Source organism: Phycisphaerales bacterium (assembly GCA_040221175.1).
Classification (GTDB): Bacteria; Planctomycetota; Phycisphaerae; order Phycisphaerales; family UBA1924; genus JAHCJI01.
In genome coordinates, this window is the sequence record JAVJVK010000011.1 from 1 (window position 1) to 57,460 (window position 57,460).

At 67.2% G+C, this 57,460-nt stretch carries 50 protein-coding genes (1 of these 50 cut by a window edge); 24 read left to right on the plus strand and 26 right to left on the minus strand.

From position 1 onward, the window contains the following. On the minus strand, positions 1-1,633 hold a 1,633-nt coding region (locus tag RIE32_09360; protein MEQ9096456.1), incomplete at its 3' end, for a tetratricopeptide repeat protein. Positions 1,634-2,117: 484 nt separating this feature from the next. Here RIE32_09360 and RIE32_09365 point away from each other — a divergent pair. Continuing rightward, complete coding sequence (locus tag RIE32_09365; protein MEQ9096457.1) at positions 2,118-3,803, plus strand: FMN-binding glutamate synthase family protein; 1,686 nt, start codon at positions 2,118-2,120, stop codon at positions 3,801-3,803. Here RIE32_09365 and RIE32_09370 read toward each other — a convergent pair. From RIE32_09370 to RIE32_09390, 5 genes are all read right to left on the minus strand, one after another. Further along, positions 3,800-4,978, minus strand: coding sequence for a hypothetical protein (locus RIE32_09370; protein MEQ9096458.1), 1,179 nt, complete (start codon positions 4,976-4,978; stop codon positions 3,800-3,802). The genes RIE32_09365 and RIE32_09370 overlap by 4 nt on opposite strands. Positions 4,979-5,005: 27 nt before the next feature. Next, positions 5,006-5,611, minus strand: coding sequence for a hypothetical protein (locus tag RIE32_09375; GenBank protein ID MEQ9096459.1), 606 nt, complete (start codon positions 5,609-5,611; stop codon positions 5,006-5,008). 36 nt (positions 5,612-5,647) lie between these two features. After that, positions 5,648-6,985 carry a GC-type dockerin domain-anchored protein gene (locus RIE32_09380; GenBank protein MEQ9096460.1) on the minus strand — a complete coding sequence of 446 codons (1,338 nt, stop codon included), beginning with the start codon at positions 6,983-6,985 and terminating at the stop codon, positions 5,648-5,650. A 99-nt stretch (positions 6,986-7,084) separates the two neighbouring features. Next, complete coding sequence (locus RIE32_09385) at positions 7,085-8,593, minus strand: sulfotransferase (protein MEQ9096461.1); 1,509 nt, start codon at positions 8,591-8,593, stop codon at positions 7,085-7,087. Between the two features lie 42 nt (positions 8,594-8,635). Beyond that, complete coding sequence (locus tag RIE32_09390; protein ID MEQ9096462.1) at positions 8,636-10,042, minus strand: pyridoxal-phosphate dependent enzyme; 1,407 nt, start codon at positions 10,040-10,042, stop codon at positions 8,636-8,638. 170 nt (positions 10,043-10,212) lie between these two features. Between RIE32_09390 and RIE32_09395 the strand changes: the two genes are divergently transcribed. From RIE32_09395 to RIE32_09405, 3 genes are read left to right on the plus strand one after another with little or no spacing between them, the layout of a single operon-like run. Continuing rightward, the gene (locus RIE32_09395) at positions 10,213-10,815 is read left to right on the plus strand and encodes a hypothetical protein (GenBank protein MEQ9096463.1); all 603 of its coding nucleotides are present in this window, start codon (positions 10,213-10,215) and stop codon (positions 10,813-10,815) included. A gap of 54 nt (positions 10,816-10,869) precedes the next feature. Continuing rightward, positions 10,870-11,877 (plus strand): hexose kinase, encoded by a 1,008-nt coding sequence (locus RIE32_09400; GenBank protein MEQ9096464.1) that lies wholly within the window; start codon positions 10,870-10,872, stop codon positions 11,875-11,877. Next, positions 11,874-12,074, plus strand: a complete 201-nt coding sequence (locus RIE32_09405) for a hypothetical protein (GenBank protein MEQ9096465.1) — start codon at positions 11,874-11,876, stop codon at positions 12,072-12,074. Before RIE32_09400 ends, RIE32_09405 begins: the two co-directional genes overlap by 4 nt. A 6-nt stretch (positions 12,075-12,080) precedes the next feature. Here RIE32_09405 and RIE32_09410 read toward each other — a convergent pair whose 3' ends face one another. From RIE32_09410 to RIE32_09435, 6 genes are all read right to left on the minus strand, one after another. Continuing rightward, positions 12,081-13,604, minus strand: a complete 1,524-nt coding sequence (locus tag RIE32_09410) for a carboxypeptidase M32 (GenBank protein ID MEQ9096466.1) — start codon at positions 13,602-13,604, stop codon at positions 12,081-12,083. 36 nt (positions 13,605-13,640) lie between these two features. Further along, a complete protein-coding gene (locus tag RIE32_09415; GenBank protein MEQ9096467.1) occupies positions 13,641-15,389 on the minus strand; it encodes a M3 family oligoendopeptidase in 1,749 nt (582 codons plus the stop codon). A gap of 166 nt (positions 15,390-15,555) precedes the next feature. Then, a complete protein-coding gene (locus tag RIE32_09420) occupies positions 15,556-16,878 on the minus strand; it encodes a hypothetical protein (protein ID MEQ9096468.1) in 1,323 nt (440 codons plus the stop codon). Positions 16,879-16,905: 27 nt separating this feature from the next. After that, positions 16,906-18,096, minus strand: coding sequence for a hypothetical protein (locus tag RIE32_09425; protein ID MEQ9096469.1), 1,191 nt, complete (start codon positions 18,094-18,096; stop codon positions 16,906-16,908). A gap of 60 nt (positions 18,097-18,156) precedes the next feature. Further along, complete coding sequence (locus RIE32_09430) at positions 18,157-19,488, minus strand: CCA tRNA nucleotidyltransferase (GenBank protein ID MEQ9096470.1); 1,332 nt, start codon at positions 19,486-19,488, stop codon at positions 18,157-18,159. Between the two features lie 4 nt (positions 19,489-19,492). Then, positions 19,493-20,269, minus strand: a complete 777-nt coding sequence (locus RIE32_09435) for a UvrB/UvrC motif-containing protein (GenBank protein MEQ9096471.1) — start codon at positions 20,267-20,269, stop codon at positions 19,493-19,495. A gap of 384 nt (positions 20,270-20,653) precedes the next feature. On the opposite strand from RIE32_09435, the gene RIE32_09440 reads away from it, so the two are divergent. Beyond that, positions 20,654-21,562 (plus strand): RNA polymerase sigma factor RpoD/SigA, encoded by a 909-nt coding sequence (locus RIE32_09440; GenBank protein ID MEQ9096472.1) that lies wholly within the window; start codon positions 20,654-20,656, stop codon positions 21,560-21,562. Positions 21,563-21,636: 74 nt separating this feature from the next. On the opposite strand, the gene RIE32_09445 is transcribed toward RIE32_09440, so the two are convergent. Further along, entirely contained in the window at positions 21,637-21,984 is a 348-nt protein-coding gene (locus tag RIE32_09445) for a MazG nucleotide pyrophosphohydrolase domain-containing protein (GenBank protein MEQ9096473.1), read from the minus strand. Positions 21,985-22,096: 112 nt separating this feature from the next. On the opposite strand from RIE32_09445, the gene rpsL reads away from it, so the two are divergent. The 3 genes from rpsL (at position 22,097) to RIE32_09460 (ending at position 24,249) form a co-directional block, all read left to right on the plus strand. Beyond that, positions 22,097-22,468: a 30S ribosomal protein S12 gene (gene rpsL / locus RIE32_09450; GenBank protein ID MEQ9096474.1), complete on the plus strand. Its 372-nt coding sequence runs from the start codon at positions 22,097-22,099 to the stop codon at positions 22,466-22,468. 157 nt (positions 22,469-22,625) lie between these two features. Further along, a complete protein-coding gene (gene rpsG / locus RIE32_09455) occupies positions 22,626-23,117 on the plus strand; it encodes a 30S ribosomal protein S7 (protein MEQ9096475.1) in 492 nt (163 codons plus the stop codon). A gap of 76 nt (positions 23,118-23,193) precedes the next feature. After that, positions 23,194-24,249, plus strand: a complete 1,056-nt coding sequence (locus RIE32_09460) for a ThiF family adenylyltransferase (protein ID MEQ9096476.1) — start codon at positions 23,194-23,196, stop codon at positions 24,247-24,249. Here RIE32_09460 and RIE32_09465 read toward each other — a convergent pair. The 3 genes from RIE32_09465 to RIE32_09475 form a co-directional block, all read right to left on the minus strand. Beyond that, positions 24,246-24,998 carry an SDR family oxidoreductase gene (locus tag RIE32_09465; protein MEQ9096477.1) on the minus strand — a complete coding sequence of 251 codons (753 nt, stop codon included), beginning with the start codon at positions 24,996-24,998 and terminating at the stop codon, positions 24,246-24,248. The two genes, RIE32_09460 and RIE32_09465, sit on opposite strands and share 4 nt — an antisense overlap. Before the next feature lie 86 nt (positions 24,999-25,084). Then, positions 25,085-25,726, minus strand: coding sequence for a phosphoribosylanthranilate isomerase (locus RIE32_09470; GenBank protein MEQ9096478.1), 642 nt, complete (start codon positions 25,724-25,726; stop codon positions 25,085-25,087). Continuing rightward, complete coding sequence (locus RIE32_09475) at positions 25,726-26,883, minus strand: rhomboid family intramembrane serine protease (protein MEQ9096479.1); 1,158 nt, start codon at positions 26,881-26,883, stop codon at positions 25,726-25,728. Before RIE32_09475 ends, RIE32_09470 begins: the two co-directional genes overlap by 1 nt. A 167-nt stretch (positions 26,884-27,050) precedes the next feature. On the opposite strand from RIE32_09475, the gene RIE32_09480 reads away from it, so the two are divergent. The 3 genes from RIE32_09480 (at position 27,051) to RIE32_09490 (ending at position 30,446) form a co-directional block, all read left to right on the plus strand. Continuing rightward, the gene (locus RIE32_09480; GenBank protein MEQ9096480.1) at positions 27,051-28,181 is read left to right on the plus strand and encodes a citrate/2-methylcitrate synthase; all 1,131 of its coding nucleotides are present in this window, start codon (positions 27,051-27,053) and stop codon (positions 28,179-28,181) included. Between the two features lie 75 nt (positions 28,182-28,256). Further along, positions 28,257-29,795, plus strand: a complete 1,539-nt coding sequence (locus RIE32_09485) for a hypothetical protein (GenBank protein MEQ9096481.1) — start codon at positions 28,257-28,259, stop codon at positions 29,793-29,795. An 81-nt stretch (positions 29,796-29,876) separates the two neighbouring features. Continuing rightward, on the plus strand, positions 29,877-30,446 hold the full coding sequence (locus tag RIE32_09490) for a DUF5698 domain-containing protein (GenBank protein ID MEQ9096482.1): 570 nt from the start codon (positions 29,877-29,879) through the stop codon (positions 30,444-30,446). On the opposite strand, the gene fahA is transcribed toward RIE32_09490, so the two are convergent. Next, positions 30,447-31,889 carry a fumarylacetoacetase gene (gene fahA, locus RIE32_09495; protein ID MEQ9096483.1) on the minus strand — a complete coding sequence of 481 codons (1,443 nt, stop codon included), beginning with the start codon at positions 31,887-31,889 and terminating at the stop codon, positions 30,447-30,449. It lies immediately after the preceding gene. A 519-nt stretch (positions 31,890-32,408) separates the two neighbouring features. Between fahA and RIE32_09500 the strand changes: the two genes are divergently transcribed. Continuing rightward, positions 32,409-34,328, plus strand: a complete 1,920-nt coding sequence (locus RIE32_09500; protein MEQ9096484.1) for a chloride channel protein — start codon at positions 32,409-32,411, stop codon at positions 34,326-34,328. A gap of 90 nt (positions 34,329-34,418) precedes the next feature. On the opposite strand, the gene RIE32_09505 is transcribed toward RIE32_09500, so the two are convergent. The 3 genes from RIE32_09505 to RIE32_09515 form a co-directional block, all read right to left on the minus strand. Continuing rightward, a complete protein-coding gene (locus tag RIE32_09505) occupies positions 34,419-34,874 on the minus strand; it encodes a hypothetical protein (protein MEQ9096485.1) in 456 nt (151 codons plus the stop codon). A gap of 189 nt (positions 34,875-35,063) precedes the next feature. Beyond that, complete coding sequence (locus RIE32_09510) at positions 35,064-36,083, minus strand: GC-type dockerin domain-anchored protein (protein MEQ9096486.1); 1,020 nt, start codon at positions 36,081-36,083, stop codon at positions 35,064-35,066. 176 nt (positions 36,084-36,259) lie between these two features. Further along, positions 36,260-38,482: a glutamine synthetase III gene (locus RIE32_09515; protein MEQ9096487.1), complete on the minus strand. Its 2,223-nt coding sequence runs from the start codon at positions 38,480-38,482 to the stop codon at positions 36,260-36,262. 263 nt (positions 38,483-38,745) lie between these two features. Between RIE32_09515 and xth the strand changes: the two genes are divergently transcribed. Both xth and RIE32_09525 read left to right on the plus strand, forming a co-directional pair. Continuing rightward, complete coding sequence (gene xth / locus RIE32_09520; protein MEQ9096488.1) at positions 38,746-39,522, plus strand: exodeoxyribonuclease III; 777 nt, start codon at positions 38,746-38,748, stop codon at positions 39,520-39,522. Between the two features lie 9 nt (positions 39,523-39,531). After that, a complete protein-coding gene (locus RIE32_09525; GenBank protein ID MEQ9096489.1) occupies positions 39,532-40,218 on the plus strand; it encodes an HAD hydrolase-like protein in 687 nt (228 codons plus the stop codon). Here RIE32_09525 and RIE32_09530 read toward each other — a convergent pair. Beyond that, on the minus strand, positions 40,215-40,592 hold the full coding sequence (locus RIE32_09530) for a hypothetical protein (protein MEQ9096490.1): 378 nt from the start codon (positions 40,590-40,592) through the stop codon (positions 40,215-40,217). The two genes, RIE32_09525 and RIE32_09530, sit on opposite strands and share 4 nt — an antisense overlap. A 53-nt stretch (positions 40,593-40,645) precedes the next feature. After that, positions 40,646-41,362, minus strand: coding sequence for a hypothetical protein (locus tag RIE32_09535; GenBank protein ID MEQ9096491.1), 717 nt, complete (start codon positions 41,360-41,362; stop codon positions 40,646-40,648). Between the two features lie 572 nt (positions 41,363-41,934). Between RIE32_09535 and RIE32_09540 the strand changes: the two genes are divergently transcribed. The 8 genes from RIE32_09540 to RIE32_09575 all read left to right on the plus strand — a co-directional run bounded on the left by RIE32_09540 (position 41,935) and on the right by RIE32_09575 (position 51,049). Further along, positions 41,935-43,314, plus strand: coding sequence for a hypothetical protein (locus RIE32_09540; GenBank protein ID MEQ9096492.1), 1,380 nt, complete (start codon positions 41,935-41,937; stop codon positions 43,312-43,314). A 410-nt stretch (positions 43,315-43,724) separates the two neighbouring features. Then, on the plus strand, positions 43,725-46,985 hold the full coding sequence (locus tag RIE32_09545; GenBank protein MEQ9096493.1) for a hypothetical protein: 3,261 nt from the start codon (positions 43,725-43,727) through the stop codon (positions 46,983-46,985). 136 nt (positions 46,986-47,121) lie between these two features. Further along, on the plus strand, positions 47,122-47,481 hold the full coding sequence (locus tag RIE32_09550; protein MEQ9096494.1) for an STAS domain-containing protein: 360 nt from the start codon (positions 47,122-47,124) through the stop codon (positions 47,479-47,481). Between the two features lie 22 nt (positions 47,482-47,503). After that, positions 47,504-47,947: an ATP-binding protein gene (locus RIE32_09555; GenBank protein ID MEQ9096495.1), complete on the plus strand. Its 444-nt coding sequence runs from the start codon at positions 47,504-47,506 to the stop codon at positions 47,945-47,947. A gap of 198 nt (positions 47,948-48,145) precedes the next feature. Next, the gene (locus tag RIE32_09560) at positions 48,146-49,384 is read left to right on the plus strand and encodes an IscS subfamily cysteine desulfurase (protein ID MEQ9096496.1); all 1,239 of its coding nucleotides are present in this window, start codon (positions 48,146-48,148) and stop codon (positions 49,382-49,384) included. A gap of 82 nt (positions 49,385-49,466) precedes the next feature. After that, positions 49,467-49,889, plus strand: a complete 423-nt coding sequence (gene iscU / locus RIE32_09565; GenBank protein ID MEQ9096497.1) for a Fe-S cluster assembly scaffold IscU — start codon at positions 49,467-49,469, stop codon at positions 49,887-49,889. A gap of 127 nt (positions 49,890-50,016) precedes the next feature. Next, positions 50,017-50,388, plus strand: coding sequence for an iron-sulfur cluster insertion protein ErpA (gene erpA, locus RIE32_09570; protein ID MEQ9096498.1), 372 nt, complete (start codon positions 50,017-50,019; stop codon positions 50,386-50,388). Between the two features lie 181 nt (positions 50,389-50,569). Then, on the plus strand, positions 50,570-51,049 hold the full coding sequence (locus RIE32_09575; protein ID MEQ9096499.1) for a hypothetical protein: 480 nt from the start codon (positions 50,570-50,572) through the stop codon (positions 51,047-51,049). Between the two features lie 4 nt (positions 51,050-51,053). Here the strand turns inward: RIE32_09575 and RIE32_09580 are convergent, their stop codons facing one another. Further along, positions 51,054-51,440, minus strand: coding sequence for a hypothetical protein (locus RIE32_09580; protein ID MEQ9096500.1), 387 nt, complete (start codon positions 51,438-51,440; stop codon positions 51,054-51,056). A 90-nt stretch (positions 51,441-51,530) separates the two neighbouring features. Further along, on the minus strand, positions 51,531-52,643 hold the full coding sequence (gene ald, locus RIE32_09585) for an alanine dehydrogenase (GenBank protein ID MEQ9096501.1): 1,113 nt from the start codon (positions 52,641-52,643) through the stop codon (positions 51,531-51,533). 362 nt (positions 52,644-53,005) lie between these two features. Between ald and RIE32_09590 the strand changes: the two genes are divergently transcribed. Both RIE32_09590 and RIE32_09595 read left to right on the plus strand, forming a co-directional pair. Further along, positions 53,006-54,637, plus strand: a complete 1,632-nt coding sequence (locus tag RIE32_09590; GenBank protein ID MEQ9096502.1) for a hypothetical protein — start codon at positions 53,006-53,008, stop codon at positions 54,635-54,637. A gap of 89 nt (positions 54,638-54,726) precedes the next feature. Continuing rightward, positions 54,727-55,749, plus strand: a complete 1,023-nt coding sequence (locus tag RIE32_09595; GenBank protein ID MEQ9096503.1) for an FAD-dependent oxidoreductase — start codon at positions 54,727-54,729, stop codon at positions 55,747-55,749. Between the two features lie 6 nt (positions 55,750-55,755). Here the strand turns inward: RIE32_09595 and RIE32_09600 are convergent, their stop codons facing one another. Beyond that, positions 55,756-56,796, minus strand: coding sequence for a hypothetical protein (locus RIE32_09600; protein ID MEQ9096504.1), 1,041 nt, complete (start codon positions 56,794-56,796; stop codon positions 55,756-55,758). Positions 56,797-56,832: 36 nt separating this feature from the next. Further along, on the minus strand, positions 56,833-57,460 hold the final stretch of the coding sequence (locus tag RIE32_09605) for a response regulator (protein MEQ9096505.1). The gene runs 1,121 nt beyond the window's last position; 628 of the gene's 1,749 nt are visible here — the last part of the coding sequence; its start codon lies off the right edge, out of view — the gene reads right to left on this strand; the stop codon is at positions 56,833-56,835.

Genomic DNA, 57,460 nt, shown 5'->3' on the forward strand with positions numbered 1-57,460 from the left:
GATGGTCGCCCTCGAACAGTCGGCGATACATGGCCAGGGCCTCTGCATAGAGCGGCTCAGCCTCGCCCGCGCGGCCCAGCGACTCCCGCACGCTCGCGAGGTTGTTCAGGCTGCTCGCCACGTCCGGATCGTCGCCCTCGATCAGCCGGCGACGCATGTCCAGGTCTTCTTCACAGAGTGGCTCGGCCTCGACGGCGCGGCCCATCGCCTCCCGCACGCCCGCGAGGTTGTTAATGCTCATTGCTACGTCAGGATGGTCGCCCTCGAATAGCCGGAGTTGTATGGCCAGGGCCTGTTCATAGAGCGGCTCGGCCTCGCCCCCCCGGCCCAACGCCTGCCGCACGAACGCGAGGTTGTTCAGGCTCAGCGCCACGTCCGGATGGTCGCCCTCGAACAGCCGGCGACGCATGGCCAGGGCCTGTTCATAGAGCGGCTCGGCCTCGCCCGCCCGGCCCAGCGCCTGCCGTACGGCCGCGAGGTTGTTCAGGCTCAGCGTCACGTCGGCGTGGTCGCCCTCGTGCATGTGGCGGCGGATGTCCAGCGAGCGTGCCAGCAAACTTTCGGCCTCATGTAGCGCCGCGCCGTGGTCGGTATTTCCACGCCCGCGCAGCAACGCGACCGCGAGATTGTTCAGCACGGCCGGGTCGCCCTCACGCACGGCCAGCGCCGCCCGGTACGCCGGGATCGCCTGGTCGAACCTTCCAGCGTTGAAGTGCCGATCACCCCGCGCCCGCTCGAATAGGAAGTCCTCGTCGGCACGCTTGGTGTCGCGCTGCGCGAGCACCTCCTCCTCCAGTTCGCCAGCCAACGCGTCGTCGCCCTCCGCGACCGCGATGCGGTAGCGCGTCAGCGCATTGGCGAAGGGCTTGGCGGCGTCGAGGATGGCACGGTCCTGCGGGCTCAGCGGCGGGGGCCCGGGCGGCGCGTCGTCGCCGGCGGGGAGCCTGCGCACTTCGGATTCACGCTCTTCCAGCAGCGCCAGCGCCCGGTCGAGCTTCTCGCCCTGCTCGGCCAGCATCTCGTCCTGCCGATCGAAGCGCGCCATGATGCGATGCTCGAGATCGCCGAACGCGCTGGCAAGCGCGGCGGACGGCGGCTCGGCGACCGGCCCACCAACCGCGTGCATCGCCTGCCCGGGTACCAACTCCATGAACCAGGCCGCGCTCAGTCCCAGGAGGCCACGCCATGCCCATCGCGGTCCCGCGGCCTTGTCGAGCGGGACCTTGCGCACGCCCATGTCAGGATGCAATCGCAGCAACTCCACCGAAGCGATCGCACCCAGCAGCGCGAGCGCGGCGAACAGGGTCCAGGGCAGCGTGGCCGGCCACAGCACCGCCACGAGTGAAACGAGCAACAGCAATACCCACAGCCCCACGCGCACGATCGGGCCCTGCACGAAGTGGGCCCCGTGCCGACCCGCAAGCGTCGAAAAGAGCAAGGCGAGCGGCGTGCGCAGCACGGTCAGGCACAGCAGGACGACGATCAGGCCGGCGATGGCGAGCACGCACAGCCCGACCGGACGTTCGCTGTAGCCCAGACCCAGCCCGATCACCACGCCGGTGCCGACCACGGCCATCAGCCCCGTCGCCACGTGCGAACGCCGGCGAGCGTGCCCAGTCCGGTTGCGTGCCATGGTGTGGCCCCCCAGCCTCGCCCGGGCCCGGCCGCCCAAGGCCCGTTCGTACTTTATACGCTAGAAGTTGTTCTTGGGTTCAACATGGGCAGCTTGCGATCCGGCGGCCAGGCTCCACACCGCGAACGCCGCAGAACCCCCCTCACGCCCTCCCAGCGGCGATCCGTGCTCTTCAGGCCCGATGGCGAGGAGCGCAGGACCGGTGCTGGGCTCCTGAGCACCGGTGCTGCGCTCTCCAAGACCGGTGCTGCGCCTTGCGCGATCGGTCTTCGGCTCCTCAGCGCCGGCCCCGCGCTCTCCAGCACCGGTCCTGCGCGTTCTGGCGCCCGTCCCGGGCTTCTCAGCACCGGGCCCGGGCAGCTCGGGACCGGGCCTGGAAGATGTGCGGCCGCCGGCCCCGGGCCGTGCCCCCGCTAGCATGAACCGACCATGACGCCCGCGCCGGGGCGCGGGGGGTGGGGGCCTCTTGTCGGCGGAGCCGGGCATGACCGTGCGGCAGATCTTCTTCGGGTTCGCGCTGGCCGCCGCGGCCTACGGCGTGCTCTGCGCGTTGTTCTGGGCGCCGGGGCTCTGGGCGTTCGTCATCCTCGGGCCCGTGCTGGCGCTGGGGTTCTTCGACGCGTTCCAGCGCGAGCACACCATCCTGCGGACCTTCCCCGTGCTCGGCCACGGGCGATACCTCATGGAGATGATCCGCCCGGAGATCCAGCAGTACTTCATCGAGAGCCGGCTGGAGGCATACCCCATCGAGCGCGAGGTGCGCGACGTCGTCTACGCGCGATCCAAGAACGAGCTGGAGACCAACCCCTTCGGTTCGCACCGCGACATGTACGGCGCGGGCTTCGAGTGGGCCGAGCACTCCATCGCCCCGGCCAGGGTCCTCGAAACCCCGCCGAGGGTTGTCTTTGGCCAGGGCCAGTGCGAGAAGCCGTATTCGGCCTCGCTGCTGAACATCAGCGCCATGAGCTACGGCTCGCTGTCGCCCAACGCCATCCGCGCCCTCAACAAGGGCGCGAAGATGGGCGGCTTCTTCCACAACACCGGGGAAGGGGGCATCTCGCCGCACCACCTCGAGCACGGGGGGGACCTGGTCTGGCAGATCGGCACGGGCTACTTCGGCTGCCGGAACACCGACGGCACCTTCAACGCCGAGATCTTCCGCAAGAACGCGACCAAAGAAACCGTCCGGATGATCGAGCTCAAGCTCTCCCAGGGGGCCAAGCCCGGGCACGGCGGCGTGCTGCCGGGCAGCAAGGTGACGAAGGAAATCGCCGAGATTCGTGGACTCGAGCCGGGCAAGACGGTCCTCAGCCCCCCGGGCCACACGGCCTTCGACACGCCGGTGGAGCTGCTCGAGTTCATCGCAAAGCTCCGCGAGCTGAGCGGGGGCAAGCCGGTGGGCTTCAAGCTGTGCGTGGGCCGCTACGACGAGTTCTACGCCATCTGCAAGGCGATGGTGGCCACCGGGCTGCGTCCGGACTTCATCACGGTGGACGGCGGCGAGGGCGGGACGGGAGCCGCGCCATTGGAGTTCTCCAATTCCATCGGCATGCCGGCACACGACGCGTGGATCTTCGTGCATAATGCGCTGGTGGGTGTGGGCCTGCGAGATCAGATCAAGGTCATCGCCAGCGGCAAGATCATGACCGGCTTCCACGTGCTCCGCGCCCTGGCGCTGGGGGCCGACGCGTGCAACTCGGCGCGGGGCATGATGTTCGCCCTGGGATGCATCCAGGCGCTGCGGTGCAACACGAACCGCTGCCCCACGGGCGTGGCCACGACCGATCCGAGATTGGCCAAGGGACTGGTGGTGCCCGACAAGGCCGAGCGCGTGAAGCGCTTCCACCAGAACACGGTCAAGGGCTTCCTGGAACTGCTGGCGGCCCTGGGGCTGGACGACCCGGCGGAACTCCGGCCCAACCACGTCAACCGCCGCATCGGCGACACCATGATCGCCAACTACCACGACCTGTATGACTGGGACGAGCCGGGCGTGCTGCTCACGGTGGAGGGCGCGCCCGCCGACCAGACCGAGGCGAGCATGAACGGAAGGGCCGCGGCATGGAAGCGGGCCGACAAGGACCACTGGGCCTACCCGATGCACGCACGGCCCGCCGCGGTGGACCCCAAGGCCGGCCAGGACGAGACGCCGGTCGAGACGACGCGCTAGATCGCTCCGCGAGCGGGAAGGCGCCTCGTGCGCCAGGACAGGAAGAGGACGAGGACGGCGACCAGCAGGAGGGCTGCGCTGGCGCCGATGGCGGCGGCCAGGCCCCAGGGAGCGGCGGGGTGGTAGGGGGTTCGCGATGGGGTCGCAACGATCTCGCTGGTGAACGCGAGGCCGTCGAAGGAGGTGCGGCCAGGGCCCCGGGGGGAACGCGTCTCAAAGGGAACGGAACCGGCATCGCGCGCGATCTCCAGCACGCTGCTGTAGATCCGCACGGACCAGAATGGTGGGGGATCCTCGGTCCCCGAGATGCCCGAGGCGCTGATGAGGGCGCGCACGCCCATCTCGATATCCTTGCCCCGCTCGACCGACGCGGCATTGTCGTCTCGCAGGACCCACCAGTCGTCGCCCGATGTCCAGGACAGCTCCAGCGACGGTGTCCGCGACCGGATGCCGGCCCAGGGGCTGGGCAGTGCGCCCGCATCGGGGATCGCCACCGGGGACGCACGGGCGCTGGTGGCCGAACCAGGCATCCGGTACAGGTCATAGGGGGTCATGGGCGAACTCCTGACGATCGGATCGTTCCTCCAGACCGTTCTGGCGTTCGACGCATCCGGCCCGTGGGAGAGCGTGATCGTGAAGCGGCCCTCGATCGGACGACGCCGGGTGTGGCCGTGCGGCACCGTCGCGGGACCGATCAGGTCGCGCTCGAGCTCGATCGTCAGGCCTGGTGTCGCCCCGGTGGCCGGGTCGAGAAGGTCCGCCACGAATCCCGCACGCGACTGCCATCGCTCGAGCTCCGCCGAGCCGATGGTCCGCTCATTCGCCCACCGGGCGGCACTGGGCGCAAGCGAAACCGACCCCAGCGCCCACGACCCCAGCAGCACGAGCCCCACGACGAGCACCGGCGGCGCCCAGCGCGACCCGCTGGTTCTGCCGTCGAGACCAACGGCCGCGTAGCTGCACCCGCACTCGGGGCACGATTCGATCGTGCCCAGGGAAACCGCCGGATGCCCGCACGCGCCGCAGAGCATCGTGCCCGAACCGGACCGCCTGATCGCCCGGCGGACACGGACGGCCCTGGGCCTCAGCCCGATCGCCGCGGCCAGGAACCACAGCAGGCCGAGCGCGAGCAGGCCCAGGGCGATCCATCGGATGATCGGTTCGTGCGGCGGCATCCTGCCCCCTGTAGATGCGTCGGCACGCTAGACCCGGCCGTCTTCGGACGCGTTCGCCGCACTCAGCGTCGCGCACTCGGGACAGATCGCCAGCGGGCCGGCCGTCGCCGGAACCGCGCTCATGTCGTAGCCGCAGCCCGGGCAGCCTTCGGTATTGCCGACCTTCCACGCGGCATTGCATGCGGGACACGGCGTGCACCCGTCGGCATCGGCGGGCGTCGTCAAGAGCCACGCGGCGCACGATGGGCACTGGCCGCGGGCGGCCAGCAGCATCGCGGCCCTGGTTCGTCCCGCCTTCAGCCAGTGACCGCTCGCGATGCCCCGGGCGAAGAAGAAGCCGATCACGCCCATGCCGAACGAGATGAGCAGCGCGACGACCAGCCACCGCGGCACGCGCCCCACCCAGGCCGAAAAGGGCGCCGTGGCCGAGGCCAGCAGCAGCACGAGGATCGCGATGGTCCCCAACCATAGGGCGAAGGTGATCCGCACCCTGAGGATGGTCTCGCGTGACAGCGGGACGTCCGGCCGCATGAACCAGAAGAAGTGCGGCGGGGCCCGCAGCTCACGGATCGTGCCGCATGGCTTCCCGCGGTGATCGACCAGTCCCTGGGTGTTCGCCGCGGCGGAGGCCATGGACGAAGATAGCGGCCGCGCCGCGCGGGCGAAGGCCTACCGCGGGCAGCCGATGGCGAACATGTTCTGGTACTCGAGGAAGTCCAGGATGGTCAGGCGACCATCGCCGTCCAGGTCGGCACGCGCATCGCCCAGGTCGAAGCGATTGGAGAACTCCAGGAAGTCGAAGAGGTTCAGGTCGTCATCGCAGGTCAGGTCGGCCGGGCACGGATTGATGCATATGCCACGCGGATCGTTCAATGCGTCCTGCAGCGGGGCGTAGGTGATCGCCGTGCCGCCGTTGGCGCCACTGGTCTCCCGGCAGCCGCCATGGGTGTGGATGCCGATGGCCAGCCCGGTGGTGTCGTCGATCACCGGCGAGCCGCTGTTGCCGCTGGTCGTGTCCATGGCGTAGCGCAGGGCCGAGCCGCTGAACTCGACGAAGGGGCCCACGTGCGTCTTCTGGGCGCGATACCACGTCGGATCGACCGGGGCGCTCGTCACGCCGTGGCCGGTGACGCGGATGGGCTGGCCGGTGACCGGCGGGATGGTGGTTGCCAGATCGAAGGCGTCGCCCTGCGCCTCGTGCGGCCGCAGCCCGGTGTTCGGATTGGCGAATGCGCCCGCGTAGTACCAGTCGCGTCCGAGCCCGCTGGCGTCGTCCTGCACGCTGGCGGCGTCGATGGCGTACTGATCGTCGGGGTGGGGCATCACCGGCACGCCGCCGGGGGTCGACAGGGGGTTGTTGAAGTGCACCTGCACGAAGCCGCAGTGCCCGGCCGCCAGCACGCACTTCATGCAGTCGCTGATGAGCCACGCCGTGCAGTTGGCGCTCCCGCCTGCGCTCCAGCCCCTGGCCACGCGGGGGTCACTGGAAAGCTGGCGGTCGTCGGTGGGGCCGCAGATGCTGTCCGTGGGATCCGGCAGAGGCGTGAGCGAACCCGTGAAGTCCAGTTGCACGAGCGCGCTGTCGATGGTGATGGCGCTGGCGCCCGCATCGGGATCGCTCAGCACCTCGACCCTGACCGCACCGCCGTTGAAGAAGGCCGACATGGACTGCCATTGCTCGACGTGCACCGCTTCGAGGCGTTGCTCGGCGTCGTCCTTCAGCGACGTCAGCCGGATGATCGTCGGCGCCGCGCCGGCGGGAGCCTCGGCCAGGTCCACCGGACCAAAGTCGATCCGCATCCAGCCCGCGCCTTCCACCCGGACGACCGTCTCATAGATCGAGACCCGCCCGCGTTTGTCGGCGATGGGTGCGGCGGGGTCGTCGGGCATGACCGGGCCGCTGGCCAGGTTGATGGGCACCGAGATGGGATCGATGGGTTCGGCAACGGCCGCCGAGGCGGCGAACATGGCACAGGCCACAACGGCAATGGGGGTCGCGGGGTGCATGGCGGTCTCCTCGTCGCGACCGACCGGGCCGCGGACGGGGGCCATTGTCGCCCAAACCGCCGGCAATTGCAAGGCTATTTTGCCCCCCGGGGCCGCCGCTCAGGGATAGGCCGGAAAGTCCACGCCCGAGATCTGCCCGGCGTAGTTGGCGTGGCGCCCCACCGAAGAGGTGTACAGCGGCCGGTTCACCTGGTCATAGCTGAGCGTCCGCAGCGTGCGTTTGGTCTTGTAGAACTCCCGGCAGGCGTCGTCCCATTCGAGCCCGAGGAAGTCGATGATCCGCGGCAGCTGCGTGGCCGGATCGCGTACCATGTCCTCGTAGCGCACTTCCAGGAACGGCACGTCCAGGGTTCGCTTCCAGTGGTCCATCAGCCGCTCGGTCTGCTCGTAGGCCCGGGCGACCCAGTCCAGCCGCGTCGTCCAGGGCATCGCCATGTTGTTGAAGGCGCCCATGTAGCAGGAGATGGCCACGTCCCTCGGATCGCGGCGGATGTGGATGATCCGCGTGTTTGGAAAGAGCCGCGCGAGCAGCCCGGCGATGCGCGTGTTGCCGATGGCCTTGTTGGCGATGCGCGCGTCGTCGGGGGCGGTCTTGCGGATCTCGCGCACGTAGTCCTCGGCCGCGCGCGTCCACTTGAATCGATTCAGGCTGCCGAACCGCTTGCCCTCGGGCGCCTCGGGCCTGTACGCGGCCATCACCTGCGCGAAGAAGCGTTCCAGCGTATCGAGCTCGCCCACGCCGGCGGCCTTGGAGTGAGCGTGGATGATCTGGTCGAGCAGGCTGGTGCCCGAGCGTGGCATGCCCGCGATGAACACCGGAACCTCGCTGTCGCACGAGCTCTCGGGGAACGTCGCCATGTTCTCCTTCGACCACATCTCGATGATGGCCGTGGTCTGCCGCTCGTAGGCATCGGGATCGAACGGCCTTCGATCCACCTCGTTGCCCGCCGTCGCGGCCCCGAACGCCTCGGCATAGCGGCCGGCGCGGTCGAGCGCCTTGGCCTTCAGGTGCCACGCCGCGGATCGCAGCTCGCGCGGCGTGTCGACGGCGCGGTGCAGCCCGTCGATGATGTCGATCGCGCGGTCGTACTCGCCCGCCTGCACGCTGAGCTTGGCGCGCTCGAATTGGAGGTGCGGCGGTAGTGGCTGGTTCCTCGATTCGAGCTGGGAAACCATGTCGTCCACCACCGCGCGGGCCTCGTCGGTGCGGCCGGCCTCTTCCAGGCACCCAGCTCGATGGATCCGCAGCGGCACGTCGCCCGGCACGAGTTCGAGCGCCCTGTCGCACAATTCGAGCGCCAACTCGGTGTTGGCCGCTCGGCGCTCCAGCCGGCTGAGCACCGTGAATGCCCCGGCATTGGGGCCCTGGTTGAGCGCCTTGCGGCCGTGATGGCGGACCTGCTCGACGTCGCCGGTGCGCTCGGCGATGGCCGCGAGGAACAGGTGCAGCTGCGCATCGCCGGGCATCTTCTTGAGGCCCGCCGTGGCCAGTTCGTGCGCTTCGGCCAGGCGGCCCTGCTCGAAGGCCTGCTGTACGGGATCGACGACCTTCCGGCGCCGCTGGATCTGCTGCGGGCTCAGCCGCATCTGGGTATAGCCGGTGCTCATCGCCGAGATGATACCGAAGCGAGCGAGGCCCGGCCGTTCACGTCACACGCCCGCGGGCTGCATCCCGCTCGCAACGCCGTTGCCGCCGGCCCGGGCCAGGTGTTCGATCAGGTCGATCTCGCTGAGCACGCCGATGATCTTGCCTTCGCTGACGACGATGGCAGCCTGCTGTTCCCCGAACACGCCGTAGAGCTCTTCCACGCGGGCCGAGGGGCTCAGGATGCCGCCGATCTGCGTCTCGATAGCGCTGACCGGGCTGGTGATGTTCACCTCGTCCTTCTGCAGGCCGCGCAGGATGTCGATCTCGTGCACCATGCCCAGGGGCTTGCCCGCGTCGTCGGTCACGGGCACCTGGCTGATGCCGTGGCGACGCATCAGGTCGATGACGTCGCGCAGCGGCTTGTCCTCGTGCACGGTGATGACCGTCGCGCCCTTGTCGATGAGGTCGCCCACCACGCCCAGGCCGCGGGGCTTCTCGAGCAGCCCGTGCATCTTCATCCACTCGTCGTTGAGGTACTTGGTCACGTAGCGCGTGCCGCTGTCGGGGCAGATCGCGATGACGCTCTTGCCCTCGCCCAGGCGCTTGGCGACCTCGACGGCCACGTGCACCATGCCGCCGCTGGACCCGCCGCAGAACAGACCTTCTTCTCTGATCAACCGCCGGGCCATCGTGAAGCACTCGTAGTCGTTGACCTGGTGCATCTCGTCGACCACCGAAGGATCGAACGCCCGGCAGACGATGTCCTCGCCCAGGCCCTCGACCTTGTAGACGTACGGCGTGCTGGGCTCGCCCGTGTAGAAGATGCTGTAGTGCACGCTGCCCAGCGGATCGACGCCGACGATGAGCGTCGTGGCGCCCTTTTTCTTGAAGTACCGGCCGATGCCGCTGATCGTGCCGCCCGTGCCCGTGCCCACCACGATGGCGTCGACGTTGCCTCCGTCGGACTGCTCGAACAGTTCGGGCCCGGTCGACTGCTCGTGCGCCTCGATGTTCCACTGGCTGTGGTACTGGTCCATGTAGAAGGCGTTGGGCGTCTCGCGCGCGATCGTCTTGGCGCGGTTCACGTAGTGCTCGGGGCTGTCGCCCGGCACGTCGGTGGGAGTGATGATGACCTCGGCCCCGAAGCTGCGCAGGCCGTCGATCTTCTCGCGGCTCATCTTGTCGGGCATCGTAAAGACCGCGCGATACCCGCGGGCCGCGGCCACCATGGCCGCCCCCATGCCAGTGTTGCCGCTGGTGTTCTCGACGATCGTCCCGCCGGGCTTCAAGAGCCCCTCTTCCTCGGCCCGCCTGATGATGTGCCAGGCCATGCGGTCCTTGATGCTGCCCGCGGGGTTCATGAACTCGCACTTGGCGTAGACGGTCGCCGCGCCGGGGGGCACGACCTTGTTCAGCCGAACCAGGGGCGTGCGGCCGATGGCGTCGAGGATGGTGTCGTAGGCGTGCATGTCCTGTTTCCCACGGGGTTTGGGGGCTGCAAAGCGGGGGCCAGTGCGACCGGTTCGGCCGCCAACCTGTAGGGTAGGGGGGAACTGGCCGGGCCCGCCGTACGGATCGGATCCCGCGGCTGGGGTTCTCCCGGCCGGCGTGGGGCTCGAGAACGGCCAAGGAGAACACCATGAATGCGCGAACGATCGCGATGCTGGGTCTGGCACTTGCCACCCCGGTGGCGTCCGGGCAGACGGTGCCGCCCGTGGGCATCGTCATCGAGGTGGACGATCCAGAACTCCAGCCCGGCGAAAGCACCATGCTGACGCTCTCGGCGGCATGGCTGGGCGCATCCACACGCACGTACGACATCGCACGGGTCGACACGAACCTGCTTGCTTCGACGGGCGGACTCGGGTTGAGCGATCCGATGCTGCTGGCGCCCATGAACGGCCCCGGGACCCTTGTCGGCGAGATATCCGCCACCGGCGTCGACGGCATCCTCGCGGGCAAGCTCAACTGGCCGTTCCCGATCTTCCCGCCTCCGCCCTACCCGCTCCCCTTCTGGCAGGTTACCTATACCGCGCCGGACGACGTCGCGGCCCCATTCGAGGTCGAACTCTCGACCGTCACGACCAGATTCGATGCCTACATCGAGATGACCAGCCACGAGACTGTGGCGCTGATCGGCGAGGTCGTGGAGGGGGAGGCGACCATCCGCGTTATTCCAGGGCCGGGTAGTGGCGTTTTGCTCGTGGCTGGTGCGTGCTGGACAGCCCGGCGGAGGCGATAGACCCGTTCGAGCGCAGGCTCATCGGGTTCGCCCATCTTGCCGATACCATTACCCATGGACGACGCCCCGGCCCGCATCTTCACCCTCACCCTCAACCCCTGCATCGACATGGGGGTCGAGGTCGAGAAGGTCGAGCCCGAGCACAAGCTCCGCTGCGCCAAGCCCAGGCGTGAGCCCGGCGGCGGGGGGCTGAACGTCACCCGGGCCATCGCCGAGATCGGGGGCAAGTCGACGGCGGTCTTCCCCGCAGGCGGCAAGGTGGGCGACCTGCTCAAGTTCCTCGTGGGCTTCTACTGCACGGGCAAGTCCTGCGACCAGCGGGGCGTACCCGTACACGCGCCCACCCGCGAGAACGTCATCGTCACCGAGACAAGCACCGGCAACCAGTTCCGCTTCAACATGCCCGGCGCCGAACTGAGCGACGACGAGGCCGACGCGTGCCTCGAGGCCCTGGTCGACGGCGTCGGCTCGATCGAAGGCGGCGGGCTGGCGGTTATCAGTGGCAGCCTGCCCCCGGGCGTCGAACCGCCGTTCGTGCGGACCATCATCGAACGCGTGCGAGCGGTCGGCGGCCGCGTCGTCGTAGACAGCTCGGGCCCCGCGCTGCGAGAGGCCCTCGGCATGGGCGTGTGCATGGTCAAGCCCAACCGCCGGGAACTGGCCGACACCGTGAGCAACATGGATCCTGACGAGGCCGACCCCGCCGTCGTGGGCGCCGCGGCCATCGAACTCGCCCAGAAGCACAACATCACCTACGTCCTGGTCAGCATGGGCGGAGACGGCGCCGTTCTGGCCATGAAGGACGGCTACGCGTATTGCAAGGCGCCCAAGGTCGACGTCAAGAGCGCCACTGGTGCGGGCGACAGCATGGTTGCCGCCGCCGTCCTGGCCATCGAGCGAGGCTGCACCCCTGAGGAGATCCTCCGCGACGGCGTGGCCGCGGGCGCCGCCGCCGCCATCACCCCGGGCACCGAACTGCTCAAGCGCCCCGACTTCGAGCGGCTGCGTGATTCGATGCCCATGCCCAAGATGACGCGAGCCGCAGCAAGGGCCAAGGCATGAGCGATCACGAGAACAAGCCGGGCGTCATGCGGTCCCTGGGCGCCTTCGTCGGCGAGATCGTCAAGGCCGTCAAGACCGACCCGCAGAAGTATGACGAGCGTCGCCCCCGCGAGATCGGCGACCATGACGAGGTCATCCTCCGTCGCACGACGACAACCGTCGACGAGGTGCGCATTCGCAAGAGCGACGATGCGTGAAGTCGCTTAGAGCTTGTAAACTTCGCGCAGCTTCCCGCCCAGGTAATCCATCAACGGCTGGCTCTCCAGCGGCCGTCCCGTCACCTTCTCGCACAACTCGCCAGCGCCGTACCGCCGGCCGTGCGCATGGATGTTCTCGTTCAGCCACTTCTTGAGCCGGCCAAAGTCGCCCTTGGCGAACTCGTCCTCGAGCCCCGGCAGATCCTGCCTGATCTTCTGCCAGAACTGGGCGGCGTAGAGATTTCCCAGCGTGTAGGTGGGGAAGTAGCCGAACAGCCCGAAGCTCCAGTGCACGTCCTGCAGGCAGCCGTTGGTGTCGTTGGGCACGTCCAGGCCAAGCAGTTCCTTGAAATGCTCGTTCCAAGCGCCCGGCAGGTCGCCGACGGACAGATCGCCCGAGAGCATCGCCCGCTCGATACCAAAGCGCAGCATGACGTGCAGGTTGTAGGTGCCCTCGTCGGCCTCGACTCGGATGTACGTCGGCCGCACGATGTTCACCGCGCGGTAGACTTCTTCCTCGCCATACTTGCCAAGCTCGGCGAACTGGTCGCACGCTTCCTGATAGATCCACCGCCAGAACGGCCGGCTGCGCCCGACCATGTTCTCCCACATGCGGCTCTGGCTCTCGTGGATGCCCAGCGAGATGTCGTCGGCCAGCGGCGTCCCGAAGCTATTGATCTGCTCGCCGCCGGGGCCCTCGTGCGTGCCGCCCTTGGGCAGGCCCTGCTCGTACATGCCGTGCCCGGCCTCGTGCATCGTGCCGTAGAGGGCTCCGGGAAAGTACTTCTCGTCGTATCGCGTCGTGAGCCGCGTGTCACCCGGCGCGAGCCCCTCGCAGAAGGGGTGCGTCGTGATGTCCAGCCGTCCGGCGTCCAGATCGAAGCCGATGGCCTTGAGCACGTGCATGCCCAGTGCGTGCTGGCGGTCCTCGGGCGCGTGCACCTTCGTCGGCGCATCATCGGGCGCGTGGCCGCTCTCGGTCAGTTCCTTGACGAGTGCTGAGAGCTTCTCGCCAAGAGGTGTGAACACGCTCTCGACTTCCTTCGCCGTCGCGTTGGGCTCGTACTCGTCGAGCAAGGCGTCGTACAGCTCGCCCTCGTAGCCGTACGCCTCGGCCTTCTGCCGCGACAGGTCGACCATCTTGCCAAGCCAGGGCTCAAAGGTCTTGAAATCGTTGTTCTTCCGCGCGTCCTTCCAGATGTCCTGGGCCTTGCTGCCCGTCCTTGCGAGCTCTTCGACAAGCGCCTTTGGCAGCTTCGTACGTCTGTCGTAGTCACGCCGAAACTCGCGAACGCACGCGCGCTGCTGGTCGTTCAATGTTGCGTCCTCGGCGGCCGAGATGAGGTCGCCAAGTTCGCTCGACGTACCGCGCTCGTGCATCATGCCCGCCAGGAGCGCCATCTGTTCGGCACGGGCGTCGCCGCTAGCCCTGGGCATGTAGGTTTCCTGGTCCCAGGCGAGCAGGGCGGCAACGGACTTGAGCGTGGCGCCCTGACGCCCGTAGGCGCACAACTCGGCGTACTTTGACATGCGGCATTCTCCGTAGGAAATCTGGAGCGATCGTACTTACTCGGGCAGCTTGGCCAGCTCGGCCTCAACGCGCTCTGCAAGGCGCGAGATCGTGTCGACCGAAAAGTCCAGCTTGATTCCCGCCGCCTCGAACAGTTCGGGAAGCGGACGCGAGCCGCCCAGCGACAGGGCGTGCAGGTACGCGTCGATGGCTGTCGATTCGCCCTCGTCCAGCGAACGCATCCACAACTGGAGCGCCCCCAGCTGGGCGATGCCGTACTCGATGTAATAGAACGGATGGCTGAACAGGTGCAGCTGCCGCTGCCACTGCGTCTCGCGCTCGCGCTGAAGCCCGTCCCACGAAACGTCGTTACCGAACCGCTTGTCCAGCTCGAGCCAGTGCTGGGTCCGCTCTTCGTGCGTGTGCTCGGGATTTGAGTAGATGAAGTGCTGGAACGCATCGATGGTCGCGATCCACGCCAGCATGGAGACGCTGCCCTCGAGCTGCTCGCGCATCGCCCGGGCGTGGTTGGCTTCATCGCTGTAGAAGCCGTTGGGCCCACCCCAGTGGGGCATGCTCAGCAGTTCCATCGACATGCTCGCCACCTCGGCGAACTCAATCGGGCTGTGGCGATAGTGCAGCAGCGGCTCGTCCTTGCACATCATGCTGTGGAAGGCGTGTCCCGCCTCGTGCACCATGGTCTCCACGTCGCGGTGCAGGCCCGCGGCGTTCATGAAGATGAACGGCTCGCGTACGCGATCGCGCATGTACTGGTACCCGCCCGGGCCCTTGCCCTTGCGGCTGTCCAGGTCGAGCTGCGCGCCATTGGCCGGGCCGTCGCTGTTGCTGCCATCGCCCAGCGTCGCGAACATCTCGGCCAGCCGCGGATCGATCGCGTCGAAGGCCGCCTTCGACTTGTTCACCAGTTCCACGCCGCCCTTGAACGGCTTGAGCGGCTGGCGACCCTTCGGATCGACCGCCAGGTCCCACGGCCGGAGCGGATCGATCCCCATCTTCTCGCGACGCTGTGCGTCCAGACGACGCTTGAAGGGCACGACCACCTTGGCCACCGCATCATGGAAGTCCTTGCAGTCCGCGGGCGTGTAGTCGAAGCGATGCATGGCCGCGAACGAATAACCCACGAAGTCCGTGTGCCCGGCGTTCTGCGCCATCTGGTGGCGCAGCTCGATGAGCCGGTCGTAGATGCCGTTGATCTTGGTCGCGTCCTGCAGCCTGCGCTCGGCGATGCCGCGCCAGGCCTTCTCGCGCACGTCGCGGTCGGTCTCCTGCAGGTACACCGCCATCTGCGGGAGCGTCTTCTCTTCGCCATCGAACTCGACGGTCATCGCGCCGATGGTTTCGGTATAGGTCTGCTCGACCTTATCGATCTCGGTCTGAATCGGCACGTTCTCGTCGCGGTACAACTCCACGTCGGCCTTCACGTCCCGTGAGAGGACCTCGTAGCGTTCCCCACCCAGACCGAACTCTTCGAACAGTTCGACCTGTCGCTTGTCGAGTTCAAAGCCCGCGGGCTTGAGCTTGGGCGCCACGTTTTCCAGAAAGTTCGTATAGGCGGTGCGCTTGGGCTCGCTGGCCGTGTCGCACGTCATCGCGATATAAAGGTTGGCCTGCGCTTCGCTGCACGCCGCTTCCAGTTCGCTGCGGTCGACCAGCCAGCGCTCCAACTCGTCCTTGTTCGATACGTCGCGCTGGGCCAGTTCCTCGAACAGCGGACGCACGTTGTCCCACTTGGTCGCGTCGATGTCCTCGGGTACAAGACCGGTCGTGGCGGGCGCAGTGGTCATGGGAAGAGCCTCCGGGTCTGATTCCTGAAGATGCCGCACGGGATCCGGCCCGTCGGCGGCGAAAGCCATGATAGACCGCCGCCCAATTCGATCGAACGGGGCTGCGCAAACGAAAAGGGCCATCCTCGCCAGAGGATGGCCCCGGATGCATGATCTGGGAGGTGGCTTACTTGGCCAGGTCTCGCAGCAGTTCTTCCTGCTCGCGAACCCACTTGCGGAAATCCTCTTCCGAGCGGTTGAGGATGAACAGCGCCAGGCGCGGGTTGTTATCCACCATGCGGACGATGGAGTTCAGGCTCCGCCGGGCGAAGCCAATGAACTTGCCACGGCTCTCTTGCGGCGCGTTCCGAGCGAGGCCCACGGCCACGGTGTAGCCATCGAAGTACTGGTTGATGCTCTGCTCATCGCGCGCGGTCTGCTCGCGAAAGTCGCGGATGTACTTCTCGGCCTTGCTCACGGGCCACGGGACGCCCTTGACCTCTTCGCCAACCCACTCGACCTCGGTCAGGCCCATGGCCTTGCCCAATTCATCGAGCGTATCGGCGATGCCGTCGGCAAACCCGATCTGCGTCGCCACGTCGCTGGTCAGCGCGAGCACACGATTCGGCTTGTTGATGATGACCTCGCCGTCGGTGTTCTGGTACATCGCAGCCACGCGGCCATTCTCGTCCAGGTCGACCGAAAGCGGCTCCATGAGCTGCATGGCGCGAAGCAAACGAGGATCGTGACCGCCACGCTCGCTGATCAACTCGGCATCGTAAAGAATGTTCTCCAGTTCACGGCCCTGCACGGCCTGCATGGCCCCGAACCAGGCCGTGTTGCCGCCGTAAGCGCCGCGACGCATGAAGTAGTGCTCCGACAGCGTGTGCGGCGTGAGCGACGCGGCCGAAATCGCGTAATCGATCCACGCCACGGTGCGGAAGCGGGGCTTGAACTCGTTGTGCAGCACGTCGCTCAGCGGCTGCAGCTCAAGGACGGCGCCACCGCCGGAGTTCACGCGGAACACCACGATGTCGATGTTCTCTTCTTCCAGCAGCGGAATAACTTCACGCAGCGACTGGGCCGTGATGTACGTGCCCACCATGCCCTGGCCCGTGTCCGCATCGCCGTAGCTCAGCACGGCGGCACGTGGGGCGCCCGGCGAGGTCGTCGCCCGACGCGTGCGCTCGGGCGTGGTCTTCGAGGCTTCCGGTGCCGGGGCCGGATCGGTCACCGTCGGCGAGGACGGCGCGACTTCTTCGCCACCTGCATCAACGTCGCGCTCGATGCGCAACACGTCCGAGGCGGCGAAGAACTGCGTCAGTCCATCGGGGGTCTTCACCCAGACCGAGCCGTTCAGTTCACGGGCGATCTCGCCCTCGATCACGCGGCCGTCGTTCAGGGTCACGCGGTCGATCGCAAAGCCGAACTGGACGCAGCCAAGGACGGCCACCGCACACGCGGCGTTCATCGCCAATCGACGCAACTTGTTGTACGCAATGCTCTTCATGGTCAGTCTCCCGAGAGTGGCGATCGATCAGCGTTCATCGGCCAGTTGTTCAAGTTCGAGCCGCTGCAGGCGGAGGCGGAAGTCCGAGATGAGTTGCTGAGGCCGCCCGACGTTGCGGAACACGTCGATGTGATACGGCACAATGGCCTCCTTGTATCGCTCGAGCAATCCGATCATCTGCTGGAGCTTGGCGCGCTGCTGGCCTCGGGCCCGACGACGCTCGTTCCAGTCGCCTTCGACCTGGATCTCGCTGTACTCGCGGAACAAGCGGCTCAGCGCGTTCTCCGTGCGCTTGATGCTCTCGGACCAGTCGTCCATGATCCGATCGCCGTTGCCGACCATCTCGTGGTTGCGGGCGATGCCAAGCTCGAACAGCAGGTCGTCCAGGGTGCTCGCGGTGCCCTTCGACACGCCCAGGACACGAGCAGTGTCCGCCCGAAGCGTCAGCCAGTTGGTGCCCCTGCCGCGAGCCAGTTCCTGGATGGTGTCCTTCTTGCTGTCGTCCAGTGCGTCGTTGGTCAGCAGGAACTCATCAGTGCTCTGCGGCTCACGCTCCAGGTACACCGGTCGACCGCCTTCCAGGCGATACGAGAGCACGTAGTCGCCACGGGCCATTGCTTCGATCAACTTCGGCTCATAGCCCGATGCGATCACCATGCCCTTGGCCGTAGCCAAGCTGGCCGCGACGAGTTTCTCCTTCACGACTTCGTCGCCCTGCTGAAACTGCAGGTACACGCCGCGGATGCCGCCGATGCGGCCATCGGGATGGAAGTACATGGTGTCCGAGAGGAACGGCAGGAACGCCGAGCTACCCATCGCGTTCTTGACCCAGAACACGATCTGAGGCTTCCTTTCCCAATCGAGGAACGCTTCGTCGGTGAACACCGGACGGATCGGCCGGATACCGAAAATGTCGAAGATGCCCGAGTCGTCGGACATTTCCTGCTGGAGCGGATCCTCCCGCTCGAACCAGTTCACGTCGACTTTGATGATGATGTAGTCAGCGCCGAGTTCGCGGGCTTCGTTCATCGCCTCGGTCAGCGGCGTGAACGAGATGTCCTTTCCAAACCAGCCGTCGGCCGTGAAGTAGTAGACCTTCGCCGGCTCCTGCTGGGCCAGCGCCGGGCCAGCCGTCAGCAGCACCGTGGCAACCAGTCCCACCCACAGCTGACGCAGGCGGTTCCAAACCCCTCGCCCTCCACAGTCTCGCGTGCTCATCGTGTTCGGGCCTCCATCAATGCGGATCCCAAGAGCAAGCCACTCGCCCCCGGGACCGGGTCAGTTCGTATTCGGATCGTTGCCCGTGCGGGGTTCGGATCCATCCGTTTGGACGCTCAACGACGCCAGATGTTCCAGCAGTGCATCACGATTGGGCGCCTCTCCCCCCAGTTGAAGATCATACAGGGCCTCCAGAACCCGAGCAAAACCCGGTCCTGGTTGCCAGCCCTTCGACACGAGGTCATCGCCGGTCACCCACCGCGGCGGCGCGAGCCCGCCGGTCTCCGAGGCCAGAGCCTCCACCCTTTGTGTCACGGCCTGAGCCAGGGTGGCGTCCTCGGCGTGCAGGATCATCAGGGCATCCCCGAATCCATCCGATGACGCCAGACGTTTCTGCGCCGCCTTCGAACGTTGTCCGAACCCCTCGAGGATCTCGAGCCTTCGAGTCAGGCACGCCGTCAACAGTGATGTCTCGTCGTTGCTCAAGCACAAGGCCCGCCGCGTGCTTCGAACCGAAGGCCAAACGTCGTCCGGGCTGCCGCCCCGACCGCGATCCAGCAGCCACGCGGCCAGGGAGACCATCGTGCGGGCATTCGTCGGCAGGCCGCTTAAGCGAGGATGGGCATGCCCGGCTCCGATGCTGGGCATCGCCAGGACCGGGCCGTCGAGCCCGAGTTGCTGCAGCATCGCCGCCGCGCGATGCCTCGAGGCATGGGACAACATGCGGCGGAGTTCGCCGCCGATGCGTTCGCGACTGACCCCCTCGAGTTCGAGCGCGTGCTCGGCGATGGCGTGGGCGGTGGTGGGATCGATCTCGAAACCCAGGCGAGCGGCGAACCGAACCGCCCGCAGCGCCCTCAGGTGGTCTTCGGCAAGCCGGCGATGCGGATCGCCCACGGCGCGAACCATACCCGCCCGAAGGTCGGCCAGCCCTCCCACGAGGTCGATGACGCGTCCGCCGACGTGCTCGCCAGGGTGGCGCTCGGTCCAGTCGGCTTCGTCAGCCAAGGGGTCGAGAAAGAGGGCGTTGATCGTGAAGTCCCGCCGTTCGGCGTCGGACTGCGCATCGCTGAAGGTGACCTCGTCGGGCCTGCGGCGATCGGTATACGAGCCATCGCTGCGGAACGTCGCCACTTCCGTCCAGACGCCCAGCTTCTTGACCTGCACGACACCGAACTGCGCGCCCACCAGCCTGGCCCCGCGAAATAGCTTGGAAAGCCGATCGGGCGTGGCGTCGGTGGCCACGTCAAAGTCTCCCGGCTGGATGCCCAGGAGCTCATCCCGAACGCAGCCGCCCGCGAAGAAAGCTTCGTGCCCCTGGCCACGCAAGTGGGAGACAACGGCCAGCGCTGCGGCGCGCTCGTCGGATGCGTTCGCCGGAGGCTGGGTCATCGGGTCAGGCCTTTGGGGGATGGTCGCGCAGCGACTTGATCTCGTCACGAAGGATCGCCGCCAGTTCGTAGTTCTCGGCCTCCAAGGCCCGCTCCAGGCGAGACTCGAGTTCGGCGGCCTGGCTCGGCATCAGCTTGGGATGGATGGCCTCGCGCATGCCAACCAGCGTGCGTCGCTCGGCCGACGATTCAAACGCCTCGGGCTCGCCCGCCTCGGCAAAGGCCAGCTGGAGCCCATCGAGCCCCTCATCGATCAGCGCGACCGCTGCCTTGGTCTCGTTGGCTCGGATCATCTGTCCGGCCAGGGCGCGCGTGCGGACGGTGATGATGAACGGCCTGTAATGGATCATCGATCGCTGATCGCTTTCCTCGCTGGCGTGCTTCTGCAGGAACTCGATGAGCCGGAGGTTCCGCCCCGTGTCACGAATGACGCCATCGAAGTCGTTAAGGACCAATAACGCGACGTAGCGGTGGTAATACTGGGCCGCTTCCTCGCGGAGCATCTTGCAATCATCGGCCGATAACGAGAATCCGTCCCCGGTTCCGCCTTCTTCGGCCATGACTTCGGCGTCATCTGCGAGACTTTCGTAGTACTCAAGCAAACTCCGATAACCATGGGCGAGGCGTCCATCGGGCCGGCCGTCCACGTGCATCTGGAGAAGGCCTAAGTCCAGTCGTACCTGCAGTAAAGGCTCTCCGTCCTGCCCCTGGATCAGGCGGATGTTGGGCCTGGTGCGGTCGAACGGCCAGTCTTCGAGAATGTCCGATATGTCACGGTTCATCGATGATTTCGTGTTCATGGGGTCCAAATAGGCTTGCAGACGGCCGGGGCCTTTGGGTAGCATAGTGCTCGAGGAAGTCTCACCCGCGTTCGCTGACGCCGGAAACCCGCGCTTCTTTGAGGAGAGAGGCAAGACGGGCCTCGGCACAGGCGGAACATCTTCGCCTGTTGGGTGAATCCGACCTCGTTGGCGTCCGTGCGCCTGCAATGGATTTGAGCCACTTGCGCGGAGGCTCGATGAATCCGTTGCGGCTGGCGGACGAATACGTGGTAGGAGGACGGTGTGCTACCCGTTGATTCTCGTGGGGGCACATCGCGAAAGGTGGGATGAGTAGTGAGTGCGATGACCGGTAATCAATCTGCAAGTTCTGGGGTGCGCTCCGAGTTGCAGCTGTACCTTGACGAAATCAAGCAAACGCCCCTTCTGACGGCCGAAGAAGAGCGCGAGTTGGGCTATCGGATCCAGCGGGAGAATTGTCCGGAGGCGCGTGAGCGCATGATCCGGGCCAACCTCCGCCTGGTCGTGGCGATCGCCAAGAACTTCGCCAACCGCGGGCTGGTGCTCTCGGACCTGATCGAAGAGGGCAACATCGGGCTGATGCGGGCCGTCGAGGGATTCGATCCCGACCAGGGCGCCCGCTTCAGCACCTATGCCTCCTGGTGGATCAAGCAGGCCATCAAGCGGGCCCTGATCAACGCCTCGCGGCCGATCCACGTGCCGGCCTATATGGTCGAACTGATCGCCCGCATGCGTCAGGTCTCCCGTGAACTCGAGGGCGAGACGGGCTTTGCCCCCTCCATCGAGCAGATCGCCGAAGCCATGGACCTGCCCGTCAAGAAGGTCCGCGCCATCCGTCGGGCCATCCGGGCCACCCGCGCCCAGACCCAGCCGGTCTCGGGCGACGAAAACACGCCGGGCCTGTCCGATGTCGTGGCCGACGATCGCTACGCACCGCCCAGCGATCGGCCGCTTCAGGCCGATGAGATGGCCACCCTGCGTCGCCTGATGGAGACCATCGACGACCGCGAGGCCGCCATCCTCAACGCCCGTTTTGGGCTCGACGGCCGCGACCCGCTCACCCTCAAGCAGGTGGCCGAGCGGGTGGGACTCAGCCGCGAACGCGTCCGCCAGATCGTCGACGAGGCGATCACTAGGCTGAACGCCCAGCTGACCGACGAGCGGCCAAGCCGGTTCTTCCGAGAGAACCGCACCCGCACGGGCGATCCGCTGAGCCCGCAGCGCGCAAGGGCCCGTGCCATGGCCGCCGCCGCCCGCTCTCGAAGCGCAGGCTGATTGCTGGTTCCAGTTCGACCCAACGAGGCCCGGGCACAAGCCCGGGCTTTTTCGTGCCCTGGCAGCGCGCTGTGCTAGTGCTTCACGCCTTCGACCCGGCCCGGGTCGGTGTACTTGCTGACCGCCTTGCCCAAGTCGACCCCGGCGATGTTGGCCAGGGTGGTCAGCCAGGCGAGGACGTCGGCGAACTCTTCCTCGAGGTTGGCTCGGTCGGCCTCGCTTGGGTTGCGGTCGGGGGCGCAGTCCTGGAGAGAGGTGGCCAGTTCGCCCACCTCCTCGATGAGCCACATGAAGGTGCCCGGCACCCCGCGGGCGCTGTCGGTGGCGTGGTAGCGGTCTCGGATGAGCCGCTGGAAGTCCCGCAGGGTCAAATCGGGGCCTGAGTCGGCCTTGCGGCCGGCGGTGGAGGCGGCGTCGGTCATGCCCCACGGTAGACCGGCGATGGGCGTGGGCGCTATACTCGGGGCCCTGCCGAGAGGTCTCGGCGGGTGTAGCCGTGGATCGAAGACCCAAAGCCCAGGATACCAGTCGCTTATGCCGACGATCAACCAACTCTGCCGCAACCCCCGCCGCACGCCCAAGGTGAAGTCCAAGGTGCGTGACATCGAAGGCTGCCCGCAGCGTCGCGGGGTGTGCCTGAGCGTGAAGACGATGACCCCCAAGAAGCCCAACTCGGCGCTTCGCAAGGTGGCTCGCGTTCGCCTGAGCAACGGCCGCGAAGTGACGGCCTACATCGGCGGCGAGGGCCACAACCTGCAGGAGCACTCGATCGTGCTTGTCCGCGGTGGTCGCGTGCCCGACCTGCCCGGCGTTCGGTACCACGTCGTGCGTGGTGCGCAGGACAGCCTGGGCGTCGACGGCCGTAAGCAGGGCCGCTCGAAGTACGGCACCAAGAAGGGCAAGTAAGCCCGACTCGTCGGCCGGCGCGTGAGAGCGTGCGGGCGCGGCTTTCGTCCCAGTTTTCGTTTGTCACAACGGCAAGTAATCCCGCTCGCTGGCCTCATCGGGGCGGGGTGAACACACGGTCGGCTTCGCGTCGACGGATGAGCCAAAGGAGTCTCGCATGGCCGGTCGCATCACCGCGTCCGAGGATCAGCTTCGTCCCGATCCTCGCTACAACGACATCACTCTGGCGAAGTTCATCAACTGCGTGATGCGCGACGGCAAGAAGACGCGCGCCACGCGTGTTGTCTATGACGCGATGGACCTGATCGACGAGAAGCTCAAGAAAGAGAACAACCCCGACGCGCCCGAAGACGCGCTCACGCTCTTCCTGATGGCCATCGACAACGTGAAGCCGTACGTCGAGGTGCGCAGCAAGCGCATCGGTGGCGCCAACTACCAGGTGCCCCAGCAGGTCAAGGGCCGCCGTCAGCAGAGCCTGGCATTCCGCTGGATCATCACGAGCGCCCGCGGCGAGAAGGGCCGCCCGATGGCCGGCCGCCTGGCCGACGAGCTCTACAACGCCGCCCGCGGCGAGGGCAAGGCCATGACCATCCGCGACCAGACCCACCGCATGGCCGACGCCAACAAGGCGTTTGCCCACTTCGCGTAGGGTCGGTCGCTACCGACTGTCCCCCGTCAAGGCCGCGAGCAAGCTCGCGGTTTTTTCGTGCGCGTAACCTTTCAGCATGGATCCGTCCGTTGATCGCTACCACCGCCAGAAGATGATCACACAGGTTGGCGATGCGGGCCAGCGCCGCTTGTCCGAGGGACGGGTGCTCATCGTGGGATGCGGGGCGCTGGGGTGTGCCCAGGCCGATCTGCTGGTGCGCGCGGGGGTGGGTCACGTACGCATCGTTGATCGCGACATGGTCGAGCCCACGAACCTGCAGCGTCAGGTCTTGTATGCTGAGGCGGATGTAGGTAAGGCCAAGGCGATCGCGGCAGCAGACCGGCTGCGGGCGATCAACTCGGGCGTGATGATCGAGCCTATCACCGCCGATGCTACGAGCGAGAACATCGAGGAGTTGGCCGAGAGTGCCGACGCCATCCTCGATGGCACCGACAACTTCGAGACCCGCTTTCTGCTCAACGACGTCTCTGTGAAGCTGGGCGTTCCCTATGTCTACGGCGGGGTCATCGGCACCCGGGGCATGGCGGCGACGTTCGTGCCCGGTGGGGGCCCGCATGCGACGCCGTGCCTGCGATGCGTGCTTCCCGAAGTTCCGCCGGCGGCCAGCGTACCGACCTGTGACACGGCGGGCGTGCTGGGGCCGGCCGTTTCAATCGTCGCCGCGCAACAGGCAACCGATGCGATGAAGGTGCTGCTGGGGCGTGTCGACCTATTGAGCGCCACCATGCTCGAGTTCGACTTGTTCGAAAACGTTCGCCGGCGATTCAGGCTCAAGGACATCGCCTCCGATCGTGCGTCGTGCCGCTGCTGCGGGCTGGGCCTGTTCGACTCCCTCGATGGTGGGGCGACGAGCGCGGCTCAGGCGCTGTGCGGTCGCGGGGCCGTCCAAATCTCGCCCACCCAGGGAACGGCCATCGCATTGGAAGACCTCGCCGGCAGGCTCGCGGCCCATGGGCCCTGCCGACGCGTAGGGCCCTTGCTGAAAGCCGAGACCACGCTGGGTGAAAAGCGATTCGGCCTGACAGTCTTTCCCGATGGCCGGGCGATCATCACGGGCACCGAAGACCTTGCCGAGGCTCGGTCGATCTACGCGCGCCTGATCGGCACTTAGGCCTCGGCCATCTCGGCGGTCACAACGTTGTCGGCAAAGCCCTGGTATGCGCCGCCGATTTGCTTGGCCATGCTGTCTGGCCACACCAGGAAATCGCCGCTCTTAAACGCCGCGAGGATGGCATCGGCCACGAGGCTCGCCGGTTCGGCGATGTCGTCCAGGCCGGCCTGGCTTCCCATGTCGGTGGCGATGGGACCTGGGTGCACGCTGAAGACAGCCGTGCCCTGCTCGCCGAGTTGGGCGCGCAGGCCCTGCGTGATGGCGTACGACGCGGCCTTCGAGGCGCAATAGGTCGCAAAATCAGGGAAGGTCTTCATCGATACCACCGAGTTGAGCTGCACGAACGCGCCGCCCCCGTTGGATTTCAGCACCGGTGCGAACGCGCGGGCCGCGCGCATGAGGCCGTAGACGTTCGAATCGATCTCGAATTGCAGCGACTCGAACGCGTCGTCGGCCAACGCATTGGAGGTGCGCAGCACGCCGGCGTTGTTGATCACGATCTCGACGTCCGAAGCCGTCTTGGCGGCGTTGTTGATGGTCGCTTCGTTCGTCAGGTCAAACGGCACGGCCACCACCCGCTCGCCGTACGCGTCGATCAGCGGCTGGGCGGATTCGGGCCGGCGAACGGCTGCGTAGACCTTGGCAGCGCCGGCCTGAAGCAGGCCCTCGGTGATGGCCCTGCCGATGCCGCGGTTGGCGCCGGTGACCAGCGCGACCTTGCCCTTGATGTCGATGGTGTTGGTGCTCATCTGTCGTCTCCTTGATCCGGGTTCGGATGGCAGCCTCCGGCTCCCAAACCGGTGGCGGACCAGAAGAATGCACCTGCATTGATCTCTTATTCCGGCTCGCCCGCAGCATCGGCCCTACGCACGGCCCGGCAGAACTTCCGAATCAGGTCGGGGCTCTTGGTCCCCGGGCTGCCCTCGACGCCGCGAGAAACGCTGACGCCCCAGGGCCTTGCGGCCTTGACGACTCCAGCGACGTTCTCTGGCGTCAGCCCGCCGGCCAGGATGACCCGGGCCTGCGACAGGGCGATGGGTCGGGTGAGCTTCGGGGCGAGGTCCGGCCAGTCGGCCTCTGGCGACGCTTCGATTAAGATTGCGCAGACCTCTTCGATGCCGTGCCAGTGCCGGAGCGTGGCATCAAGCGTCGCCGCGTCGTATCGCACGGCCTTGATGGCGTCCGGACCAATGCGGCGGACGAGGTTGTCCTTCTCCGAGCCGTGGAGCTGGCTGTACGGCGCCGGGCAGACGGCCTCGGTATCGAGGAAGTCGTCGAGCGTCGGATCGGCGTACACCGCGACGGCCGTGGTCATCGGCGGCAGCGAGGCCAGGATGTCGGCGGCAAGTTGCGGATCGACGTGGCTCGTGGCGTCGGGCCGGAAGTCGAGACCGACGGCATCAGCGCCGGCTTCGGCTGCGATCTCGGCGGTCTTCAGGTCTCGCACGCCGCAGATCTTGATCCTCGTCCTGGGCATCAGTGCTCCTCCGACGAGAGTGCTTCAAGGTCAGCACGCGCGACATCGCGAAGGTGCTCCTCCTTGAGTTCCACGATTGCGTGTTCGAGCAATGATCGAGCGCGATCGGTCTGGTCCAGGTGGTCCGCCAGAATCCGCGCGAGCAGCACACGCACCATCGGGGCCTCCGGGTCGTGCTCGTGTTCTTCGAGGAATCCCTCGTACGCCGACGCCGCGAGCTGGTGCTGCGACTTCTGGTACAGCGCGTTTGCAAGATCGAGCTGGGCGTCGCGGGGCAGCCTGGTCTCGGCGCCCGTGTGCCCCTCGATCAACTTGCGATACATCGTGGCGGCCGAACCGGGCCGGCGCTCGCTCAATGCGGCTTCGATGCCGCGACGCAATTGGTCGGCGGTCTGTGCCTGGGGCTTGGTTCGCTCGCGGCGGGTGGCCTTCGTCGCCATGGGTTTGTCCCACCCGGCGCCGCGCACCGCGCCCCGGATGTTGCCGCGGCGCCGCCGCTGGTTGATCGCCGTGAACAGGTCGTAGGGCTCTCTGGGGACCAGCCGAAAAGCCAGCAGCACGAACGCCACGGTAAAGCCATACGCGTAGCCGGCCAGGTGGGCTTCCACGGCGACGTTGCCGCCGCCCAGGCCGAAGCGGAATAGGTCCTTTGCGATGGCCAACGCGATGAACACCCACGCCGGCAGCACGAACACGCCGATGAGGATGAAGAACAGCAGCACGCGCACGCCCGCGAGCGGAAACATGACCAGGTACGCGCCGGTGCAACAGGCCACGGCACCCGAGGCGCCCACGACCCGGGCATCTTTGAAGAGCGCATGGGCGAGACCCGTCGCGATGGCTCCCACGAGGTAGAACGCCGCGAAGCCGACGTGCCCCAGCCTGTCCTCGACGGCTTGCGCGAACACCCAGAAGAAGAGCATGTTCCCCAGCAGGTGCAGCGCCCCGCCGTGCAGGAAGGCGTAGGTGAGCCAGGTCCACCACCCGCTGTTGCCCGGATCGAGCACGAACATGTCCACCGGGCCCCCAACGACCGTGGGGAGGTTGCTCGTGACGGCCAACTGGACCAGGTAGGCGACGATGTTGAGACCCAGCAGCGCATAGGTCACCACGGGCGTTCGGCGGAGCGGTCGATCGGTGCCCAGGGGGATCAGCACGGCCGATGGTACCCGGGACGGGGCCACCGGCCCGCCAGTCCCCGCGGACAGCCCGCATCGGGCGTTCCCCGGGCGACCAGCACGGCTAGACTGCCGCCACGAAGCCCGCCTGGGGCGGGATCCCGCACAGCCCCCGATTGTTTCACCCCGCAGGAGGATCGCAGAAGATGCCCGAGTTCAGTAAAGGCCTGGAAGGCGTCGTTGCCGCCGAGACCGAGATGTCCTTCATCGACGGGCAGCAGGGCGTGCTGGAGTACGTGGGCCTGGCCATCGGCGATTTGGCCCGTTCGTCGACCTTCGAAGAAACGGTCTACCTCCTGTGGAACAAGAAGCTGCCCACCCAGGCGGAGCTTGACGCCTTCACCAAAGACCTGCGGAACAACTATGACCCGCCTGCGGGCGTGCTCGAGTTGGTCAAGAACATGCCCAAGGACGCCCAGCCGATGCACGTGCTGCGGACACTGGTCAGCTCGCTGGCGCTCTTCGATGACAACCCCAACGCCAACGACGTGCCCGCCGCGCGCCAGAAGGCCTTGAAGATCCTCGCGGCCACGCCCGCGATCGTGGCCGCCTTCGATCGCCACCGCCGCGGCGAGCAATTTGTGCCCGCTGATAAGTCCCTGGGCTTCAGCGAGAACTTCATGTACATGCTCAATGGCGAGAAGCCCACGGCCGCCATGGCCCGGGCCTTCGACATCTGCATGATCACGCACGCCGACCATGGCCTCAACAACTCGACCTTTACCGCCCGCGTGGTCATCTCGACCCTCAGCGACCTCTACAGCGCGATGACGGCCGCCATTGGCAGCCTCCGCGGCCCGCTGCACGGCGGGGCCAACGAGGGCGTCATGGTCATGCTCAACGAGCTTAAGTCCGTCGACGAGGCCGAGGCCTACGTCATGAACAAGCTCAAGAACAAGGACCGGATCATGGGCTTCGGCCACCGGGTCTACAAGGCCAAGGACCCGCGCGCCAGCGAGCTCCAGACCCTCGCCAAGCAGCTCGCCGAAGACACGGGCAACATGGACCTGTACGAGAAGAGCCACGCCATCGAGGAGGTCATGGAGCGCGAGGTCGCCAAGAAGGGCATCTACCCCAACGTCGACTTCTACAGCGCCACCACCTACCACTGCATCGGCCTGAAGCTCGACCTGTTCACCCCCATGTTCGCCCTCAGCCGCCTGGCAGGCTGGAGCGGCCACGTCATCGAGCAGCTCGAGGACAACCGGCTCTACCGGCCCACGACCAACTACGTCGGTCCGCACAAGGTCGAGTACACCCCCATCGAGAAGCGGTAACAGATCGTTTCGAGTGCGTACGAGCCCCTCGCATACGCGAGGGGTTTTTCTGTGCTTTGATACATAGCATGGCCCATGCTCAAGACCATGATTGCTGCCGTGGCCCTGGCCGTGCTCACCTGTCCCGGACTCGCCCAAGAGCCCGAGCCCACGGAGTCTGCTCCCAAGGCCGCCTTCCAGCGCTACCCCGACGCCCCCAGCGTCACGCGGCACAGCGTCGAGATCGACGGGCAGACCATCCACTACGAAGCCACCGCCGACACCATCACCCTCGTCAACGACAAGGACGAGGCCACGGCCAACCTCTTCTACATCGCCTACCGCAGGATCGATGGCGGCGCCGATAGCGCGAAGTTCCCCGACCCGGCCCAGCGGCCCATCACCTTCAGCTTCAACGGCGGGCCGGGATCCAGCAGCGTGTGGTTGCACCTGGGCATCTTCGGTCCGCGTCGCGTTGCGTACGCCGACGAAGTAGGCAACCCCGGACCGCCGCCCTACGCCGTGATCCCCAATGCCCACAGCCTGCTCGACCAGAGCGACTTCGTGTTCATTGATCCGGTCTCCACCGGCTACTCGCGGGCCGAAGAGGGCACCAGCGAGAAGCAGTTCCACGGCCTGGAGAGTGACCTCGATTCCGTCGCCGACTTCATCCGCATGTACCTCACGCGCGAAGAGCGGTGGGGCAGCCCCAAGATCATCGCCGGCGAGAGCTACGGCACCACGCGCGCCGCGGGCCTGGCCCAGCGTCTCCACAGCCGCCACGGCATTGCCGTCAGCGGCGTCGTCCTGGTCAGCCCCGTGCTCGAGTTCCAGACCATCCGCTTCGGCGAGGGCAACGACCTGCCCTACGTCATGATCCTTCCCAGCTACGCCGCGACGGCACACTACCACGAGGCGTTGCCCCGGAAGTGGCAGGAGCGCCCCGTCGAGGACGTCATCGCCGAGGCCCGCCGCTTCGCGCTGGACGAATACCTGCCCGCGCTGCTCAGGGGCGCCAGCCTCGACGAGGCCGAGCGCAGCCGCGTCCGTACGACGATGAGCGAGCTGACCGGCCTGAGCCCGCAGTACCTGGAGGACGCCGACCTGCGAGTCAGCCTGCCCCGATTCGCCAAGGAACTGCTGCGCCACCGCGGCAAGACCGTCGGCCGGCTGGACGCCCGCTTCCTGGGCATCGACGCCGACCACGTGGGCGACAGCTACTCCTACGACGCCAGCTACGAGGCCATCCGCAGCAACTACACCGAGGCCCTGAACGCCTACGTCCGCGGCGAGCTGGGCTACGAGAGCGACCTGCCCTACGAGATCCTCACCGGCGTGTGGCCCTGGGACTATGGCTCGGCCGGCCGCGACCGCTACGTGAGCGTGGCCGATCGCCTGCGCGACGCCATGCATCGCCAGCCGCACACCCGCGTCTTCGTCGCCATGGGCCATCACGATCTGGCGACCCCCTTCTTCGCCGCCGAGACCACGCTCAACCGCATGAAGCTCGACCCGGCGTACCGCGACCGCATCGATACGGCGTATTATCCCGCGGGCCACATGATGTACGTGCACCAGCCCTCGCTCGAGCAGCTCAAGGCCGACCTGGACGCGTTCTACGAGAGCCTACCGTGATTCCAGCCGTCATCCGGGCCTGACCGGGATTGATCGCCGACGAACTGGTGCGACGATTGGGGTTCACGGAGGTCCAGCCCCATGCCCGAGTGGTACGTCGTCGTCCTGATCTTCGCCGCCCGCCTGCTGGACGTGCCCATCGGCACCGTCCGCATGATGATGGTCATGGCCGGGCACAAGTACGTGTCGGCCCTGCTTGGCTTCTTCGAGGTCATCATCTGGGTCATCGCCGTGGGCAAGGCCATCGCCTACCTCGACAGCGTCGTCGCGCTCATCGCCTACGGCGCTGGCTTCGCCGTGGGCACGCTCGTTGGCATGAGCATTGAGCAGCGGCTGGCCATCGGCTGGCGGGTCATCCGCGTGATCAACCCCAAGCCCGAGCTGCTGCTGGCCGACCAACTGCGCGCCAACGGCCTGAGCGCGACCCGAGTCGACGGCTTGGGCGGCTCCAACGGCGGTCAGGGGCCCGTCGAGATGGTGTTCCTGGCCGTGCGGCGCAAGATCGTGCCCGACGTCATGGAGAAGGTCGCCAAGATCGCCCCCGAGGCCTTCGTGTCGGTCGAGCGGGCCGAGAAGGTCAGCGGCTTCACGGGCATCACCAGCGTCCGCGGGGCGGACAAGCCATGGCGGTTCGGGATGCTCAGGAAGTGATCAGACCGACCGTGCCGGCGTGATGATCCCCCGGCACTCGCCAAACCCGATGCGCCGGAAGCCCTCGCGCTCGCAATAGCCCTTGATGATGACCTCGTCGCCGTCGGCCAGGAACTTGCGCTCTTCGCCGGTGGGCAGGGTGATGGGCGTGCGATCCGTTCCCGGCACGAGCTTGGGCGGGCTGGCGAACGCGTCGCCGTTCCAGGTGAGCTCGAGCAGGCAGCCGCGGCTGTCGCGCGTCTTGCCGCTGACCGTTCCTGATGCAAGCAAGTCGCCGGGCCGCATGTTGCAGCCGTTGCTGCTGTGGTGGGTCAGCATCTGGGCGAGCGTCCAGTACATGTCCTTGAAGTTGCCGCGGCTGATGCGCATCGGCTCCATCTTCTTCTGCCGCATCTGCTCGCTGGAGAGGTAGACCTCCAAGGTAATATCGAAGCCGCCCGCGGCGCTGTTGGCGTCGCTCATCAGGTACGGCAGCGGCGACGGATCGCCGGCGTCCCGCTGGAACGCGGGCACCCGGAAGGGCGCGAGCGCCTCCATCGTCACGATGTAGGGGCTGACGGTTGTCGCGAAGCTCTTGGCCAGGAAGGGGCCCAGCGGCTGGTACTCCCACTTCTGCAGGTCGCGGGCCGACCAGTCATTGACCAGGCACAAGCCCAGCATGTGCTTCTCGGCGTCGGCGATGTCGATGGCGTCACCAAGCTCGTTGCCACGCCCGACGACCACGCCCATCTCCAGCTCGTAGTCGAGCAACTTACAAGGCCCGAAGCTGGGCGCGCCGCCGTCCTCGGCGGGCGCCTGCTGGCCCACGGGCCGGCGCACGTCCGTGCCGCTGGGCACGATGCTCGACGCCCGGCCGTGGTAGCCGATGGGGATGTGCTTGTAGTTGGGCAGCAGCGGGTTGTCGGGCCGGAACATGCTGCCAACGCTGGTGGCGTGGTAGAGGGAGGCGTAGAAGTCGGTGTAGTCGCCGATGTCAGGCACAGGACTAGCGAACGTGCACTGCGAGAGCGGCACCAGAAAGTTGTTCAGGCCTGCCTTGTCCGCGGCCGCTTTGTTCTCAACCCGAAGCAGGCGAGAAAGAAAGCGGCGGAGATCGGGTTGGTCGAAGAGCAGCCACCACGCATGCCAAGACGGAAAGTGTGCCCATCCGTCCCGGCCATGCTGGATCAACTCCTCAAGTGATTCTGATTCAGCGTCGGTGACGATCTCCTCGATCACGTCGTTGGCGAACAGCTTCTCGAGTCGAAGAAACTGGTCTCCGATCGCAACGCCGACCTGATTCGCGAAGCCTTCGCCGGAGAGCACGCACAGCGGCAGATTCTGGATCGGAAAGTCCGTCCCCGGGTCGTTGGCGCTCTCGACCCAGCTCTGAAGCTTCGAGTCGTGGGTCTCGTCGATGGGGTAGTGGGGGTGGGGGTGGTAGGCGTCTGTAGGGTTACTCATGGATCCTCCCGGGAATTGGGCTGGGAATTGGGCTGGGAATCGGGCTGGGGGGCGGGCTGCATGCGTCTCGGGGCACTGTAGAGCCGGGCGCGCAGGCGGGATCCGTAGGCAGCGATCGGCAATGTCCGGGCAGCAATCGATGATGACTGGGCAGCGATCGGCAATGTCCGGGCAGCAATCGACGATGACTGGGCAGCGATCGGCGATGTCCGGGCAGCAATCGACGATGTCCGGGCAGCGATCGGCGATGTCCGGGTAGCAATCGGCGATCGCTGCCCGCCCGACCGGGCTCCGACCCCTCGTCACGGGCCGTCAGACGCGAAAACCCGCCCAGAACCCGCCCACAACGCACGCGAACCCGACCAAACCGCGGCCGCGCCGCCCGCGCCCCGCGTCGGAGGCATTCGCGAGCCGGCGGAAACCGGCGGCCGCCGGCCCGGCGTGGCTGCGGCGTGGCGGGCGAACCTGGGCATCGTCCGCCCGACGCGGGACGCCCGCCCCGCTATATTGCCGGTCCCCATGGCCGACTCCGCCGCCAGATCGGGCTTCCTGCCGACGCTCGCCAAGCGCCTGCGCCTGAAGCGCGAGTGGTACGTGGTGGCCCTGGGGGCCATCGTCGGCACGCTCACCGGCCTGGGCACGCTGGGCTTCGCCGAGGCGCTGCACTACGCCGAGAAGCAGGTCAGGAGCGCCCAGATCGCCCTGCCCGTGTGGCTGCTGTTCCTGGGCCCGGTCGTGGGCATGGCCCTCACGGGCATCCTGGTCCGCCTGTTCGCCAGCGACGCCAGGGGCCACGGCGTGCCCCAGGTGATGCGGGCGCTGATCGAAAAAGGCGGGCATATCCCTGCGCGCGTGGGCCTGACCAAGGTCGCCGCCAGCATCGCGACGGTCGCCAGCGGCGGGTCGGCGGGCACCGAGGGGCCCATCGTGCAGATCGGCGCGACGGCCGGCTCGGTCGTCGGCCAGCGGCTGGGCGTGCCGCGCGAGCAGATGATGACGCTGGTGGGCTGCGGCGCGGCGGCGGGCATCAGCGCCATCTTCAATGCGCCCATCGCGGGGGTCTTCTTCGCGCTGGAGATCCTGCTGCGCGACTTCTCGCTGAAGACCTTCACGCCCATCGTCGTCTCGGCCGTGTTCGCCGCGGCCGTCACGCACATGGCCCAGGGCCAGAACGAGGCGATCTTCACCGTCACCACGTTCGAGAACCTGAGGTTCACCGCCCTGGAGTTTCCAAACTACATCGTGCTGGGGCTGCTCTGCGGCCTGCTGGCGGTGGGCTTCAACCGCAGCCTGCACTGGTGCGAGGACTTCTACGGCAAGCTCAAGCTGCACTGGCTGGTGGCGCCCATTACCGGCGGGCTGGTCCTGGGCGCCCTGGGCATCGCCTGGATCCTGATGGTCCGCGCCGCCGGCGGCGATCCGGCCAGCCAGGCCACCGACGTGCCGAGCTTCTTCGGCAACGGCTACGAGACCATCCGCTGGCTGCTCGAGCCCACCAGCTATGGCGCGGCGCCCGAGATCATGGAGGCGGCCGCGCAGGCCGGAGAGCACGCGTCTGGTCACGCGACGGGCCACGACGCCCACGCCAGCGCCGCCCTGCCCATGGCCATCTGGCTCATCGCCCTGCTGGTGGTCTTCAAGGCCGCGGCGACCAGCGTGACGCTCTCCAGCGGCGGCTCGGGCGGCGTGTTCGCCCCCAGCCTTTTCATCGGGGCCGCGGGCGGGGCCGCCCTGGGCGTGGCGCTCGATCGCGTGGGCCTCCTGCCCGCCGAGAGCAGCCCGGCCGCGTACGCCCTTGTTGGCATGGCCGCCGTGGTCGCCGGCAGCACGCACGGCCCCCTGACGGCGATCCTGATGCTCTTCGAGCTCACGCGCGACCCCTACGTGCTGCTGCCCATCATGCTGGCGGCCGTCGTCGCGACGCTGCTCAGCCAGGCCATCGACCGCGACAACATCTACACCCACCCGCTCCGGCGGGCGGGCCTGCGGATCGGCCGCACGGGCGACCTGGCCATCCTCCGCAAGATTTCGGCGACGAGCGTGCCGGTGGTGCCCCTGCCGGGCGAGCCGGTGTACGCCAGCGACCCATTGAGCAAGCTCATCACCCTGCACGCCAACAGCCGCGTGCCGGACTTCGTCGTCGTCGACAGCCAGGGCGACCACATCGGCATGGTGACCGGCCGAGACATGCGCACCGCGCTGATCGATCGCGAGGCCATCCCGCTGCTGCTGGTGGCCGAGCTCATGCGCAGCGATCTGCCCGCCGTGGTGACCACCGACACGCTGGACGTCGTGCTCGAACGCTTCGAGGACGACGACATCGCCAGCCTGCCGCTGCTGGGCCCGCCCGACATCACGGGCCATCGCCGCCCCCTGGGCCTGGTCACCCGCGCGGCCGTGCTGGAACGCTACCGCCGGGCGCTCGAGGAAGAGCTCTAACGAAAGACCCGCGTCCCCGAAGGAACGCGGGCTCGTGGAGAAGCATCTCTCCCTCTCCGCGATTCACCGATCGTCGCCGAGCGGAGCCGCTCAGCAGTCCATGCCGTAATAGAACCGGCTCTCGACGATCTTGCCGTCCTTGACCTTGTACACGCAGCACTCGCTCATGTCCATGCGCTGGCCAGCCATGGGTCCGGTCTTGGGCGTGCAATCGAGGCTCATGAAGCAGGCGAACTCGTCGCCCAATGGATATGGGCCCTTGACGTCGCCGCCGTGGATGTCCATGTTGTCGAAGAACCAGTCGGCACCCTTGAGCAACTGGGCCTTGGGCGTGGGGCCGGTGGGGTGGGCGTCCTTAAAGTCCTGGGGCGCCTCGTCGTACCCGGGCATCTGGGTGCAGTCCATCGCCTCGACGACGTTCACGGTGTCGGCGTACAGCTCCTCGATGGCTTTGCGGTTCTCGCCCTGCTGGCAGAGCTCGACCAGCCGCTTGCCGACCTTCATGCTCTCCTGGGTCTTGCTCGCATCGATCGTGGTGGCGCTCATGTTCCTTCTCCCGTGTGAGCCGGCCGTGCCGGCGGTGGGGTGAGTCAGGGGCCCCCCGGCCCCGCTCGCGGATGGTACTCCAAGCAGTCGGGTGGGTCGAACGTTTGTTTGGTATTTAGCAGGATTCTCATATGACAAGGGGCCGCCCCTTTCGGAGCGGCCCCACGCAACTTCAATCAAGCCAGAGACTTACTCGCAGCCGGCGTCGAAGGCGTTCTGGAAGCACAGGAAGTCAAAGAGCGTCAGCGAGCCATCGGCGTCGCAGTCGGCGATCAGGTCGCCGCTGTCAAATGCGTTCTGGAAGGCCAGGAAGTCGAAGATGGTCAGTTGCCCGTCTTCATCGAAATCGGGGTAGCAGGGCTCGGCTTCGCCCAGCATCATGATGAACTGGCCGTTGCCGTCGAGCACGTTGATGGTCGAACCAGACGCCGGATCAGTGACGTTCACGCCATCGCCGTTCGTCCACATGATGCTGCCATCGCCCAACTCCCAGCCGGCCCGGGCGCCCGAGTCCTGGGTGCCGGATATGACGTCCAGCAGCCCACCGTCGACGCTGATCTCCCAGATGCCCGATGGCGAGCTGAAGGCGCCCACGAGCACCGTGCCGGCGCTGGTCTCGCTCGTTTGCTGAAGGAAGTTGAGCTGGCCGGGGGCGAAGAACTGGCCAAGGAAGTTGCCAGCCTCGTCGTACCGGTCGAGCTGATCATCGATGGTGACGAGAACCTCTCCGTTGTAGGGCAGCGCGAACCATGGCGACGCGCCCAGGGGGATGTTGCCGATGATCGACGCCGTGCTGGGATCGATGCGAACGATGGCGTTGCCCGGCGCGTCGTTGTTGGTGCCAGCGTTGAACACCCAGACCTCATCGCCGATCACGTTCACGCCGCGTACGTTGTCGAGCCCACCGCCGGGCACCTGTCCGCCGATGGAGTCGATGTAGTCGCCGTCCAGCGTGAAACGATCCACGCGGTCGCGGATCTGGTCGCTCACCCAGATCTCGTCGCCGACCTGCGCGATCCCCTTGGGCGTGCCTGCATCAAGGGGCACCAGGTCGATAAACACCGGATCGATCAGGCTCCCGTCAAACGGGTCGAAGGCCGCGATGGTGTCGTTGGTCGAATCGGGAACCAGGAGCACCGCATCCTGAGCGAGGCACGAGGCGGCCAGGACCGGAACGGCCAGGCCCGCAAGAAAAGTCCGAATAACCATGTCTCAATCTCCGCGTGGTTTGGGGGTCCTCAACGTTCGAGGGCCCCTCAGCCTACCCGAAAGCTCCGAAGAACACAAGCGTATTTTCAGCATTGCAGGGCGTTGAGCGCACGAAACGGGCCCGGACGTGCATCCGGGCCCGACAGGTGTTTCGCGTCGAGATCAGGAGGTTGGAATCAGGCCTGCGTGACCAGCAACTCGTTGTAGTCGGCCACGGGCCACAGGTCCTGCGAGACGACCTTCTCCATGGCGTCGACCTTCGCCCGCACCGCCTCCATGACCGGAATGATGCGATGATGCGTGTGGTCGGCCAGGTCGAGCGCGTACTCGGGCTCTTCCTCTTCGAGCGCCGCGTCCAGGTTCTGCAACTCGCGTCGCAGGCCCGACACCAGGCCGGCAAGGTCCTCAAGCGCCGTGCGATTCTCGGCCGGGTCGATGCCCGCATCGGAGAGTGCCGACACCGCGCCGGCCAACTCCCGGAGCTGACGCACCGCAGCGGGCAGGATGGCCGTTCGGCTCAAGTTGCGGAGGGTCAACGCCTCGATGCGGACCTGCGTCGCGTATTTCTCGGCGAAGATGTTGGCCCGGCTCTGGGTCTCCAGCGGGCTCAGCACGTCCAGCGAGTTGAACAGCGTGCGGTTCTTGTCGTTGGCCAGGGCGCGGAAGGCCTCGGCCGACGAGGTGATGTGGGGCAGGCCGCGCTTCTCCGCTTCCTTCACCCACTCCTCGGAGTAGTTGTCGCCGTTGAAGATCACGCGCTTGTGCTCGGTCGAGACGCGCTGGATGATCTTGCTGAGCGATTCCTGCGTGTCGCTGGCCTTCTCAAGCTCGTCGGCAAAGCTCGCCAGGCTCTCGGCCACGATCGTATTCAACACCGTGACCGGGAAGGCAATCGCCGCCGACGAGCCGACGGCGCGGAACTCGAACTTGTTGCCCGTGAAGGCGAAGGGGCTGGTCCGGTTGCGGTCGCCCGCGTCGCGGATGAACTCGGGCAGCGTGGTGGCGCCCAGGTCCATGGTGTCCCCCTTGCGCGAGCTGCTGGCCGTGCCGCCGCTGGCGAACTGTTCGACCAGGTCGGTCAGCATGTCGCCCAGGAAGATGCTGATGATCGCCGGCGGGGCCTCGTTAGCGCCCAGGCGATGGTCGTTGCCCGCGCTCGAGATGCTCGCCCGCAGCAGGTCGGCGTGCAGGTCGACCGCACGGATGACCGCCGCCAGGAAGGCGTGGAAGAGCCGGTTGGTGTGCGGCTCGCTCTTGGGGCTTAGCAGATTGCGGCCGTCGTCGGTCGCCAGCGACCAGTTCACGTGCTTGCCGCTGCCGTTGAGGCCGGCAAAGGGCTTCTCGTGCAGCGTGCACAAGAAGCCGTGCCGCGGGGCCACGCGTCGCAGCGTTTCCATGACCAGCATCTGGTGGTCGCAGGCCACGTTGGCCGGCTCGAAGTGGGCGGCAATCTCGAACTGCCCGGGCGCCACCTCGTTGTGCCGCGTGGCCACGGGCACGCCCTTGCGGTACAGGATGCGCTCGACCTCGCTCATGAAGCTCAGCACACGCTCGGGGATCGAACCGAAGTAGTGGTCCTCGAGCTTCTGACCCTTGATGGGCGTATCGCCAAACACGGTCCGGCCGCAGATGGACAGGTCGGGCCGCGTGCGGGCGACCGCCTGGTCGACGAGGAAGTACTCCTGCTCGGCGCCCACGGTGGAGAACACGCGGGTGGTGTCGCCCACCTCGCCCAGGGCCTTGAGAACCCGCATGGCCTGCGTGTTGATGGCGTCCATCGAGCGCAGCAGGGGCGTCTTCTTGTCCAGCGCTTCGCCGGTCCAACTCACGAAGGCGGTGGGGATGCAGAGCGTCACCGTATCGCCGAAGCGACTCAGGAAGACCGGGCTCGTGGCGTCCCAGGCGGTGTAGCCGCGGGCCTCAAAGGTCGTCCGCAGGCCGCCGCTGGGAAAGCTCGACGCGTCCGGCTCGCCCTGCACGAGGGCCTGGCCGGTGAACTCGCTGATGGCGCCGCCATCGCCGTCGGGCTTGAGGAAGGTGTCGTGCTTCTCGGCGGTCAGCCCGGTGAGCGGCTGGAACCAGTGGGTGAAGTGCGTGGCGCCGTTGGCCATCGCCCAGTCCTTGATGGCCACCGCGACCGCGTCGGCGATGGTGGCGTCCAGGGGCTCGCCATGCTGGATGGTCTGCTGGAGCTTCTTGTACGCCTCCTTGGGCAGACGCCGGCGCATCATCGCATCGGTGAACACGTCACGTGCGAAGCTGTCCTCGGCGTGGTCCCACGCGGGCTCCAGGGGTGGCGTGGAATGCTGGTGGTTCTGACGGGGCTGCTGCCCCCCCTGGCTTCGGCTTCCATGGGTTGTAGACGCGGGATCCTGCTCCATGGTGATTCCAGTGCGCACGGCGAGTGCATCCTTCCGGTTGCTGGGCCGGCGCAGACAATGGCCGCCGACCCGGGGCGCTCGGGTCGATCCGGCATACGCGCCGGACCCTGCCGCCCGAGCCAGATTCCAAACGTACAGAAAAGGTCTATGCACCCCGTCGGGCGGGGCCAAGGCCTACGTCCAGAAAAACCACCTACATACCGAACAAACCGGCCCGTTGGCGCTGGTCCGCCGAACAGGTCGTGAAGCGCCCTTAATGCTAGCATCGCCGCGTGCGCGTCATGACGTGGAATGTCAACTCGGTCAAGGTCCGCGGCGAGCGGCTGGCGGGCGTCCTGGAACGCCACGAGCCCGACGTGGTCTGCCTCCAGGAGCTCAAGGCCCCCGAACTGCCCGGCCCGGTGTGCGAAGACCTCCAGCGCCTGGGCTACCACGCGGCCGTCTACGGCCAGAAGACCTACAACGGCGTGGCCATCCTGAGCAAGGCCGAGCCTACCGACGTCGTCCGCGGCTTCCAGGGCGATGGCGGGCCGGAGGACGACCATGCCCGGCTCATCTCGGCCATGGTGGAAGGCGTCCGCGTCTACAGCGCCTACTTCCCCAACGGCGGCGAGGTGGGCAGCGACAAGTTCGCGTACAAGCTCGCCTGGATGGAGCGCCTCCGCGCCCTGCTCGACGCACGCCATGAGAACACCGAGCCCATCATCATGGCCGGCGACATGAACGTGGCGCCATACGACGCCGACGTCGCCAAGCTCGACAAGTGGAAGGACACGACCCACTGCGTGCCCGAGGCGCGAGATGGGCTCAGGCACGTCGAGGGCTTCGGCCTGGTCGACACCCTGCACGAGAAGCACCCCGAGGGCGGCGTCTACAGCTGGTGGGACTACCGCCAGCTCGCCTTCCCCAAGGGCGACGGCCTGCGCATCGACATCATCTACGCGACGAAGGAACTGGCCACGACCTGCACCGACGCCCGCGTCGACCGCGACGAGCGCAAGGGCAAGCAGCCCAGCGACCACGCGCCTGTCATCGCCGACTTCGATTGGGTGGCGTAGCCACGCGCCATGGACGACCGCGTGATCAACACGTTCCTGCTTGATATCTCGGGCACCGTCGTGCGGTCCGGCGGGTTCGAGGCCGTGTTCCATCGCGTGTACCGCGAGCTGCTGGGCGTCCAGGTCCTAGCCGAGGAGGTCCGCGTCAATACGGGCCGCAAGAAGTCGCAGTTGTTCCAGGAAGTCGTCGGCGAGCACGCGCCCGATCGCGTGGGTGAGCCCGGGCTGATCGAGCGCATGACCGATGCGTTCGACGCGTTCATGCTCGAGGCCATCGAGCGCAGCCCGCCGCCGGTGCTGGACGGCGTGCGCGAGGCGATGGCCATCCTGGCGTCCAGGAATATCACCGTCGGCTACGTCACCGGCTTCGCGCGTGCGCCCGCGCTGCGATTGCTCGACGCCTCGGAGATCGACTACGCCGTGCTCGTGGGCAGCGACGAGGTCGAGCGCGGCCGCCCCGCGCCGGACCTGATCCACGAGGCCATGCGCCGCCTGGGCGCTACCGATCCCGCCAGCATCGCGTACGCGGGCGACACGCCTGTGGACATCGCCAGTGGCGTGGCCGCCGGCTGCGGGGCGGTGTATGGCCTGACCTGCGGCGCCCACGACCGGGCCGAGCTCGAGGCCGCGACCGGCGGCACGCGTGCGCGCGTGGCGGACTCGCTGCTGGAGGCCGTGCGCCAGACGCTCGCCTAGCCGCCCGCGGCCTTGGCCTTGTATCCCTTGGCGCTCAGCCGCTGCACGACGGCGTCGCGGTGGTCGCCCTGGAGGACGATCTCGATCGCGCCGTCTTTGGCGTCCCCCAGCCCGCCGCCGGTGCCCAGGCCGGTGCGCATTTCCTTGAGCAGGGCCTTCGCGTCATCCTTGGAGAGCCCCAGCTCGGCGACGATCGTGCACCACGTGCCGCGCCGCTTCTCGCGCCTGACGCGCGGCGACACGCCGGCAGGATCGACCGCCCGCCCCGCCCGGTCCTTCGCGCATCGGCACCGCTCGAGCGGCTCGCCGCAATGCTCGCAGGTCACGGGCCGTTCCAGGGCGGTGCCGTCGAAGAGGCTGGGTGGTGGGGGCATGGCGACAGGCTATGGGCCCCCGGCGTCGAAGGCGTTCTGGAGGGCGAGCAAGATCATGCCCGGGCAATCAACCCGCACTCCGGGCACGTCGAGACGCCTTCGCCGAGTTCGTATCCGCACGCGGCGCAGCGCCCCTCCCACCGGCGGACGTAGCGCCGCCACCAGGCCGGGAGCGTGAGCAGCAGCATGACGCCCGCGGCGTAGAGCAGCGTGTTGCCGATGAGGCCCGGCCAGACCGGGTACACCGGGACGGCCCACACCAAGTCGCTGTTCGACCGCTCGGCATAAAGCAACCCCATTCCATGCCGAGGCCCGCCGGGGCGCGGCGACTGATCCGGCACCAACTCGCCGGTGGCGTAGGGCCACTCGCGCCACCCGACCGCGGCAACGAATGGGAAGCCGCCCCAGAAGACGTCGTAACCCGCATACCGCGACCGCAGCTCGTCGTGCACGCCCTTGGGCACCTGGGCATGGTCGAGCGTCGAGGGATGGATCACCATCTCCCCATCGTGGCCGAGCACGAACACACGCTCGTGCCGGGTGCCGGCGGCGTCCAGCTCCCAATAGACCATCGCGTCCGCGCTGCCCTGCTCCAGCGGCCACGCGCCGACGCTGAGCCCCCGAGCCTCGCGCGCGAGCCGCACGCCCGTGCCCACCGGCACGCTGGCGATGGCCAGCAGGGCGCCCACGGCCAGCGCGATGGCGACCCGCCGGGCGATGCGCCGCCGGCACCCCTCCCGTCCCCGCCATGGCTGGTTGTTCGAGCGCACGCCCGATGGTACCGGCACACCGGCCGACGGCTGCACGGACCCACAGGGGCCGCATCACGCCGCGCGTGCGGGCCGGATTCGCGTCCATGCCCGCCGCGTTCGGCTCCGCAGCCGCGGACCTCGGTTCGCTGCCCGCCGATTTCGCGTGCATGCCTGCTGGACGTTCCTCCGTGCCCGGCGGGATCGTCCTTGAGCCCGCGGCCCCTTCCTCCGTGCCCGGGGACCTCGTCTCCGTGCCCGCCGGGATCACTCCCGTGCCCGCCCAGGCCATGTCCGTGCCCGCTGGGATCAACTCGGCGTCGCCGTTCTCGGACATGCGCCCACGCTCGACGCCCCGGCGCAGCGCCCCTGAAGACAGGGACGCTGCGCCGGGGCTCGACCAAAGGTAGTTTTCTTGAGGCGCTCGCGTTGCTCGCTTGCGGGCTGGCGCCCGGGCTCTGGCAGGCCTCGCCTCCGCATGCGCTTTCGCTCGAAGACTCGCTCGGCGGATGCTTCGGCGTCGGATCGGGTGGGTATGGCCGAGCGTGCTCCTTCGCTCCGTCGCTTCTCCAGCTCCCCCTAGCATCCCCCCAATGCACCGATGCCTGCTCAACCCCGCCCTCGAGCGTGTCCGCGTCAACGGCTTCGCCTTTCCTTTGGGCGTCTACCCGGTCGAGCCCATCGCGCCCACGAGCGGCTACACGGTCGACTTCGAGCCGGCCGACGGCGACGAGGAGTGGGAGGAGTGGCCCGACCGCTACGTCTACGAGATCCTGGTGTCGGCCGAGCGCCTGAAGCCCTTGTGCTCGGCGCTGCTGAGCCTCTTGCCCGGGCGGATCTATCCGATCCTGGACGTGCTGGGGAACGACGCCTTCAGGGAGATCGATCCCTACATCGCCTACGAGCTGGTGGGCGTCGAGAGCCTGTACGACGGGCTGCGGTGGTACGAGCCGTTCCTCTTTGAGGATGGCCTGTGCGGCTTCGGGGCCATGAGCGAGGAGCCGTTCATGTACCTGTTCCTCGACGAGCACAAGGTGCTGACCGTGCGCGTGGAGACCAGCGAGAAGGAACGGGTCGACCGGCTGCTGGCGGCCTTCGAGCTGCCCAACCTGGGCGGGGTCGCCGAGCACGGCCCGGGCCGGCCACGCCGCCAGGGCGACCAGCCGCCGGTGGAGGTCATGGCCGCCGACGCGGTGAGCCACGAGCACCGCAGCGTGCTCCTGACCCCCGACGACCGCCCCGAGCTGCCCGGGCCCGAGGAGGTCGCCGAGGCCCTGGTGGACCTGTGGGGCATGACGCTGAACATCGACGTGGAGCGCAACCTGGACGACGACGGCCGCGAGCTGGGCGTCACCGGCTGGCGGTGCCTGGTCCGGGTCGACCCGCCCATGCCGGCCGAGGGCGATCAGACGGCCGCCGCCCGGAAGGCCAGCGCCGAAGGCGGGGGCGAAGGCGAGGTTGAAGGCAAAGGCGGGGGTGATCGTGGGGGTGGCCGCGCCGATCAGGCCGGCCCGCGCGTGCGGTACGCCGAGGTCTTGCTGGCCGCCCGCTGCTGGCGCGAGGCCGAGGACCTGGCCGTGCAGGCGGTGGAGAAGCTGCCCGAGGCGCCCCGGGGCGTGTCGGTGGCCGACGGCTTCGGTCCGCGGCTGATCTCGGCCGATCGCCTGTGGCGGCGCGAGCTCGCGTCGTTCCTGTCGGCGCCCGCCGGACGCAGTGGGGGTGGTGGGGGTGGTGGGGGCGAGCCGTCGCCGCCCGAGGCCCACCTGGCGCGGTCGAGCGAGCCGGCGCCGCTGGTGACACCCCCGCCCGAACACCAACCATCGGCCGGCGCCTCGCCGGCGGGCGGCCAGCGGGGCCAGGACGCGTTCGAAGACGACGCCTCCAGCGAGCCGCCCGAGATCGCCCGGCTTCTGGACGAAGCGCTGGCCAATGACGCCGCCGGACGGATCCTCGCCAGCCGCTGGCTCGAATAGCCGCCCACCCGGATCGCGCGGTGGCAGGGCAGGGGCCCGCCACGACGCGAAAAGGGGAGTTGCTCTGGCGGGGGGTGGTGATTATCCTCCAGCCGCTTGAGTCCGGGCCGATTTTCTGGTCCGAGCGTGCATCCCGCGGCGTGTGCCACGGGTATCAACTGAACACCCACGCCCCGGGCACACCCGGGGCCAACCCCGGGAGCGACCGCCCAAGGCGACCACCTCCCGACCGTCGGCTCGACGCTTCGCCCCTGCGGGCCAGGCGACCGACACGCGCCAATGATGGCCCTCCGGTAACGAGCCAGACGCACACGCGTACACGTCCGACACCACGAGCACCCACACGATCCAGAGCGGCTCCCGCCCTATTCCCGCCCGCCGTTCCCACACCGCACACTTTGGAGCTTGGCATGAGCACCAGCAGGACCCCCCGTCGCCTCCTCGCCCTGGCCCTGGCCACCTCGCTGCACGCCTCGGCCCTGACGGCCCTGGCCGATGAGACGAGCGTCGCCACCCTGGCCCAGGCGCGGGCCCAGGCCGACCAGTTGATGGCCCAGGGCCAGTTCGTCCGGGCCCAGGCCACGCTCATGAGCGCCCTGAGCGACGCGACGGGCTCCAGCGATGAGCGAGCCGAGACCCTCGTCGCGCTGCGAAACATCCGCCAGAAGATCTCGGGCGCCGATCGCCTGGAGATCGCCCTGCAGCAGGCCGACCTGGCCATCGCCGAGGGCAACCTGGCCTTCGCCGCCAGCCGCGTGGCGTCGGTGCTCGAGGCAGCCGAAGCTGGTTCGGCCCTGTTCACGCGGGCGACCGAGGCGCAGGCTCAGATCGAACGCCGCCAGGCAGCGCTGCGTCCGCTCGTGGCCGACGCCCTGAGCCAGGCCGCCGCCGACCTGGACGCGGGCCGCTACGCCCAGGCCAAGAGCCAGCTGGCCGTGGTCCGCCGGGCGGGCCTCGAGCTGGATCGCAAGCAAGGCGAGAAGCTCAGCCGCATGGAGCTGCGCGTGGCCGATGCCGAGCGTTCGGCCGGCACGACCTTCGACGCCAGCGCCGCCGCCGCCGCGGGCGTGCAGGCTGGCGTGGTCCGCGGCCGCCAGGACGGCCAGCCCGCCGCTGGCGGCCAGCAAGGCGATCCCCAAGAGCTGTTCCGCGAGGCCATCCAACAGGAGGCCCGGGCCAACCTGAGCCAGGCCAACGCCGCCTTCGAGGCCGGCGAGCTGGCCGAGGCCCGCCGCCTGTACGTTTTGGTCCGCGCCAACCAGGACCTGCTGACCCCCGAAGAGCGCGAGCTGGTCGCCACCCGCATCGACGAGATCGACGTGCGGCTCTCGGGCCGGCCGAGCGGGCAGGAAGGCCTGGGCGGCACCCGCGACCTGGTCCGCCAGAACGCCCTGGCCGAGTTCCGGGTGGGCGTCAACGAAGTCGAGCGCCAGCTGGCCCAGGGCAACCTGGGTGCCGCTCGCGCCCAGCTCTCGCGCACCCGCGTGGACTTCCAGCGCAACCGCGACGTGTTCGCCCAGCCGGAGTTCGAAGCCCGCATCAGCGAGTTGAACGACCTGCAGGCCCGCATCGAGTCGGCGGCCATCCAGATCCAGGAAGATCGCGCCCAGGAATTGGATGAGGCCGCCCGCAGCGCCCAGGAGCAGCGCGCCGCTCAGCAACGCAACGAGCGTGAGCGCACGATCAACCTGCTGCTGGACCAGGCCCGCGAGTACCAGATGAACATGCGGTACCGCGAGGCGCTGGACACGATCGAGCAGCTCTTGCTGATCGACCCGATCAACCCCTCGGGCCTGCTGCTGAAGAACGCGTACGAGAACATCCTCATCTACGTCGACTACAACCAGATCCGCAAGACGCGCGACAAGAACTTCGCCCAGTTCCGCATCGAGGCCGAGCGGGCCCTGATCCCGCCGCTGGACGTGGTGAACTACCCCGAGAACTGGCCGGCCATCAGCCAGAGCCGCGAGGCCCAGGCCGAGTTCGTCGACAGCGCCGAGAACCGCCGCGTGCTGTCCCAGCTCGAGTCCAGCCGGGTGCAGATGAACCTGCAGGACAACCCCCTCGAGAGCGCGCTGGCCTACATCGCCCAGCAGGCCGAGGTCGACATGGACGTCGAGTGGGAGACGCTCGAGCGCCTGGGCATCGATCGCCAGACGCCCGTTACGCTCCGCCTTGCCAGCACCGTGAACGCCACGACCGCGCTCGATCGCCTGCTGGCCAAGGCAAGCCCCGATGACTTCAACGCCGCCGACTGGGCGGTCATCGACGGCCTGCTGACGATCTCTTCGGCTGAGACCCTTCTCGACAAGACCGCCGTTGGCATCTACGACATCAACGACCTTCTGCACGAGATTCCCGACTATCCCGACGTGCCCGAGATCGACCTGCAGCAGGCGCTGCAGAGCAGCCAGGGCGGCGGCGGCCAGAGCCCCTTCCAGGACCAGGGCGACAACGAGATCGAAGAAACGCCCCTGGAAGACCGCATCAACGAGATCATCGAAATCGTCGAGAACAACATCGACGAAGATCGTGGCTTCCTCGAGGGTCGCTGGACCATCACGCCCTACCGCGGCCTGTTGATCATCCGCGCCACGCCCAAGGCCCACCGCCAGATCGGCGGCCTGCTCGACAAGCTCCGCGCCCAGCAGGCCCTGCAGCTCAACGTCGAGACCCGCTTCCTGCTGGTCAACCAGGACTACTTCGAGCAGATCGGCTTCGACCTGGATATCTACTTCAACGCCAAGGCCGACCAGTTCCAGACCGCCGCGGCCAACGATCCCAGCCTGCTGCCCAGCGACTTCTTCGACTTCTCCGGCCCCAACGGCCGTCGGCGCACGGTCGTCGGTGGCGGCAACCAGGGCCAGCAGGTCACCCAGCCCGTCGCGGCGCCCACGAACACCAGCATCATCGGCGCAGGCCAGAACTCGCTGGGCCTGGCCGGCGCCCTGGCGCCTTCGGAAGGCCTGGCCAACACCATCCTCGGCGCCGCTCCGGCCCTGGGCGTGGCCGGCCAGTTCCTCGATGACGTACAGGTCGACTTCCTGGTCCGCGCTACGCAGGCCGACCGCCGCTCGACCCAGTTGACGGCGCCGCGCCTGACGCTGACCAACGGCCAGCTTGCCAACATCTACGTCGCCACGCAGGTCGCCTACGTGGGCGACCTTGAGCCGGTGGTCAGCGATAGCGCGGTGGGCTTCGACCCAACCGTCGAGGTCGCGACCGAGGGCGTTACGCTGCTGGTTCGCGGCACGATCTCCAGCGACCGCCGCTACGTGACCATGAACGTCGACGCGGGCCTGGCCCAGATCGACGGATTCGCCACCGAGCAGGTCACGGCCGTCGCCGGCGGCACGCTGGTCAGCTCGTCAGACACCCAGTCGTTCATCCAGCTGCCCACCGTGACGGTGACCCGCGTCCGCACGACGGTGACGGTGCCCGACGAGGGCACGCTGCTTCTGGGCGGCCAGCGCCTGGTCAGCGAGTTCGAGGTCGAGACGGGCGTTCCGCTGCTGAGCAAGCTGCCCGTGCTCAACCGGTTCTTCACCAACCGCATCCAGAGCAAGGAAGAGCAGACCCTGCTGATCCTGATGAAGCCCACCGTGCTCATCCAGAGCGAGCAGGAAGCCCGCAACTTCCCGGCCATGGGCGGTGGCCTGAACCCCTTCTAAGCCGGCCGGCGGGCACGTGAGCCCGCATCGATCAGATAACGCCCGCGCCGGGACAGCCCGGGGCGGGCGTTGTTGCTACGCTTGCGCCCCGGGGGATCGATGGCTCGATCCGCCCAGCCCACTCGGAGAGCCCAGCATGCCAGCCGAAGAGACACGTTTGCGCATCACCGACCAGGACGGGGTGACGCGGGTCGAGTTCCTCGACCGCAACATCCTCGACGAGGCCAGCATCCAGCGGATCGGCGATGAGATCACCGAGGTCATCGAGGCCTCGAGCAATCCCAAGCTGCTCATCAGCTTCAACAACGTCGATCACATGTCTTCGGCGGCCCTGGGAACGCTGATCACCATCCACCACAAGATCCGCAATCGTTCGGGCCAGCTCCGCCTGGCCGACATCGATCCGCAGATCCAGGAGGTGTTCAGCATTACCAAGCTCGATCGCATTTTCACGATCCACGAAGATACCGAGAGCGCGATGAAGAGCTTCGACTGACCCGCAACCCAGGGCGGACCGGATGGCACACCCAGATGAGCAGGCCAGCGTGAGAGACTCGGCCCGGGTCACCAACGACCGGGAGCGCATCGACCGCCTGTGGCTTTCCATCGAACTGGCAATGCAGAAGCTGGGCTATCCCAAGGCCGCTACCTTCGCCGTCCGACTGGCCCTCGAAGAAGCGATGACCAACGCGTTCCGGCACGGACTCAGGGACCTGCCCGACGACACGCCCATCACCGTCGAGTACGGCATCGATCGCGACCAGGTCAGGATCGCCGTCGAAGACCCCGGCCCGGGCTTCGACCCCACGGATGTTCCCGACCCCACGGCGGAAGAAAACCTTACCCGCCCGGGCGGCCGGGGCTTGCTGCTGATCCGGTCGTACATGACCCATGCCGACTTCAAGAACGACGGACGACGCCTGGAAATGGTGTACGATCGACCGCCGGAAGCCGAAAACTGAGGCCTCCGCCCTATCGGGAATACCCCGGATGTCGAAACCCGACCTTGCGGTTGAGACCCAGACTCACTAAACTAGAAACGTTCTAAAGGCTGGCCGGGAACGCGTTCAGACGGCCAGCGTGCACGATCGTGGGTCGTCCTTACGATGTCCGAACGATCGGCTCGATTTCGCGATCCACGCCGCTCCCACGGAGACACCATGGCTGTTGACCTTCCCATCTACCTCGATAACGCCGCCACCACCCGCACCGACCCGCGCGTGGTCGAAGCGATGCTGCCCTACTTCACCGAGGTGTTCGGCAACCCGGGCAGCCGGAACCACAGCTTCGGCTGGGAGTCCGAAGCGGGTGTTGACAAGGCCCGTCAGCAGGTGGCCGATCTTCTCGGCGCCGACCGCAAGGAGATTATCTTCACCAGCGGGGCGACCGAGAGCAACAACCTTGCCATCAAGGGCGCCGCGAGCATGTACGCAAAGGCGCCGGCCGGCAGCGATAAGCGAGGGCACATCATCACCGCCATGCACGAGCACAAAGCCGTGCTCGATCCCTGCAAGCGGCTGCAGAAGGAAGGCTTCGACGTCACCTATCTTCAGCCGGGCAAGGACGGGCTCATCACCGCAAGGATGATCGAGGAGGCCATGCGTGAGGACACCATCCTGGTGACCATCATGTGGGCCAACAACGAGCTCGGCACGATCAACGAGATTGCCGAGATCGGCAAGCTGTGCCACGACCGCGGGGCGGTCTTCCATACCGACGCGACCCAATGGGTTGGCAAGATGCCCACCGACGTCACTCGCGACAACGTCGATCTGCTCAGCATGAGCGGCCACAAGATTTATGGACCGAAGGGCGTTGGCGCTCTGTACGTTCGGCGCCGCAAGCCGCGTATCCGCCTGACGGCGATCCAGGAAGGCGGCGGCCAGGAGCGAGGCTTCCGTTCGGGCACGCTGAACGTACCGGGCATCGTGGGCCTGGGCAAGGCCTGCGAGCTGTGCGTGGCGGAGATGGACGACGAACGTGAACGTCTGTTGGCCCTGCGCAAGAAGATCGAGACGGGCATCACCGGTCAGCTCGATACCGTCCAGGTCAACGGGCACGCCGAGAAGCGGCTGCCCAACCTTACGAACATTTCCTTCGGCTTCGTCGAGGGCGAGAGCCTGATGATGGCCACCAAGGAGATCGCAATGAGCAGCGGCTCGGCCTGCACGAGCGCCAGCCTCGAGCCCAGCTACGTGCTGAAGGCTCTTGGGGTGGGCGACGATCTCGCCCATAGTTCACTGCGTATCAGCATGGGACGGTTCACGACCGAGGACCAGATCGACTACGCGGTCGACAAGATCGTGGCGGCCGTCAAGAAGCTCCGGGAGCTGAGCCCGTTGTACGACATGCACAACGAGGGCATCGACATCACCAAGATCGAATGGCAGGCCCACTAAGGGGGTTCGCTTCTCGAAGGGCGCTGGGGCTCGACAGGGACAGGGACGACTAGACGCGGCAACGGCCGCGAGGAGGCCAGCAATGGCATACGGCGACAAGGTCATCGACCACTACGAGAACCCGCGAAACGTGGGATCGTTCGGCACGCAGAAGGAAATCAAGGAGCGCAAGGACGTGGGCGTCGGGCTCGTCGGCGCGCCCGAGTGCGGCGATGTGATGCAGCTCCAGATCAAGGTCGACCCGTCGGGCAAGATCGAGGACGCCAAGTTCAAGTGCTTCGGGTGCGGCTCGGCCATCGCCAGCAGCAGCCTGGCAACCGAGTGGCTCAAGGGCAAGACGCTGGACGAGGGTTTGGAGATCAAGAACACCCAGATCGTCGAGGAACTGAGCCTGCCCCCGGTCAAGATCCACTGCTCGGTCCTGGCCGAGGACGCCATCCGGGCGGCCATCAGCGATTACAAGACCAAGAACGGCCAGCCGGCCGAGGCGGCTCACGCCCACTGAGCCGTACGGAAGGCCTCCGGGACCCGATCTCGGGGACTTCCGCCACGATTCGCTGAACAGTTCGAGCCAGTGGGCCGTTATACTTCGTGAGGAATTCGCGACCCGTCGCCGCATGCCAGGAGTTTCCATGACTGCCACCTCCGCCAATCCCAGCCAAGCCGACACCAACGCCGTCCAGATCACCGAGAAGGCGGCCGCCGAGATCCAGCGGATCATCGAGGAGCAGGAACTGGACGCCGCCAAGGTCCACCTGCGTGTGGGCGTCAAGGGTGGGGGCTGTTCGGGCTTCAACTACATCCTGGACCTGACCGAGGCCGTCCGTGACACCGACGAGGTCATGGAGCAGCACGGCATCCGCGTGGTGTGCGATCCCAAGAGCCTGCTGTACCTGCACGGCACCATCGTCGACTTCAAGGACGAGATCATGAGCCGTGGCTTCGTGTTCCAGAACCCCAACGCGACGGCCACCTGCGGGTGCGGATCGAGTTTCTCGGCCTGACACAGGCTGTTTCTCCCGGTTCATGCCGCCTCGATCTCGAACCGTGCAACGCGGCGTGCCGCTAGGCCATACCCGCTCATGCGGGTATTCTTATTTCTGGCTCCAGTCCGTTCGTGGGGGGCCGACGCTCGGAATGCGGGCCGCCGCCCGCGGCAACCCGACAGGCTTTGGAAGGACGCTCATGGCCGCAGAAGGCACGGTGCCGATGGAAACCACGCAGGGCTACGCCACGCCGACGGTCACCCAGTTCAGCGTGTTCCTCGACAATCGCGTCGGGCGCCTGCATGAACTGGTCGCGGCCTTCGATCGGTCGGCCGCCAAGATCTGTGCCCTCAGCGTGCACGAGGCGTCCGACTACGCCGTGGTCCGCATCATCGCCAACCGGGCCGCCATCGCCTCGAGGATCCTCAAGGAACAGCGGCTGCCCTACGGCGAGAAAGAAGTGCTGGTCGTGGAGCTCAGCGAGGGTCACAGCCTCGAGAGCCTGTGCCTGTCGCTGCTTGGGGCTGAACTGAACATCCACTTCGCCTATCCGCTGATGAGCCTGCCCAACGGTACGGCCACCATCGCGCTGTCGGTCGACGACATGACCCTGGCGGGGCAGATCCTGCGGCGCAAGTGCTTCCGGCTGTTCGGCGAGGCGGATCTGCCGGCGGCGTGACGCTTCACTCGTCCGCCTCTTCGAGCGTGTACAGCTTCTTGGCTTGGTACGAGCGGTCGGCGGTACGCCATTGGCGGACGACGCCGGCCTTGGTGTAGGGCATACCGCATTCGGGGCAATTGCCTTCCGAGGGCGAGGCGGAGAGGTCGTACAGGCAGTCGGTGCAGACCTGGCCGCCGAGCATCCGGACCCGCTGGATGTCACGCTGTTGGAGCAGAACCAATCCGACCAGGGCCGAGAACCAGACCACGACGCCGCCAAACCCACCAAGGACCATGAGCCAGGTCGCGCTCAGGAATCGTCCGCCGGCGAGGCCGGCGAAGAGCAGGCCCATGCCCAGCAAGTAGCACGCAATCCACCACATGGCACGTCGCTTTAATGCTCTGGGCATGCGCTGATTGTCGACGGCAGGCACGAAGGACGATACGCGCACGAAAAGCCCGGGCTTGCGTCCGGGCTTCGCTGCATGTCTGGTTCTTGGTCAGGCCGTGGCGACTTCCAGGTCGTGGGCCTCGGCGACGGGCCTGTTCAGCAGGCGGCCGTCGTCGCAGTTGATGGCCATCGCGAACCCCGCGTCGCGGGCGGCGATCTCGTGCGGTCCCACTTTCGCCAAACGGCGAGCCCAGGGAATGGTCGCGTTGTTGAGCGCGTGCGTGCTCGTGCGGGCGACCGCACCGGGCATGTTGCCCACGCAGTAGTGCACCACGCCGTCGATGATGTAGGTGGGCTGGCCGTGGGTGGTCACGCGGCTGGTCTCGACGCAGCCGCCCTGGTCGATGGAGACGTCGACGATGACCGCGCCCTCGGGCATGATCTTGAGGTCCTCGCGGGTCACGAGGTTGGGGGCCTTGGCGCCCGGCAGCAGCACGGCGCCGATGACCAGGTCGGCCCAGCGCAGGTACTTGCGGATGGCGTGCGGGTCGCTGTAGATGGTCGTGACGTTGTCGGCCATCACGTCCTCAAGGTAGCGCATGCGGTCCAGGTCGATGTCCATGATGATGACGTCGGCGCCCATGCCGCTGGCGATCTTGGCGGCGTTGGTGCCCACGACGCCGCCGCCCAGCACGAGAACCTTTCCGGGTTCAACACCGGGCACGCCGCCGAGCAGCACGCCGCGGCCCTGCTGTGGGCGCTCGAGGTACTTGGCGCCCTCTTGGGTGGCCATGCGGCCGGCGATCTCGCTCATGGGCGTGAGCAGCGGGAGGGTGGGCTTGCCATTCAGGCCCGGGGCCTCGAGCGTTTCGTAGGCGACCGCGCAGATCTTGCGATCGAGGCAGGCCAGCGTGAGCTCGCGATCGGCGGCGAAGTGGAAGTAGGTGAACACCACCTGCCCCTCGCGCATGTGCGGCCACTCGATGGGCTGGGGCTCCTTGACCTTCACGATCATGTCGGCCTGGGCCCACACCTCGTCGGCGGTCTTGGCGATGCTTGCACCCACGTTCTCGTACGCGGAATCCTCGAAGCCGATGCCCAGGCCCGCGCCGGACTGGACGACCACGTCGTGCCCGTCTCGGATGAGCAGATCGACCCCCACGGGCATCAGGCCAACGCGGTACTCATCGGGTTTGACCTCGGTAGGGACGCCAACGATCATGCTCACAAGCTCCTCTGGTCCAGGCGTGGTGCGACGCAACGGTGCGTCCAGGATTCCGGCCCTCGCAGGCGCTTTCTGGCGACGCGATGGACCATCGTGCGGGCCACCCGAGCGAGCCCCTTGGGCCGCGTGGCGCGCATCGAGAATGGTATCCCCGTCCGGGAGGTGCGACCGGGCTTCCGGGCGTCGCGGTGATCATTCCAGCGAGGCCTGCCGGTGCGAGGGGTTTCGGCTAGTATCCGCTCCTGGGGCGGCTCGGGCCCGCATCTCCTTGTAGCGCTCGGACCGGCTCAGGCATATAGGCCCCCTCGACGTCCCGGCCTGGGGCGTTGGTTTCCTGACGCTACCGGAGGCAGTCGCGTATGTGCTTCAATCTTGCTCTCAGGCTCATGGCTCGCAGGTCTTCTGTCCGGCCGGCGGCCTTGCTGGCGGTCACGCTGGCCCTTGTGATCCCAGCCGTGGCGCAGGCGCAGGGAGGAGGCTTCATCGAGCGGGTCAACCGAGCGAATCGCGCGATCCCCCAGGACCAGCGGGCCGACCAGGTGCTCTTCCCCGCCATGGCGGGCATGCAGGCGCCGCCGGCGGTGGTGGCCGTCACCGAGAACGGGCGCCCGACCGATGCGATGCTGCTCGGCCCGGGGCTGCGGGGCTGGCAGGAAGCGGCGCAGTGGGCGGCTGCAGAACCCCAGCAGCAGATCATCGCCGCGCTCGACGAGATTACCCAGGTGGCACAGTTTCCCGACTCGATGGTGCTGGCTCAGCCCTACGGCATCGACGGCGTCTCGGTCGATCTGGTGCGCGCGGGGTTGTACACAGAACTGGGTGATCCGCCCACGCTGACGACCGCCGATTTCCGATACCTCCCCAAGTTGACCGACGTGGTCATCCTCGTCCACGTCGAGGCCAGCCGGCGGGTGACCGAGGGCGATCCGGCGGGCGCGATCGACGTGCTCATCGATCTGCTGCACCTCGGCCGGATGATGGCCAACCGCGAGTTCTTCGAAGAGGTCGAGTGGGGCTATCGTACGATGATCGATGCGACGATCCGCGTGCGCGACATCGCATACCTCGACTACTCGTCCAATCAGCCGTCGCTGACCTACGACCAACTGACTGCATCGATCAACCGGCTTGATCCTGGCCGACGCGGTTTCCTGATGCTCGACCGCCTTCGGCTGCCCGAAGGCGACCGCATCGGGGCCGAGCAGATCGTCGACCGTCTTTTCAACGAGCGTGGGCGTCCGACCGACCGCTTCGCGCCCACCATGAGCGCCTTGAGCACGAACGATCGTCCGCTGCGTCGATTCAGCGAGGCAGGCCTGTGGAACCAGGTCCAGGCCGTCCATGGCGACGGTTTCGCCACGCGCAAGGCAGTGGCCGACGTCTTCAATGACTGGTCGCAGTTGTGGACGCAGAACGACTTCGCGCCCGGCCACAAGCTGGTCCGCGAATATGACCGCCTGAACCCGGTGACCGAGGGCGTGGTGCTGGCCATCGTGCCCGAGATGACGGGCCTGTTCAACGAGCGACGCATCCTGCGGACGGAGATCGCTGGGACCCGAGCGGCCCTGGGCGTGGTGGCGTATAAGGCACGGCTGCGCACGCTTCCGGTCAACCTGGTGAGCCTGCGGCCGCAGATCTTGCCCGAGCGTGAGATCGATCCGTTCGGCCCGATCCGCGACGCCCAGAACCGTCCGCTGGTAAGCGAGTTCAAGTATCTGGTGCCTGCTCGAGACCTTCCGGTCGACCCTGCGGTGGGGCCCCAGCCGCTGGCTATCGATATCATCATGCTCAACCAGCGCAACTTCGCCATCGGCGTCGGTCTGGACGACGACGAGTTCGTGATCTGGTCCACCGGCCCGGACTCGGACGACGACACCGCCCGGCGCGTTCGCGAGAACACGCGGTCTCTGTACGACGGTGACTACCTGATCTGGCCGCCGGTCATCTCTCTCTACCGTGAGTTCCTGCAGACCGAGGGCGAACTGCGCTGAACTTCGGTGACGCCGCTCGGTGAAGGGCTCGGGAACATCCCGGGCCCGCTTGCGATTCACCTTCTTCCACCAACCTAGCGAGATCAACCATGAGCGAGAACGGGCAGGACGCCAAGATCGAGAAGCTGGTCATCATTGGATCGGGGCCCGCCGGCTGGACCGCTGCGCTGTATGCATCAAGGGCCCAGCTTGATCCACTGTGTGTCATCGGGGTGCCCAAGCAGGACCCCGGCCCGGTGCTGCCCGGCGGCCAGCTCATGCTGACGACCGACGTGGAGAACTACCCCGGCTTCCCAGAGGGCATCGCCGGGCCGGAGATGATGGGTCTCTTCCAGAAGCAGGCCGAACGATTCGGCGCTCGCGTCATGCACGACGACGTGAAGACGGTTGAGTTCAACGCCGAGCACACCCAGCCGCACGTGCTGACAACGGCCAGCGGGCAGACGATCCGTGCCCACGCCGTCATCATCGCCACCGGCGCGACGGCCAACTGGCTGGGGCTGGACAACGAGCTGCGGCTGGCCCAGACCGGCGGGGGCGTCTCGGCCTGTGCGGTGTGCGATGGCGCCCTGCCCATGTTCCGTGGCAACCCCGTGGCAGTCGTGGGGGGCGGCGATACCGCCATGGAAGAGGCCCACCACCTGAGCAAGTTCGCCTCCAAGGTCTACATCATCCATCGGCGTGACGAGCTGCGCGCCAGCAAGGTGATGCAAGAGCGCACCCTGGGCAAACCCAACGTGGAGATGGTGTGGAACAGCACCGTGGTGGACGTGCTGGATCGCAAGGACGAGGCCTCGGGCGCCGACGTCATCCGGGCCGTCGTGCTCGAGGACACGATCTCCAAGGAGCGGCACGAGCTGGAAGTCAACGGCCTGTTCGTCGCCATCGGCCACACGCCGGCGACCAAGTTCCTGCGCGAGAGCGGTCTTGAGTTCGACTCGGCCGGCTACATCGACCTCAAGAAGCGGGACAGCACCACCAACATTCCGGGCGTCTTCGCCGCGGGCGATGTGGCCGATGCCCGGTACCGCCAGGCCGTTACCGCCGCCGGCATGGGCTGCCAGGCCGCCCTCGATGCCGAACACTGGCTGGGCTCGCACGCGCTGGTGTAGTGGCGATCAATCGTCCTTCACCTCGTAAGGCTGCGTCCCGTCGCCACGATCGATCGTGTGGCTCTTGGGAACGGGCACGCCCTTTGGGATCTGCCGGCGGCCGGCGGCGTTCGTGTCCGAATCGGCAAGCACGAGTCGCTCGTCGAGCCTGGCTTCCGCCGCCAAAGCCTTCTGCCGTTCGTGCACGGCTCTTCGGCCCGAGACCACGCTCTTGTGCTTGGTATTCTGGACGGCCCAGTTCGCCGCCCGAGCCAGCGCGATCAGGCTCATGGCCAGCATGATGACGCCGGCGAGATAGGCGATCCAGAAGACCACGTAGAAGATGCCGAGGAAGCCGATGAAGCTGGCCAGCAGCACGCCGACGCCGTAGAAGGCGATCAGCCACGAAGCGGTCTGGCAGCGTCGCTCGGCGTCATCGTCGCCCATCCAGTTCGCCAGCGAGGCCAGCATGATGCCCAGCGGTACGAAGCCCGCGGCCGCGGCCAATCGCGCGATGCCGGCGGCCATGAACAAGGCATTCTCGATCGCAGCGCTGTTGTTGAGTTGGGCGTTGCCGGCAAACCACGCCCCGATCTCCAGCCCGATGACCACGATCCATATGGCCTGGCCGATGACGGTCGCCAGTCGCAGCCGCGGGTTGTCGAACACGTCGCTGGTTCCCGGCTCATAACGGTCGGGCTTGGGCGTGGTCGCGAGCCACACCGCCGAGACCCAGGCGCCGACGACGAGCAATCTCAGTCCGAACGTCACCGGGTGCGGAAAAACGCCCGCGATGGCGCCCATGAACCACGTGCCGATGAGCGCGAATGCCGCCAACCACAGCCAGGAACCCAGCTTCTTGACGTATGCGGTGGGCGCCCTGGATACGCCGGTGCCACGCCGCTTGTCGTAGGTGAGCTGTGCGTTGGCCGTGCCGCACTCGGGGCACACCGTGGCCCGGGGCAGGCCTGTCAGGTCATAGCTGCACTTGACGCACCGATACCCGTCCTCGAACGTGCCGGTGGGGGTCAGTCCGTGGCCCAGTTCGCGGGGATCGATGGGGCTCATGCCTGATGGTACGGGCGGGTGGCTTCCGGGTTGCGGTTACACCGTCTGGTGGTCGGGCTGGTCCGTGGAGTCGGACTCGGCGTCCTTGTCGCCCTGCTTATCGAGGGCTGAGCGGGTCTCTTCCAGCAGTCGTTCGACCTGGAATGGCTTGAACAGCACGCACTGAAGGCCTTCCTGCGAGGCTCGGACGATGCTGTGGCTGGGGTCGTAGCCGAAGCCGGTCATGAGGATGACCGGGACGTCGGGCAAGGCGCGTCGGGCTGCGGAAAAGACTTCGTAGCCGTTCCGGTCGGGCATCTTGATGTCACTGATCACGAGATCGAAGCCCTGACCATCGCTGGCGGCGGCGCGAACCTTCTCGATGGCCGTCGCCCCATTGTCGCACACTTCGACCCGGGCGCCGCGGTTACGCAGCACGTCGGCGATGACCCGGCGAACGGCCGGCTCGTCGTCGGCGACGAGCACGCGCCGGCCGTCGATCAAGGGCTCGTGGCCGGTCGCGGCCATCGCCCGCTCGACGCCCAGCAGGGCGCGCGGCCCCTCGGCGACGCGCCGCATCCGATCGCGGATCGAATCGACGTCGCCTGCAATCCGGCCCAGGCGGGCGGCCAGTTCGGGGTCGTCCTCGGACTTCTCTCGCATTTGATCGACGATGTCGGCGATG

Coding starts and splice junctions, on each gene's coding strand:
- RIE32_09430 (MEQ9096470.1), bottom strand. CDS start 19,488: ATGACCCAGCCTCCGGCGAACGCATCCGACGAGCGCGCCGCAGCGCTG.
- RIE32_09590 (MEQ9096502.1), top strand. CDS start 53,006: ATGTGCTTCAATCTTGCTCTCAGGCTCATGGCTCGCAGGTCTTCTGTC.
- RIE32_09600 (MEQ9096504.1), bottom strand. CDS start 56,796: ATGAGCCCCATCGATCCCCGCGAACTGGGCCACGGACTGACCCCCACC.
- RIE32_09540 (MEQ9096492.1), top strand. CDS start 41,935: ATGCACCGATGCCTGCTCAACCCCGCCCTCGAGCGTGTCCGCGTCAAC.
- RIE32_09460 (MEQ9096476.1), top strand. CDS start 23,194: ATGGATCCGTCCGTTGATCGCTACCACCGCCAGAAGATGATCACACAG.
- RIE32_09575 (MEQ9096499.1), top strand. CDS start 50,570: ATGGCCGCAGAAGGCACGGTGCCGATGGAAACCACGCAGGGCTACGCC.
- RIE32_09525 (MEQ9096489.1), top strand. CDS start 39,532: ATGGACGACCGCGTGATCAACACGTTCCTGCTTGATATCTCGGGCACC.
- RIE32_09555 (MEQ9096495.1), top strand. CDS start 47,504: ATGGCACACCCAGATGAGCAGGCCAGCGTGAGAGACTCGGCCCGGGTC.
- RIE32_09485 (MEQ9096481.1), top strand. CDS start 28,257: ATGCTCAAGACCATGATTGCTGCCGTGGCCCTGGCCGTGCTCACCTGT.
- RIE32_09480 (MEQ9096480.1), top strand. CDS start 27,051: ATGCCCGAGTTCAGTAAAGGCCTGGAAGGCGTCGTTGCCGCCGAGACC.
- RIE32_09405 (MEQ9096465.1), top strand. CDS start 11,874: ATGAGCGATCACGAGAACAAGCCGGGCGTCATGCGGTCCCTGGGCGCC.
- RIE32_09400 (MEQ9096464.1), top strand. CDS start 10,870: ATGGACGACGCCCCGGCCCGCATCTTCACCCTCACCCTCAACCCCTGC.
- xth (MEQ9096488.1), top strand. CDS start 38,746: ATGACGTGGAATGTCAACTCGGTCAAGGTCCGCGGCGAGCGGCTGGCG.
- RIE32_09365 (MEQ9096457.1), top strand. CDS start 2,118: ATGACCGTGCGGCAGATCTTCTTCGGGTTCGCGCTGGCCGCCGCGGCC.
- RIE32_09530 (MEQ9096490.1), bottom strand. CDS start 40,592: ATGCCCCCACCACCCAGCCTCTTCGACGGCACCGCCCTGGAACGGCCC.
- RIE32_09390 (MEQ9096462.1), bottom strand. CDS start 10,042: ATGCACGCCTACGACACCATCCTCGACGCCATCGGCCGCACGCCCCTG.
- RIE32_09545 (MEQ9096493.1), top strand. CDS start 43,725: ATGAGCACCAGCAGGACCCCCCGTCGCCTCCTCGCCCTGGCCCTGGCC.
- erpA (MEQ9096498.1), top strand. CDS start 50,017: ATGACTGCCACCTCCGCCAATCCCAGCCAAGCCGACACCAACGCCGTC.
- RIE32_09415 (MEQ9096467.1), bottom strand. CDS start 15,389: ATGACCACTGCGCCCGCCACGACCGGTCTTGTACCCGAGGACATCGAC.
- fahA (MEQ9096483.1), bottom strand. CDS start 31,889: ATGAGTAACCCTACAGACGCCTACCACCCCCACCCCCACTACCCCATC.
- RIE32_09420 (MEQ9096468.1), bottom strand. CDS start 16,878: ATGAAGAGCATTGCGTACAACAAGTTGCGTCGATTGGCGATGAACGCC.
- RIE32_09560 (MEQ9096496.1), top strand. CDS start 48,146: ATGGCTGTTGACCTTCCCATCTACCTCGATAACGCCGCCACCACCCGC.
- RIE32_09385 (MEQ9096461.1), bottom strand. CDS start 8,593: ATGAGCACCGGCTATACCCAGATGCGGCTGAGCCCGCAGCAGATCCAG.
- RIE32_09375 (MEQ9096459.1), bottom strand. CDS start 5,611: ATGGCCTCCGCCGCGGCGAACACCCAGGGACTGGTCGATCACCGCGGG.
- RIE32_09445 (MEQ9096473.1), bottom strand. CDS start 21,984: ATGACCGACGCCGCCTCCACCGCCGGCCGCAAGGCCGACTCAGGCCCC.
- RIE32_09500 (MEQ9096484.1), top strand. CDS start 32,409: ATGGCCGACTCCGCCGCCAGATCGGGCTTCCTGCCGACGCTCGCCAAG.
- RIE32_09490 (MEQ9096482.1), top strand. CDS start 29,877: ATGCCCGAGTGGTACGTCGTCGTCCTGATCTTCGCCGCCCGCCTGCTG.
- RIE32_09425 (MEQ9096469.1), bottom strand. CDS start 18,096: ATGAGCACGCGAGACTGTGGAGGGCGAGGGGTTTGGAACCGCCTGCGT.
- RIE32_09395 (MEQ9096463.1), top strand. CDS start 10,213: ATGAATGCGCGAACGATCGCGATGCTGGGTCTGGCACTTGCCACCCCG.
- iscU (MEQ9096497.1), top strand. CDS start 49,467: ATGGCATACGGCGACAAGGTCATCGACCACTACGAGAACCCGCGAAAC.
- ald (MEQ9096501.1), bottom strand. CDS start 52,643: ATGATCGTTGGCGTCCCTACCGAGGTCAAACCCGATGAGTACCGCGTT.
- rpsL (MEQ9096474.1), top strand. CDS start 22,097: ATGCCGACGATCAACCAACTCTGCCGCAACCCCCGCCGCACGCCCAAG.
- RIE32_09580 (MEQ9096500.1), bottom strand. CDS start 51,440: ATGCCCAGAGCATTAAAGCGACGTGCCATGTGGTGGATTGCGTGCTAC.
- RIE32_09465 (MEQ9096477.1), bottom strand. CDS start 24,998: ATGAGCACCAACACCATCGACATCAAGGGCAAGGTCGCGCTGGTCACC.
- RIE32_09505 (MEQ9096485.1), bottom strand. CDS start 34,874: ATGAGCGCCACCACGATCGATGCGAGCAAGACCCAGGAGAGCATGAAG.
- RIE32_09550 (MEQ9096494.1), top strand. CDS start 47,122: ATGCCAGCCGAAGAGACACGTTTGCGCATCACCGACCAGGACGGGGTG.
- RIE32_09595 (MEQ9096503.1), top strand. CDS start 54,727: ATGAGCGAGAACGGGCAGGACGCCAAGATCGAGAAGCTGGTCATCATT.
- RIE32_09380 (MEQ9096460.1), bottom strand. CDS start 6,985: ATGCACCCCGCGACCCCCATTGCCGTTGTGGCCTGTGCCATGTTCGCC.
- RIE32_09435 (MEQ9096471.1), bottom strand. CDS start 20,269: ATGAACCGTGACATATCGGACATTCTCGAAGACTGGCCGTTCGACCGC.
- rpsG (MEQ9096475.1), top strand. CDS start 22,626: ATGGCCGGTCGCATCACCGCGTCCGAGGATCAGCTTCGTCCCGATCCT.
- RIE32_09370 (MEQ9096458.1), bottom strand. CDS start 4,978: ATGCCGCCGCACGAACCGATCATCCGATGGATCGCCCTGGGCCTGCTC.
- RIE32_09510 (MEQ9096486.1), bottom strand. CDS start 36,083: ATGGTTATTCGGACTTTTCTTGCGGGCCTGGCCGTTCCGGTCCTGGCC.
- RIE32_09470 (MEQ9096478.1), bottom strand. CDS start 25,726: ATGCCCAGGACGAGGATCAAGATCTGCGGCGTGCGAGACCTGAAGACC.
- RIE32_09410 (MEQ9096466.1), bottom strand. CDS start 13,604: ATGTCAAAGTACGCCGAGTTGTGCGCCTACGGGCGTCAGGGCGCCACG.